The sequence below is a fragment of the Sporosarcina cyprini genome (assembly GCF_022048975.1).
Lineage (GTDB): Bacteria > Bacillota > Bacilli > Bacillales_A > Planococcaceae > Sporosarcina > Sporosarcina cyprini.
Genome location: NZ_JAKMHX010000032.1, coordinates 1 through 57,671, shown reverse-complemented (window position 1 = coordinate 57,671; position 57,671 = coordinate 1). Strand labels below are relative to the sequence as shown.

The following is a 57,671-nucleotide window of genomic DNA, read 5'->3' as shown; positions in this document are numbered from 1 at the left end:
CCACTTTGAAAGTTGTTCTAGCAATTCTCTATATTTTATACGTAAAGCTTTACGATTATCAACTAAGATCATGACGTCTTCCCTCATTATCCATCGTATGTTTAATTTCTTTATCCAACTGTTCAAAGACTGGAAACAACTCATAGAGGATAATGTCACCAACTAACACATGGTCTTCATTCTCCATAGATACTGCTAAATTTTCTATTTCTAAATCTATTTTTTTAGAAACGGATAAATATCCAGTCCAATTACATGGTAGCTCTCCAGAGGTTCCAATTGACATTAGCATTTCATTAATCCACTGAATACCTGCGAGTAATTGGTCCAATTTAGACCAAGCTTCCGAAGTAGGATTATCATAAAAGGCTTCTGATAAGGGTGTTAATTCAGGCATGGCACGCTCTAAATATTCCTCAGCAGCGAGCAAAATATCATTAACAAATTCTTTGACAGTCTTCGCAATGATGACTAATTGTTTTATTTCGTTGATATGATTGTCTAAATACTCTTCATGTTTTTCATAAATCTCAATACCATTCGCAATGAAATGACTAAAAAAGTAATCCTTTTTAAGGATATTATTAATTTGCTTGATCACTTCATCAGAAGTTGGGGTATTAAGTGTAGTAGTTTGTTGTTGAAAGATTAAATCCATGGAGCGCACCCCCGTAAATTCTTTGTAGATTATAACATAGATATATTAATTATATCGGCTAGAATTATACGAAGTTAAGTGGGATTACATTTAACAATATTGTATAATTACTAAAGGAAGGAAAGGATGAAGGGAGTCACAAACTGGTGAAAATCTCTATAGTAAATACTAAAACAGTACCAACCGTACAGGTCAGCAAAAATGGAAAGTTAATCACATTTCACAGTAAATATGATCCATTGAATGAGGCAGATTCTTGGGTTAAAAGTTTGAATCGAGTATTAAAGAAAGAACAACCTATTTTAGTAATCGGAATAGGAGCCGGTTATCATATTCAAAAACTAGCAGAATCTTATCCAAATCAGAAGATTATTGCAATCGAATTTAACGATAGTTATTATATCTGGTTCAAAAATAGTAATCTTAATCTAGCAAGTCTTAAGAATATTGAAATTGAATCTTTTGGTAGACTATCAAAAGAGAAGCAAAAAGATTTATTTACGGCGATTAGCTCTACCAATATAGGGATTCATAAAAGCGGATTAGATATCTTCCCGCCAGAATACTCTTCGTTACTTCAATTAATAAAAGACCTTCAATTTCATCAGCGCACAGTTCTTCATCAACTAGACTTATTAGAGGATAATTTTGCAAAGAACTTAGCCTTGAAAGATCCAAATTTACAGGAATTACGTAACGTATACAATGGAAAAGCAATGATTATGGTAGCAGCTGGTCCCTCATTAAATAAACAATTACCATTACTTCATTCTATTCGTTTTAAAAATAAGTTCATTATCGGCGCTGTCGGTACAGCTGTTAAACCTTTATTAGCAGCTGGCATCACACCTGACTTTTTTATGGTTACTGATCCAAAAGAGGCAACTCTCACACAATTATCCGATGTATCAATACCTGAAGCAAAGTTTCTTTACTTGAGCACAGCATGCCATAAAACAATTCAATTACACAATGGAGAAAGATACATTGTGTATCAGGAAGGATATCCTGAAGCTGAAGCAGTCGCAAAGAAAATAAACTCACCATTAATTCAAACAGGGGGATCAGTAGCCACAGCTTTACTCGATACGATGAATTGGATGGGAGCAAAAGCGGTTGCTGTTATAGGCCAAGACTTGGCATATACAAACGGTATGAGCCACGCGGAAAACTCACATTTAAAGACGACAGTTAAGATGACTCCTAATCAATTGCAAGTTGAAAATTATTATAAAGATGGTATGGTTTATACTTCTGAAAATCTTTCCATTTATCGAAAGTGGTTTGAAAAGTATGTAATGGATAATACAAATTTATCGATGTATAACTGTACTGAAGGAGGGGCTAATATAAAGGGTTGGAGCAATATACCGTTAGATGAATATATCAAGATGAATAATAACTAAAAAACACGATCCTAAAGTCGGGATCGTGTTTTTTAAAATGATTAACGCAATAATTGAAGAACGCCTTGTGGTTGTTGGTTAGCTTGTGCCAACATTGCTTGTGCAGCTTGAGTTAAGATGTTGTTCTTCGTGAACTCCATCATTTCCTTTGCCATATCGACATCTCTAATACGGGATTCAGCTGCAGTCAAGTTCTCAGAAGAAGTTCCAAGGTTGTTAATTGTATGTTCCAAACGATTTTGCATTGCACCTAGTTTTGAACGTTCAGCAGAAACTGTATCAATAGCTGTTTGAATTGTAGTAATTGCTGCGTCAGCACTTGCTTGTCCACTAATAGAAATACCACTTACTTTTAATCCACTAGTAGTCATTCTTGAAATATTCAATTCGACTTTTTGTCCTGCATTCGCACCAACATGGAAAGTAAGTTTAGTCGCTCCAGAGAATGCGCCACTCATTAGAGTTTTTGTATTAAATTGAGTAGTTTTTGCAATACGATCAATTTCTTCAGTAAGCTGCTTAACTTCTTTTTGAAGCTCTTTACGGTCACTAGTTGTGTTTGTATCGTTCGCAGACTGAACCGCTAATTCACGCATACGTTGAAGGATGGAGTGTGTTTCGTTCAAAGCACCCTCAGCAGTTTGGATCAAAGAGATACCATCTTGAGCGTTCTTGGAAGCCATATCCAAGCCACGAATTTGTCCACGCATTTTTTCAGAAATTGCTAGACCAGCAGCGTCGTCTCCTGCACGGTTGATTTTAAGACCAGAAGATAGTTTTTCTAGGTTTTTAGATGCTTGTGTGTTGTTAGCACCTAGTTGGCGGTGTGTGTTAAGAGCCGCGATGTTGTGATTGATTCTCATTGTAAATTCCTCCTTGAGTGTATGTGGGTTCACGTCCTTGTGACCCCAATATTCAGCGTTCGATCGAGCCGGCCGGCCTCTCTCTCCCGCTTACATTTCTTATATCGGATGTCGGTTGAAAGTGTTTAGTGTTTTACTTAAACATTTTTCAAGTCTTATAGCACAAAATGCAAGACTGAAATATTAACAGATTAAGAACTTCTTAGTATAAGTTCATTTCTTCTGAAAGCAACCTTTAATGTTTAATCTTTCTTCACTAACTGCGAAAACAAATCTGTATCAATAATGATCGATTCTGTGTTCGTTTCTGAAACGTTATTGACAAGTTCGCCTCGTAAAATGTCAATATCCTTTGGAGCTTCAATGCCAATGCGAACAGTATCACCTTTAACTTCTATAATTTTGAGTTCGATTGTGTCTCCAATAATAATGGTGTCATTTACCTTGCGGGAGAGGACGAGCATGTCAGTTGCCTCCTTTGCCGATAACGTGACGTATGTCGAAGCGATTATCGTTCAGGATCATTTGCTTCGCTTTACGGCTCTTCGCTTGGAAAATGAGAGGTGCTTGCAAGTTGATCGTTGAATTTTCAAAAGGTTGTTTTAAAGAAAGAATGCCAAGAACAAAGATATCTTCTTCCGATTTTATTTTAAGCAGTTCGACAGTCGGATCGTCAATATCGAATGTATATTCGTCAGCCCATGTATATGGATTTGCAACGATGAAGGCGGTAGTTGGTGTTTCGGTCGATTGTAATACTTGAAAGACTTCGTTCCCCTCAATTGGCAGAAGGACGAATTGCTTTTCATCTTCAAACCCTGGAATACCCTTAGGAAACGCCCAGAGTTGGTCAGTTTGAATTTCGATAGATCCGTGAAATTTCGTTTGGATTTGCATGGAATCGCTCCTTTTACAAAGACTAGTTTTCTACTGCTAGCATAGCATCTAAGACAAGCAATGCATAAAAAAAGAACGCATAATACGTTCATTTTTTTCAGGTTCAGCAAGTTGTCGTTTTGTATTCTTACACTTTCCAATCAATTTCAATTGATGGGTATTGTTCCATAACACCTGTCACTTTGCCTTGCGTATAATTGTGAATCGGTTTATTTATTTGCACATCGATGATTGGTTTCTGCGTTGATGCATTGATATTTAATGTCCCCTGTGTAAAGGAGGTATGAACTTTCAGTCGGTCGCCTACAAAGCGTATGCCGAGCGGCGCAAGCGGGCGGTTGGTGTCCTGTTTGATCAAGTTGACCAGTGCATTGCCGCCATCTTCAATCCGCATCAGTTGCTGACCTTCCTGCGCACGTCGGGCGATCCCTTCCATTAGCTGCTGCATGCCATACTGGGCATTTTCATCACCACGCCGCAAAGGGCTTTTCAGGTCAATATCCGCACGGTTCTCGGTTGTGTCGACAGATAATTGCGGTCGGGTTGTTGACATTTCTAGAATGGCGGCAGGCTGCTCAATTTGTTGCGTTGCTTTCGGCTGTTCAATTTCCTGGATAGGTTTATCGATTTGAAGACCAAGGATGCCACGTGTTGTTTGGATTTGGAGCTGCGGAAATTCCATAGAACTCTTCTCCTTATAAACATGCCAGGTGCAAGCATAGATTACTGCTAACACCTGGCATTATTGAACTAACGATTTATCTTAGAAAATCTACTAATGACGGCTGGATAATCCGGGCTCCCACAGAAAGTGCTGCACGATGAATCGATTCCTGTGTAATCATTTCCGTAATTACTTTTTCATAATCAATATCTTCGTTTTCAGAACGCTGTTTTTTAGCAGCGCCTTCTTGCATTTCGAGACGGTTGTGCATCAGTTCAGCACGGTTGGACCGAGCTCCGATATCGGCACGCTGTGTGAGGACGTCATTCATTAAGTTATCGATTTCTCCAATAGACGAGCTAAATCCTTCTCCGCCATCTGGTATGTTTTTTAGTCGTTCAAACATAGCATCAATGTCTTTAAATGTTTTGGCTGCCGTTGTATTAACCCGCAGATTTACTCCATCAAAGACCTCAATGTCGATATTTTTTTCATTAGCTGTTACAGCCCCAGCGGGGTTCGTGTCCGTACTCAGCGGCGGGTACGCGCCATTATATAAAGGTTGGTCTGTTAATGTTCCATTAAATATATACTTATCTCCAACTTTGGTGTTCGCTAAATCTTGGACTTGCTGCCTAAGCTGCTCTAACTCTATCTTGATCTTGTCTCTGTCTTCTGGAGTCATTGCACCCGTGTTGGAAGCATTCGTCACCAATTCTTTCGCCCGGTGGAGTGCAGAGCCAACTCCATCCAGCGCGTCATCCGAACTATCTAGCCAGTTGTTGACCTCGGTCAAGTTCTTTTGGAATTGAGCCACTTTGTCAACTTGCATTCCATAGCCCAGCCCTTTCATAACGACAACTGGATCATCTGATGGGCGGCTCACTTTTTTACCTGTATTGATCTGCTCTTGCAATTTACCCATCTTGTTATAGCTTGTTGTTAAATTGCGAAGCATATTATTGGAGAGCATTGATTGTGTTACACGCATTTATCTCGTTCCCCTTTCTTACCTACCGACAACGCCCATGCCATTTATGATTTTATCAAGTGTTTCATCGATGACTGTAATCATTCGGGCAGAAGCATTATACGCTTGTTGGAATTGAATCATATTCGTCATTTCTTCATCAAGTGATACTGAACTAATGGAGTCTCGACGGTTAGCAACTGCTCCTAGAAGTGTAGTTGTATTAAATGCCATTTTGTTAGATTGCTGACCTTCCACTCCAAGTTCGCCAACTACTCCAGAATAGAAAGATTGAACTGTGGAATTACCTAGCCCAGCGAGTTTTTTAAACTGAACATCCGCAAGTGCCTTGGCATTCTTTCCGTTCCCTACTTCTGCTCCTGTATGAACTGTATCAGAAGCAGCTACTTTATTTGGATTATCCTGAATGGCTTGATTTACGGAGATATTAGCTGCACTAATTGGACTACCATCATCTGACACAAAAAAGCTATCCCCTGTATTGCCATCTAAGTCTTTTCCTGCTTTATGCTGTACATTAAATTCATTTGCAAATTCCTGTGCCATCTTATTTAATTTTGCAAGCATGTCAGGATATAATCCTTTGACAGTTGCACCGTTGTCAGTACTATATCCATATGAATCTACTAATGATTTCAACTTACCTGATTTTTGCATATCTACAACATCAAAGTTTCCACCTGTTGCATCTCCATTAGTAGTAAACATGAAACCAGTCATTTTCTCAGGACTTTGCGGATTACCAGCAACGGCATCGTTAATGCTCATTTCCGCATACTCTTTTCCCTTGATTACGGTGATTGGCGTTCCACTTGTCTTAATACTTACTGTTACAGTACCTTCCGCAATGGCCAACGCTCGGCCACCGGATTTCTCATAACTCACTTCAATCGGCACATATGTAGACAGTTCATCTAACAACATATCACGAGCATCATATAAATCATTCGGCATATAGCCATTCGGTTCGACATCTGAAATCTGACGATTTAAGTCGGCAATCTGTTGCATGATGGAGTTAATATCTTTTGTCGATACGCCAATTTCTTTACCTAAGTTGTCTTGGATTTCGGTCAGGGACTTATGCATATACTTAAACGAATCCGCAACAGCTACACCTCGTTCAACGGCAACAGCACGCGCTCCTCCGTTCTCCGGGCTCCCGGCAAGTGTCTGCAATGAAGCCCAAAATTCACTCAACGACTTCTGCAATCCATACTCAGACGGTTCGGCAAGCACGTCTTCCATCTGGCCAATCGCCTTCGAACGTGATTCCCAGTACCCCAGCTTATTCGATTCCTGGCGATATTGCTGATCCACAAACGAATCCCTGATCCGCTGTATTGAACCAGCTTCAACACCCGTTCCAAGGAATCCAGGCATCGTGCCTGCATTCAGTCCGACTCCCGGGAAGCCCGCAGTTGCCTGCATATTAACGCGCTGACGAGAGTAGCCAAGAGTGTTGGCGTTACTGATGTTGTGGCCGGTTGTATAGAGGGCGGACTGCTGGGTGTAGAGTCCGCGTTTGTTTGTTTCGAGTCCCATGAATGTGGAGCGCATGGTTGTGTGTCCTCCTTAGGCTTGGGAGTCGAAGGATGGAATATCCTTCATCTCTTTTTTGCCGTTGATTTCTGTTTTTGAGTAGGTGGCTGATTCGGGACGTGGGCGGACCATGTCCAGCGACAGATTCACGAATTGAAGAGATTGATAGGTGAGTTTCTGGTTTAAGTCGTTTTGCCATTTCAATTCATGAATCGCGTGCAGGAGACGGTCCTTCGCCTCCAATAGACGGGTTTGGTCTGGTTCCGGTGCCACTTCGATCAGCTCTGCGATGCTTGGGTTTTGTGGCACGGGACGTCCTTGTCCGGCCATGTAGGCAGCCACTGCTTTTTGCCGATCGCGGTCGACTTGGACGATGGCGGCGATGTGCGCCTGTTCGTCTTTCAGCAGCTGATCAATGCCCATGATGTCGCCGCTTTTGATGAGTGCGGTTTTGTCGTTCGCAATTCGGAGTAAGCTTTTATGAAGTTTTTCCAAGTTGTCTAGAATCGACAAGATCGTTTCGATGGACATGCTGCTTCACCGCTTTCGTTTACCTTATTTTTTGTAGTACTTGATCAGATCGGCAGCGAGCTTTTCTGGCTCCACTTTGTATTCCCCTGATTCAATCTGGGCTTTCAGCTGCTGAACGCGTTCATTGCGCTTCGCTTCAAAAGGCGTGATTTCAGATAGTTGCTTCGCCTTTGAAGAAATTTCAATTTTATCCATTTTCGCTGTCGCCTGCTCTTTTGCCTGGTCGGCTTTCACCTGATTTGCCCGGTACGGATTGACGGGCGGGATGTTGAATTTATTGATTTTCATGGACCTCGCTCCTTTCGATAGTTGTGTACCATTCGCCTATAGGTACCTCTATTTTGCTTCGAGATGGGTCGTACTATGTCTCTTGTACTTTATTTCGGTTGCAAATGGGAAACGTTTAGGGTCTTTGGTACGAAAAAGGAGAACAGTCCGGTAGTTATAGGAATTGCCCCCTTCAAATGCACTAATGGCTGGAAAAACCGGTTGTCCACATATAGACTACCGGTTTTTCCGTTTATCGGACAGATACGTTGCGCGGTCGGAGTTTTGTACTGCCTCTCTGAATTCTTGAGCTGCATCGAATGTCCGAAGTTCTTTTTTCAAATCAGCTGTGCAAGTATCGCAAAGCTTCCCTTTCGTCGTCAGTTTACCGCAATTGTCGCATGGATAGCCGAGGTTCGGGAAAAGTGCTGGCTGCAGCCGGCCTTTGCGAACCCATTTATGCAATAGCGATTCAGTGACTCCAGTCGCTTCTACAATTCGCTCAATTGTCGCCGCACGGTTCTCACGCTTCCGCAAAAAGCGGTATACTTCTTCGTACATTTTCTCTTCGTTCATCGCACATTTCGCACAGACGTCTCGGACGCCTGTATAGTTGAAAAATTCGCCGCATGCCGGACAGTTTCGTAATTCTGCCATGTCACTCACTCCAGTCGTCAAGCTCGTATTAATGTCACTGCATCTACTCGGGCAGCACCCGCCTCTTTCAAAACGGCCGCCGCCTGCTTCAGTGTCGTTCCAGTTGTGTAAATGTCATCGACGATTGTATAGGTGATCGGTTGGATGACTGCTTCTTCTTTTAGTTTGAATAAAGGATCAATCGCCAGGCGCTCTTCCCTTGTCTTCTCTCCCATTACATCCGTGCTTGTCTTGTCGAGCAACTGTCCAAATGGTATGGAAGCCCTTGTCAGCAGCTCATCCACATGCGCGAATGTCCGCTCCACTCTTTTTTCAGGATGCATTGGAATAGGCACAACTGCCTTCTTGCCTTTTAGAATGTCACGCAAGTCATCCCCGAACACATCCGCCAGCGCAACATCCTGTAAAAACTTGAATTGATGGAAGAACTCCCGCATGGCTTCGTTATATTCATAAAGCGAATGGACGCTGTCAAGGATTTCTCCCTCTTCTATTATGTCGGCACGTTGGAATGAATTTGAACATGCTTCACATAGATGTTGTATTTTCTCAACGCCGAGAAGCCCTTGCCAGGTAGGCCGCCTGTCGATTAGCTGTTCACAAAGAAGGCATCTGCTCATTTGCCCGTGCCTCCTTTATTCAACATGCCGATTTCCCGCTTTGCATCATCCATCGCATAGGTGATGCCATTATGGAACAGGACGAAATCACCTGACGGGAAGTTTACGGACCGGCCAACTCGTCCGCCAATTTGGATAAGGGCCCCTTTGTCAAAAATCTTCTGTTCCGCCCCAACGACCGCCACTTGAATATTCGGTATCGTAATTCCCCGTTCCAGGATGGTTGTCGTCAAAAGACCCGGCAGCTGTTCATTACGAAGCGCTTGAACGTGTTCCTTCCGATCGGGATGCGCTGCGTGAACAGAACGGATTCGGCTGTCTATCTTTTGAAATAAAGGTTTAGCTTGTTCCATCAAACCGATATGGTGGAAAAACACGAGGAATGGTTCCCGTTTCTTCAGCCTTGTCGTCACCCAATCGATTAGCTTTTGTGGGAGTTTTCCTTTCTTCATCTGTTTCTCATAATTCCATAGGGATTCATAGCGCGGGACGGGCAATGGATAGCCATGGTAGCGCCTGTTGATTGTAGAGATGGAGCCTGTCTTCTTCATGGTGGAAAGTAATTCGTCGGATGGGGTTGCGGTGACGTAGTGGACAGGTGCTTCTTGCTTGGACGCTTTTCGTACGGCCCCGCGCAATGTTTGATCTGCGGTGTAGGGGAATGCATCCGCCTCATCGACAAATACGGCATCGAACGCATGGCGGAAGCGGTAGAGCTGGTGCGTGGTCGCCAGTACGATCTGTGACGCTTCAGTCTTCTGCTCGGCGCCGCCATAAAGCGCTTCAATAGACGTATCCGGAAACGCGGCCTTTAGCCGTGGCTCCAATTCCAGAATGACGTCGACTCGGGGAGCTGCAAGACAAACCCGTTTCCCTGCGAGCAACAGTTGATGAATCGGTGGAAACAAAATTTCCGTTTTACCGGAGCCGCACACGGCATGGATGAGATGTGGCCTTCCTCTTTCCGTGCTGTCCGTCAATTCGTCGGCCGCCTTTTGTTGGTGCGGCGTCAACGTCCCTTGCCAGGCAAGCGTGTGATTTATCGGAAATAAAATCGGTTCGCCGCTCCATACGATAAGATCTGTGCAGGAAGAGACGCGGCCCATTTTAAGGCACTTTCGGCAATACGTGCACGGCCCTTCGCATTTTGCACAATGAAATGTCGTGAACCGGGTCTGATCATTGTTTTCACAACGATTGCAGACATGTCGTTTTTGATTGAATAAAGAATTGGTCGTTTGAATTCCAGGGATTGTTTGAATGAATCCCTCATTGATGTGGCGATCGATGATGTCTTGTTTAAATGGGGTATGCCTGCGTAACCAAATGCGGCCATCAAGGAAGTCCCTGACAGCCGCATGGAAAGGTTGACCCATGTACAGCTCACCTCTCTTGGATTATGATCTTCGTTTTACCCAGCCAAGCCCCATCGAACCTTCCCCTAAATGGGTGCCGATGACAGGACCAAAATGGCTGATGCTAAATTTCACATCAGGAAGCCGGTCCGCGAGTTCATTGCGCCAAGTCTCTGCTTCTTCTAGCTGATTCGCATGAATGATGACAGCTTCAAGCGGCATCTTCGCTGCCTCTTCCGCCAGCAAATCCGCAATTCGTTTCATCGCTTTTTTCCGCGTCCGGATCTTTTCGAATGGAACAATTACTTTATTATCAAAATGCAGTATCGGCTTTACTTGCAATAGCCCGCCGATCAACGCCTGAGCGCCGGACAACCTTCCCCCTCTTTGCAGATGGGCCAGGTCATCGACCATGAAGTACGCGCGGACGGTCTTTTTCATTTCTTCAAGCTCGTCCAGAATAGCCTTCGGATCCGCGCCTTCCTTAGCCATTTCAGCGGCTCTCCGTACATAGAACCCTTGCACATAACAAGAAATCTCTGAGTCAAATGCGTAAACTTTTATGTCTTTCACCATTTCACCCGCTTGGACGGCTCCCGCGTACGTACCACTGATACCGCTTGACAGGTGAATTGAAATGACAGCGTCGTACTCTTTGCTGAGCTGTTCAAACAGTTCCACAAACCGGCCGACCGGTGGCTGGGATGTTTTCGGAAGCGGTCCGTTCCCGCGGACTTTTTCATAGAAATCCCCGGCAGAAAGCTCGACTTCCTCGTCATACGCCTGCCCGTCAATTGTCACAGTGAGGGGGATGACATGGATATTGAATTCACTTATTTGATCATGCGGCAAATAGGCTGTACTATCAGTCACGATGGCTGTTTTCATTTTAATCAACTCCTGTCTCCCATTCTACCTAAACTGAGCGATAATAGGGAAGCAGAAACCGATTTCATTCAATCGAGCAGCTGTGCCCACAAATTCGCTTCTTGGGAAAATCCCCCTAACGTTTCGGGCGGGATACCCAAAATCTTCGCGTATAGCTCTATCCGGTCCCAGTCAAACCGTTCCACGGCAATCGCCAGTTCAAGAAACGGAGTCAATTCAGTCCATTCCCTGCGCAACGTCATCTCTGTTTTCTCTGACAGCGGCATTAATTGAATAATTTCATCCCAGGATTTATTCATAATGACATCAAGCAACGAGAACATCCCGACGAGGAAGCATTCGTCCGAGTTTGCCTGGCCTTTATAACCCGCAAGCAATTCACATAGTTTTGCACGAGTCAGCGAATAGGATATTAGCGCTTTAATATGTCCGCCCGACTGCTCGGCCATATCCACTAACGTAAGAATATGGAGCCATTTCCTCGTTTCTTTTAATCCAATGAGAACGATTGCCTGTTTGATGGAAACAATCCGCATGGGCACTTCAAACGCCATCGTATTTATGAAACGCAGAAGCTTAAACGATAAAGAGATATCACGTCTGATCAGGCTGGCGATGTCATTAATATTCACATTTTCCTCATTCATTTTTTCAAGAAGCTGGACTTGCAGCTCAAAATTGAATGGAATGTCGACTCCGCTGATAATTTCCGGCGCCGCAAAGAAATAGCCTTGGAATAAGTCATAGCCCCTTCCGAGTGCCTCATTGTATTCTTCCACAGTTTCAAGTTTTTCCGCGAGCTTCCAAATATGCGGGTATCGTTTCAGGAACAATTCGATCCGATTCCGTTCAGCTGCATCTGCTTTCATGAAATCGACCTTAACGAAATCAATCATTTCAAAGAGAGATTCATGGACGAGGTATTGCTCTTGGAGGACGAAATCGTCGAGTGCGAAGATGAATCCTTTTTGTTTCAGTTCCCGGATTCTTGTCAATAAAGCTGGGGTAATCTCTACATCTTCTAAAATTTCAACGACAATCCGATCGGGACGCAAGCTGGTGAAAATGTCTTTCGTCAGCAGTTCCCCGGTGAAGTTGATGAAGGATAGCGCATTGCCGGCGATTTTATCGACACCGATTGTCAAGAACGTGTTCACAAGCAACTGGACTGTTGCCTTCTCCGGATCAACTTGTGGAAACCGGTTCAACTCACTATTACGATATAACAGTTCGTAACCATAGATTCGTCCATGACGATCGAGAATCGGCTGTCTGCCAACAAAGATATTCTGGCTCAATTCCCTTCACCTCCCATTTTTAGTAGTATACCAAAATACGACTTTTTTCACCATATCTTTTCTACGAATCTCCTATTCAAATATTAGAAACGACCTGACTAAAGTGGTATGTTTATGAGTAAACCAAACGAAAGGGGAATGGTTGGATGAAAACAATTCTATATGTACAAGAGGGGCATCTCGCCTTCGTGGCGCTGAATCGCCCGGATGCAATGAACGCATTTAATTATGACATGCTCGTGGAACTTGGGGAGACAATTGAAATGATTCGGGTCAATCCCGAAATTCGAGTTGTCGTGTTTTCGGGGACAGGCGATCGTGCTTTCAGTGTAGGAGCTGATCTGAAAGAGCGAAAATTCTTGTCGGATGAGCAGGTAAAACGGAATTTATTCAAAATCGGTGAGGTATTCACCGCCATCGAAAACCTACCGCAGCCGACCATCGCCAAGCTGAAAGGATATGCATTCGGAGGAGGCATGGAACTCGCACTCGCATGCGACTTCCGGATAGCCGCTGATAACTCCGTCATGGGGTTGACGGAAACAGGACTAGCCATCATTCCAGGCGCCGGCGGAACGCAGCGGCTGCCGCGGTTGATTGGCGAAGCAAAAGCGCTGGAGCTGATTTTGACTGCCAAGCGAATGAAAGCGGACGAAGCATATGAGTATGGCGTCGTCACAAAAGTCGTCCCGGCAGAACGATTGAATGAAGAAACACGGGCATTCGCCAATGCTATGTTGGCAAACGGACCGATGGCCTTGCAGCAGGCGAAGTTCGCTATCAAGCATGGAATGAATGTTGATTTGCAGACCGGGCTCGCAATCGAACGGAAGGCTTATGAAATTACAATTCCGACGGAGGATCGGATTGAGGCGTTGAATGCGTTTGCCGAGAAGCGAAAACCGGAGTTTAAGGGTCGGTAGTTGTTGTTTTAGGGAGTAGTTCGCTTGATGATAGTGGAGCTGCTTTGAATTAATTGCGTTGTTGGCAATGGTAGCCGAGTGGATCAGACTAATAGGACCGGTTGACTGTGTGTTAATAGGACGGGCCCGACTTATTCGTGCGAACTTCAGGACAGTAGCAAAGTAGTCCAGACGTATACGAGCGGTTAGCAAAATATACGAGCGGTTCGTGCGATTAATCGAGTGGTTCGCTGGGATATACGAGCGGTCAGAAAAATAATCGAGCGGTTAGCTGAATATACGAGTGGTATGAACAAGTAATCGAGTGGTTGGCCGGGATATACGAGCGGTCAAAAAATTGATTAGTTGGTCCAAGGAATTGGCAGTTCACAAGTTATGTAGCAGTCAGGATATTGTTTTAAACGTTTGACATCAATTTCATCTTCAAACAAAGAGTCTTTTCAAGTATCCCTATCTATTGTAAAATTAATTGAGTCACTCTCCATTCCTCCAAATGTTTATCGTCGCTGAAAACATTTACAAGGATGGAAGTGGCTTTTATTTATTTTCATAAATTTAAGGACTTCCCCTATGCAGTTCAAACCATATCAGATGTAAAATTCCTCTTTCTTGTTCTCTGCTGGGCTTCTTCCCACGCTTGGATGAGCTGCTCGGCAAACACTTCCACTACGGTAAGCCGTTCGGTTGATTTTTGAATTTGGACATCGACAAGTAATTGATTTAAATAAACATAAAACGTGAAAAGCCGCTCCCCTTCCTCGGTGTTTCGATCTGCGGATGCCATTAATTCAAAGAGAAGGTCCTGCGTATTGGAAAGGGTCGCTTGGATTTCATCCCATTCGTTTGATTGCTGGCAAAAGCGAATGTTTTTAATCGTTCCTTTCAATAATAAAAGAATGTATTCCATCGTCGGAATGGTGGAGGCGTGCGTCTCCCTGTAGATTTTCATGGCGCGATTGAGGTTCACCTGTTTCCCTCCAAGTCCCTTTTTCTTTTGTATCGGCTAAAATAGATTCATTTCAAAGGAAAGTTGCCGATATAAAAATGGAAATGTTTATTATACTGGTGATAGAGGTGAAGAAATGCGGATACATAGCCAAGAACAAATCGCCTTTTCGATGAACCGGGCGCAGCGTAATTCGACGCAAATTGAAAAAAGTCTGCTGAAATTGGGTTCAGGGCTGAAGATTGCAAAAGGAAGCGACAATGCCTCCGGGCTATCGATTTCCGAAACAATGCGTGCTCAGATCCGGGGGATTTCACGGGCCCAGGCCAATATGCAGGACGGGTTGTCCGTACTGGAAGCTTCCAACGAAGGGCTGAACAATGTCAATGGCTTGCTGCAGCGTGCACGAGAATTGGCGGTCCAGAGTGCGAACGGCACATTGACTGATTCCGATCGGAAAGCAGGCCAGCAAGAATTGGACCAGTTGCTCGGCGCAATCAATGATACGGCGACGAAGCTGGAGTTCAATACGAAGAAAATTTTAGGCGAGACAACACAGTTGAACTTACATGTCGGCGCAAACCCTGGCCAGAATATGAAGATCGATTTGGTGGATGTCAGTACAACTGCTCTCGGTATCAAGGACGCATCCATTTTAACGCAGTCGGATTCTGCTGAATTGATTACTACGATTGATGGTGCAATCAAAACGATTTCTGGTCATTTGACAAAAGTCGGTTCTCAGATGGAAGCAGTCGAGCACCATTTGAAAAACGCTCTTGTTTTCGAGAACAACCTGACGAAATCACTTTCACTACTAGAAGATACGGACATGGCGAAGGAAATGATGAATTTCATCAACTTGGACATCCGTCAAAAGGGTGACCACCTGCTCGTCAATTCAGTGAATCAAAATGTGCAAAATGTGTTGAATTTATTAACGAAGTGAGGACACCGTGTGTTATGCGGTGTTCTTTTTTTGTGGGGAGATTTATTGTGAGATGAAAGGAGCATAACATTGGCGCGAGGAACGCTAGACAACTGGAATGAAACCCAGAAAACCTGGACCAACCACAGAATACTAAAACGAACGCCAGTATACAAAATTGCACGCCAGAATAACAAATTGAACGCAAATATTCACAACCGTACGCAGAATAATTAAGTACTCCCCTATCTTCGCAAACTGGAGGCTGTAGCGCAAATGCGCTTGGCAACATCTCCCTCAAAACAAAAAAACACCTCAACCTCAAGGTGTTTCTTCGTTGTTTGGTGCCATGTTCTCGCAACGCGGCGCATTGGAGACTTTACGGGCTGCTCTGGCGACGATAGACAGGATATTCGTAGCACCTTGCCTGTCCGCTTCGTGAGCCGCGCGTATATAGGGACTGTGTTTTTCATTTGCAATGTAGTGGGGCGGCAGTTCATTTAGTGCGATGGCCATGATGTCATTCAAGCATCGCTCACAATCACATGTTAGATGAAGGTCCCGTTTGTTTTTGCTAAGTACATCACGAACGACATCTTCCATGACATTGTAGATACCCATTATATTCCCTCCAAGACTACTTTGTTGCTTTTAAGTATATCATTTCCTTGGCAGGGATTGGAGTGCTTTTTCCTGTTATACTGGCGCCAGCCCTTTCGCAAGGAACGCAATCATTTCATCGATCTCTTTTTCGTCATCCCATCCCTCTGGAGTGAGAACATATTTGGTGCCGAAATAACCGATGATCACCGAACTGACGTAACGGAGTACCATGGCCGGCGGGATATCGGCGATCTGCCCTTTTGCCTGGTAAAACTGAACAGTTTCCAAAAAAAGCTGATACACCTTTTGGCCAACTTGCTTAATAAACTCGTCGCGCAGTTCAGGGTGGAAAGGAATTTCTTGTATGACCACTTTCACAACCTGTATGTTATTCTCCAAGAATTCTTGCCGGTTTTTGATCATGGCGCGAACGAAATCCTCGAACCGTTCGTATTTTTGATCCAGCACTTTGTTAATATCCTTCAAAATAAAGGGAGAAATCATTTTCAACATCATTGGCGATACAATGGATAATAACAAGTCTTTTTTTGTTTTGTAGTGCCGGAAGATGGTTCCTTCTGCGACGCCCGCTCTTTTGGCGATTTCACTTGTCGATGTGGCGGCAAAGCCTTTTTGCGCAAACATTTCTGTCGCCGCCGCCAAAATGTTCCGTTGTTTCTCCGTCAAGTCCCCTTCGTTTTGCAATAATTCTTCCATTCGCTTATCGAGCTTTTCCATAGTACCTCCTTACATCGTACGAAACTTCCGCAGTACCAAGATATTCATCATCATGAAGAAAAGAGTGAATCCAAGCAATACGAGAAGATTTATATAAATTTCTGTAAATCCATATCCTCTCACCATTATATCGCGTAATGCGTCTGCTGCGTAATAAAGAGGTGTGACGTAACTGATCCAACTTAGCCATTCCGCAATCGTATCTAAGTTGAACAGCCCTGAAAAGAAGATTTGTGGTACAACAATAATTGGTATGAATTGCATCATCTGCAGTTCGTTATGTGCAAATGTTGATAATAAAATTCCTAGTGACAATGCAGTGAAAGCGAGAAGAAGTATAACGAGCAGCACATGGAAAAACGCTCCTTCCATCACCATGCCAAGCACGTAAACCGCATAGGAAGCAATAATGGTCGATTGAATCATGGTGAATATCCCAAATCCGATCACGTATCCAACGACAATCTCCCATTTCCGCAATGGCGTCGCCAGCAGTCTTTCCAATGTCCCCGTCGTCCTCTCGCGCAAGAATGAAACACCCGCGATAAGAAACACGAAAAAGAAGACAAAGAATCCTAACAGCACCGGGCCGAAGTAATCAAACTGTCCCATATCATCCGAGCCAAACATCGTATCGACCTTAAGCTGGGGAGCATTCTCCGGCTGACGTGGTTGGAAGGCTTCTTGCACCCATTTCATTGTTGCTCCCGTGACGGTAGGGTCACTTCCTTCCAAAACCAGTTCCGGCTGACCTCCAACGAACTTAATGTACGCATCCAGTTCCTGTGCGGCTATTTTTGCTTTAGCGTCCCCTTCCTCCTCGAATAACGAGAGAGTGGCTTTCTTGTCATCCAATTGTTCAATGACAGGTTCTGGCGCATCCACCAATCCAATTCGCGGAATATAATCGTCGCCATTGAAAACGAAATATAACATAGTCAATACGAGGATGGGGGCAAATATGAGCAAGCCGATCGTCCTTTTATCCCGTATCAATTGTTTTAGAATACGTTTTACCATTGCCGTTACTCTCATGACTGCTCACCTCCGAAATATAAAAAGGCTTCTTCAATTGTCTTCGTCCCTGTTTGCCTTTTTAGTTCTCCTGGCGTCCCGACGGCAATCAGCTTTCCATTGCGGAGGAGCCCGAGCCGATCACATTTATCCGCCTCATCCATGACATGTGTTGTGACAATCAGCGTTTTTCCTCGCTCTTTTAATGCATGAAAGGCCCGCCAAATGTTTTTTCGGAGTAGGGGATCAATGCCGACAGTCGGTTCATCGAGGATGAGCAGTTCTGGTTCATGCAGCAACGCAATTGCTAAGGAAAGCCGTCTTTTCATCCCACCGGAATAATTGGATACTACTTTTGACAGCTCATTGGATAGCTGGACAATTTCAGCTACCTCTTCCATGCGCTCCACTTGTTTTCTCCCTTTTAACCCATACAGCTCAGAGAAAAAACGCAAGTTCTCCTTTGCAGATAACTCCGTATAGAGTGCATCCGATTGTGCCATGTAGCCAATACGCTGGACGAGATTTAAGTTCGGCATTTTTTGTCCAAATAAATAGTTGGCCCCTTCTGTTGGTGTATCAAGCCCTGCCAATTCTTTCACCAATGTTGTTTTTCCAGCACCGGAAGGGCCTAACAAACCGAAAATTTCCCCTTCCCAAATATCCAATTGGATGTCCTTCAATACAGAGTGAGTTCCAAAAGACTTTGACACATTTTGAACCGAAACACATTTGTTCACCTGTTTCATTTCTAACACCTCTTTCATAGTGAGTGATTACTCACTATGATAAATCAACAAGCATATCTTGTAAAGTGAGTAATCACTCACTACATTTATTTAATCGAATAAAAAGAACCATCCAGCCGTCAATACGGTCTGAATGGTCCCCTTTTTCTAGCTCTCTGTCCGAATAGAATAAAAGAGCTTTACTACGTCTGCTTCATTTTTTATGTCTAGCTGCTCCAGCGTCCGCTTCCCAACACGCCGGTCCAATACCGCAACTGCCCGGATGAAAGGATGGTCATGGACCAAGGCTTTCTCCACTGGCATCTGCACATAGTCAAACAATAGCGGCACCACTTCCCATGCCGGATATTGCCCCGATGCTTTCACTTGCTCTTCCGCGTCATCATATGCCGCATGGAGCTGCTTCAATTCATCGGACTCCCAAAAGGCCTTCCAGTCCCCTTCCCACTTCCAGGGATCAATACGCCGTTCCTCTTGCAGCTCCCGCCCGCGTTCATTCGCTTGTCGGGCGAACGGAATATCGGAGGCCCGGAATACTTCATTTCCATCGAGCGTCACCCGAAAAGTGGCTGTCTGGTCATGGCTTTTCCGATGAACGACTACGTGATAGTGCACGCGGCCTTGCAGCTTCTCACAAAGCAACTCTTCCGCCAGTTGTTTCAGCTTGGTCCATCTCATTTCGAGCGATGGGCCTCCCATTCTTCCCGAAGCATGCCCATCCGGATGGAGTCGTAATAGACACCGTTCCAGTAGCGGACTTTGCGGATTCGTGCTTCCATTGTCATGCCAAGTTTTTCAGCTACACGGATCATCCGCTCGTTGCCGGACCAAGTCGTGAGGCCGACCCGGACGAGCGGCATGGTCGTAAACAGATGTTCAATCCACATCGTGAGTGCTTTCGTTCCGTATCCGCCACTCCAGTAAGCCGGTTCATAAATGACAACCCCAATTTCAAGCCATAACGACGGCTTGTGTTCCCAATAATAGCTCACCATACCGATCAGTTTGCCTTCCGCCTCAATACCCCAGAAATCATCCTGCGCAACGATTTTATCTTTACGTTCCAAGAACTTTTCATACGGTATCGGTTCATGTGGATAATAAGGCGCATCCCATTGCTTCCACTCCGGGTCTTTATCTTTGAAGCTCATCTCCCAAAGGCGGTGCAAGTCGTCTTCTTTGATCGGTCTGATCGTGATTGTGTCAGTTGTATAGTTCAATACGTTCCCTCGGTTCTTATAAGTATTTCGCGAACCATCCCGTAATTTCATTTAACCGCTCAATGCGTAAATTCGGTGTTCCGGTCCGCGATAAGTTGTGGTCCGCGTCCGGAAAACGGACAAATTCCGTTTCTTTCCCCATGCTTTTTAGTGTAATAAATAATTGTTCTGCCTGTTCAATCGGGCAACGGAAGTCTTTTTCCGAGTGCAAGATTAACAATGGTGTCTTCACATCTTCCGCATATTTCAACGGCGAGTGTTTCCACAACGTATCCACGTCTTTCATGTCGGCGAGAATTTGCCAATCGCTGAAATAATAGCCGATATCAGATACGCCGAAGAAGCTGATCCAGTTGCAGATCGAGCGCTGTGTCACAGCTGCTTTGAAACGGTCGGTATGGCCGACGATCCAATTCGTCATGAAGCCGCCGTAGCTGCCCCCAGTCACGCCAAGACGTGCCTTGTCAATCCACTCATTTTCTTCGAGTGCATAGTCGACCGCTGCCATGATATCTTCATAGTCACCGCCGCCATAATCGCCGCGCACCGCATCGACGAATTCCTGGCTATAGCCATGGCTGCCACGCGGGTTGACGTACAGGACGCCCCATCCTTGCGCTGCAAGCAATTGCATTTCATGGAAGAATGTGTTGGCGTACATAGCGTGCGGGCCACCATGGATATTAACGACAAGCGGGTATTTCTCCCCTTCCTGCCAACCAGCTGGTTTCATGAGCCAGCCATGCACGTCCCAGTCTTTCTTTCCTTTGAATTGGATCGCTTCTGGTTTAACAAGCTCCGTTCCATTCACATACTTTTCATTGAACGAAGTAAGTGCTTCCCGTTCGCCGGTCGCAATCGTCAGTTTATACAGCTCACCAGGATTTGTCGGATCCGTCGCCGCAACGAGAGCAAATGTGCCTTCTTTGTCCACATCATATCCATAGACATGCTCATTTTCAGGAGAAGCAGGATACAATTCGCCTTCCAGCGTCGCGAAATAAAGGCGCACGTCACCCATTGTCGCCAATTGGAAATACAGATGATCGTCCTTCGTCCAAACAACAGTCGGTGCACTTGCCCCTTGCTGGTGATCGGAGACTGTCACATCCCCTACTGGCGCATCAATGCTTTCTGTTACATTCAAACGGTTGCCCCGCTTCGTGTCGTATACGTACAAATGCGTATGAGTGGCGTTTTGGAAGGAACGATCCGAGCCGGCAAACGCGATATACCGGTCGTCAAACGAGAATGTCGCCCCGCCATAATAGCCCTCTTCATCAATGATAATTGTCTCTTCCTTTGTTTCGATATCAACCAAAATCAACGGCTGACGGAACTCAAAATCCTGGTTCTCTTCCCGATTCACGCTCATGACAAGCTTCTTGCCATCATGCGAGACGGCTTGCAAGGCATATTGATGATTGCCCTCTGTAAACTGTGTCACTTCTTCTGTTGCGAGATCGACAACACCGATTTGCCGGTACGTATCTTGCGGCAGAAGGCCAACGCCATCCGCTTTGTATTTCATTTTTGTCACGCGAACGGGCTCAGGTTTTTTCTTGTCGTCTTTCTCTTCTTTATCCTTGAAGGTTTTGCCCTCTTTCACAGAGGCATTGATCCAGATTTTCTCCCCGCAAGGCGACCAGACGAAGCTGGATACCCCTTTGTCAAATGAAGTCACTTTCCGGGCTTCCCCGCCTTTTGCCGAAAGGACATACAGTTGGTTTTTGTCATCACGGTTTGATAAAAAGGCAAGCTGCGTGCCGTCTGCGGACCACTCAGGAGAGGACACGCGCTGTTTTCCATACGTCCATTGCGTTACTTCAGTCGTTTCCAAATCAACATGATACAAGTTGGCGACGTATTTATTTTCCTCTTCTTCAATATGTGTTTTGACAAATACCACTTCTTCGCCATTTGGTGCGATATGTGGGTTTGTAACGGATTGGAGTGTATATAAATCTTGTACTTTCACTTTTTGCTTTTCCATAGGAATACCCCCTTCTTTTTCTCTCTTACATATTTCGACACTCGTAACAATACTCCTTCTGTGTAATAAACTTTTTTGTAATCAATTTGATCACAAAAAAACAGCGCCAGTCCACTCGACCGGCGCTGCCTTCATTATTTCAATTTGAACCCTTGAACAATTTCCTGCAAACGGTCTGCCATGGAACTGAGGACAGTCGAAGACGCGGAGATTTCTTGCATCGTCGCACTTTGTTCCTCGGAAGCCGCCACGATGTCCTGCGCGCTGAGATCTGTGCGCTCAGACATAGTAGCCACCTCGTCGACGAGCTGTTTCATCCGCTCTGTGCTGTGGTTGACTTCTTGGCTGATTGCCGCAATTTCAACGGCTTGTTCCGTTACTTCCTGTACGTGGTTTTCAATGTCGCGGAAGTAGCTGCCGGTTTGATTGACCATCGATAACCCTTCTCCTACGAAGGTCTTGGACGTTTCCATCGCAGTGATGGCGCCGCCGACCTCTTGCTGGATTTCTTCGATGAGTTTTCGGATGTCTGATGCTGCGTTGCCTGATTGTGCCGCCAACTTGCCGACTTCACCGGCTACCACCGCGAATCCTTTGCCGTGTTCGCCAGCCCGCGCCGCTTCGATGGATGCGTTGAGCGCTAGCAAATTGGTCTGCTCAGCGATGCCCGTAATAATCGAAACGATGCTGCCGATTTCAGAAGACTTCTGATGCAACGAATTGACAACAGTGGAAGTTGAGTCTGTGGACTGCCTGATGTCATCCATTTTTTGTACAGTAGACTTCATCATCGCAACGCCTTCTTTTGTCAGCTCGGATGTATTTTTTGCGAGTGATGATACTTGCCCGACTGATTCAGCCGTCTGATGGATCTGCTCTGCCATCTCATCCACGATGGCGCTGCTGGATCTTGCGCTGTCCAATTGGACGGACGCTCCTTCAGATACTTCGATAATTGCATTCGTAATTTGTTCAGACGCCCGTGTTGATTCGTCCGCACTCGTTGCAAATTGCGTGGATGTTGAAGCAAGCGTATCAACGTGTTCATTCAAATCCGTCATGATCTCACGCAGGTGATTTGCCATATAATTGAAGTCGCTAGCGAGTTCACTAATCTCGTCTTTCGTCTTCACCTCAATCGGCTGGACTGTCAAATCGCCTGTCGCCATCTGCTTAAACGAAGAAGACAGCTGGACGATCGGACGCTGGATGGTACGAATCAAATAGCGGATGCCGAGAATCGCAATTAACGTCGCAATGATTGTGCTGACCGATAAGATAATCAACACAGAACGGTAGAGCATGTCTCCCTCTTTTTCAATTGCTTCCAATTCCTCATGATGCAATTGGCTTAACTCCTGAAGTTTCTCTTGCATCTCATTTGCCGAGATGATGGCGTCATATGACTTGGTTGTCGCCTCTTGATCTTGGCCGCCTGCACTCATCACTAGTATTTCATCAATTTGCGACGTGTACGACTTCCACACTGTCACTACTTCATTCAATAATTCTTTTTCGTGTTTCGTATCAAGTAAAAGGTCATACGAATCAAATGCACCTTCCACATTGTCTTTTTCATCAGAGATTTGCTGTTCATACTTCTCTTCAAACTCGCTATCCTTTGATAAAATATGACGCTGTGTTAATCCAAGTATATTCTGCGTTCCTTTTTCAAGCCTGTTGATCCGATCAATTTTCGGTATCTCTCTCTTATTGATCGTATCCGTGTTCTCACTCAATTTATTTGTACTCACAATGCCCGCCACACTCATCCCGATAATCAGCATGATCATCAAAGTGAAAATGGCACTTAATTTCCTCCGAACTGTCCAACGCATAAGCGCTCCCCCTGCCAATAAATTCATGACCTCTATTTTTATTATCGTCATATTTCGACATGAATTTAATAGGTGGTTTGGGTATATCTTTCTATTTGTCAAATAAGACCTTTGCATCAAAAAACCTTTTCCAATAGAGTACCAATTGGAAAAGGCTGTTGAGGACGTATTAATTTTTTGCACCGATATGTGATTTCAATGAACGACGGAGAATCTTTCCGGTCGTATTCTTCGGCAACTCGTCCAGAAACTCGACATGCTCCGGCACTTTGTATTTGGCGAGCTTTTCCGCGCAGTAGGTTTTCACCTGTTCTTCATTCAGCGAAGCTCCCTGTTTCAAAACGACGAACGCATGGACTGCTTCGCCGAAGTCTTGATCGGGTACACCGATGACAGCTGCTTCCACGACTGCGGGATGGGCAAACAGCACTTCCTCGACTTCGCGCGGGTACACATTGTAGCCGCCGACAATGATCATGTCCTTTTTGCGGTCGACGATATAAAAATAGCCGTCCTCATCCTGTTTTGCCAAGTCACCCGTGTATAGCCAACCGTTACGGATGGCGGCCGCCGTTTCCTCTGGCATTTTGTAATAGCCTTTCATGACGTTCGGTCCGCGGACAATTAATTCGCCGACTTCGCCCCGCGGCACTTCATCACCAAACTCATCGACGACTTTGTTTTCCACGTTAACAATATTTGTGCCGATGGAACCCGGCACCCGTTCGCGGTCGAGCGGGTTGAAGCAAGTGACCGGAGCTGCCTCAGAAAGCCCGTAGCCCTCTGACACACGGACATTGAACTTGTCCTCGAAGTTATGAAGCAATGCAACCGGCAACGACGATCCTCCCGAAATGGCTAACCGAATCGTCTGGAAATCCTCCGGGTTGCCTTCCGGATATTGATAGAGGAAGTTGAACATCGTCGGAACTCCAGCAAACACTGTCCCCTTCTCTTTCCGGATCGTAGAAAACACGTCCTGCGGGCTGAAGCGCGGAATTAACAGCACGGTCGCCCCTTTCAGCAACGGCGCGTTGACGACGACTGTCAAGGCAAACACATGGAATACCGGCAAGGTTGCCACGACGCGGTCATGCTCTGAGAAACCAAGATAATCGCCGACGTCACGGGCGTTGGAATATAAGTTTTTATGAGTCAGCATAGCCCCTTTCGGATGCCCCGTTGTACCTGAGGTATAGAGAATGATAGCGGTTTCATTTTCATCCACATCAACAGGTTTCACATCCGGACTGCCAGCTGCGATCAATCGGGAAAACGGCAACACCTTTTGTTTCACTTCACCCGGCAATGCCTTCAGCTTCTCTTCCGCATCCGGGCTCGTCTCACAAATAACGTAGTGGCCGATGGACGGGAAGGCGCCTGCCGCTTTTTCCACAAGCGGAATCAAGGCATCGAGCGCTATGACCGCTTTCGCATCGCTGTTATGTAAAATATACGAAATTTCATCTGGTGAATAAATCGGATTCACCGGAATGGCGGTCGCCCCAATACGCATTGTCGCATACAAAGAGATGAGGAAATGCGGTGTATTTCCTAATAAAAATGCGACATGATCTCCCTTTTGAATCCCCAAATCCTGAAGAGCAGATGCAAACATCGACACGGACTGATCAAACTCGGCATACGAAGTGTCTTTCCCCATGAAGTGATACGCCGTTTTGTCCGGCTGTTCCTTTGCCGTCTCGTAAACACGTGAAACTAAATTCAACGTTACTCCCCCTTTATTCATTTTGAATGAATACTCATTCATTTCCACCTTCTGTTATTATATAAGAAAAATTTAAATATAACAATAGATTTCAACTATCTTTCAATTATCCTTTAGGCAAGCAGATGGCATGCCAAAAAAGCATAGCCCATTCCCCGACTATGCTTTTCCACTATAGCCAACTTGCTTGTAAGAATTACTCTTTCGCCCGCGTGCTGCTCTAGAAATCTACTTTCAGAATGCCGTTACACATTCACAATATGCCGGATATATTCCATTGTCTTGCGTTCGGCGTCTTCCAAACTGTAATCCAACCGGTTGTTCAAAATGTTCGTCAGCATCCCCTGCCAAACCAATATGGTCATTTCATTAATATCATCGACCCGGTTCTCTTCCAGCTGCCCTTCCTTTGCCGCCAGGCTAAGAAGTGATTTGCCCCTTTTCGTCATGCTCCGTTCAAAAAGAATCGGCTGCAGCTCCTCCGGAATATTAATCAAATCTGCCGGGTACATCTCATAATAGTCTTCCAGCATTTTCTCCGGCTGATCTCCCAGATCCATGATGAACACCGCATGGAAAATGTCCGGCTGCAGAAAAGAATGCTTGCAGAAACACTCCCATGCCAATAGATACTTTTCAAGCGGCGTCTTGCCTCTATTAATGTACAGTGCTACGTCCTCGACATATCCCTTCAGCAGTTTCATAGAAGCGAAGAAGACGAGATGCGAGATTTCATCGAAATAATTATAAATCGTTGCACTGTTGTATCCCGCGCGGTCCGCCACTTTCCGGATGGTCACTTGGTTGATTCCTTCTTCTTCGATCACTTCAACGGTTGCTTCAATGAAATACTTCCACATCCTGCTCATTTGGATTTTTTTATTGCTCAACTTCCAACACCCCATCTGAATCGTTCTTTTCATATCTTGCATTATTACACAGTATACAATATTTGCATGCTGAGAAATTACGTTTTGTCATTGTTCTTCGAAAATTGCTGTGATAGAATAATCGATATTAATAAATAATCATGATTATTTTATTATGTTTGATTGTCAGACGTTTGGCAATCAATAACTACACCAGTTTCAAACCGGTTTTTGTTTTCATAGATGGGCATAGTAGTTGTAGTGTGCTTTTTGAAAACGCTACCAAGATAGTGAAAAATCCATAAACAACAGGGGTGGAAGCATGAAAAAAGTTCGAATCGACCCAATTATCTTCTGGGCATCCATCGTCGTCATTTTGGCGGCAACTATTTTACTCGTCATTAACAGGTCGACAGCAGAACCTTACTTGGATGGCTTAATGACAGCGATCACATATAAAATGGACTGGGCTTTTCAATTTTTGACGATAGGCCTGTTCATCTTGCTTATTTGGCTGGCGTTTAGCCGGTACGGGAAAATCAAATTAGGTGACGGCAAGCCGGAATTCTCCACATTCAGCTGGGGAACGATGCTGTTCACCGCGGGCATGGGAACAAGTATTATGTATTGGTCCATGATCGAACCGATCTCGTATTTTACAGGACCTCCGTTTGGCATTGAACCGGGAAGCAATGAAGCAGCTGAGTGGGCGCTGACATACGGGCTCTTCCACTGGGGGATTTCCGCTTGGTCCCTTTATGCTTTTCCAACTGTCGTTATCGCGTACTCGTATTTCATTAAAAAGCGGCCTTCCCTAAAAATGAGCGTGGCGCTTAGCGGAGCGCTTGGGAAATATGCCGATGGCTGGCTTGGGAAATTCATCGACATCCTCGTCATCTGGAGTCTTGTGGGCGGGCTTGGCACATCGCTTGGGCTCGGGGTGCCGATGGTATCCGCAGTAGTCGGAAGCATCTTCGGTCTAGAGCAAACGATCATGTTAGACACGATTATCGTCATCTGTATTACGATCATTTATTCTGCCAGCGCGTATTTAGGACTTCATAAAGGAATTCGCCGCTTGAGCGACATCAATGTGTACCTTGCCTTAGCGATCGCCATCTTTGTCTTTATTGCCGGGCCAACGCTGTTCATTCTGACGTACTTCACTAACAGCTTCGGAATGATGGTGCAAAACTTCTTCATGATGAGTTTTTATACCGATCCAATCAATAAAGGCGGCTTCCCGCAAGGATGGACCGTATTCTACTGGGCATGGTTCGCTGCAACCGCTCCGTTCATGGGACTATTCGTCGCCAGAATTTCCAAAGGGCGGACGATCCGTCAATTGATTACTCATATGCTCCTCTGGGGATCTATCGGAGGCTGGATTTTCTTTATGGTATTCGGCGGATATACGATGAACTTGCAGTTGCAGGATCTTCTTTCTGTGAAAGATATATTGGCTGACAGCGGCGGACCCGCAGCAGTTGTTTCCATCTTGAAATCGTTGCCTATCAGTTCAATCGTGCTGCCGTTCTTCGTCATCTTGGCCGTTATCTTCCTATCGACATCGATGGACTCGGCCACGTACATCTTATCCGCAATTGCAACAAAAGAATTGCAGGAAGGGCAAGAGCCTGCAAGATGGCACCGGATGGTATGGGGAGCGATTCTAGCGGCACTTTCAATTTCATTACTCTTAGTCGGCGGGCTTCGAGTCATTCAAACTTCCGCAGTCGTTGTGTCTGTGCCGATTTATGTCTTCTATCTGTTGCTGATCGTGTCCCTGCTCAGATGGCTGAAGGAAGATTTTCCAAAACAATAAGGGACCAAAACATCTAGGAGGTTTTTCAGAATGGTTTTTAACGTTCGTGAATCAAATCGCGTCATTCGTACCGAATTCCCGAGAAAAGTGAAAGAGATCAAAAATAGCTGGATTCCGATGTCGGACGGCACTCGCCTGTCCGTCAGCATCTGGCTGCCGGAAGATGCCGAGCAACATCCGGTTCCTGCGATCCTTGAGTACATTCCGTACCGGAAGGATGATTTCACAGCACTTCGTGATTCCTTGCGCCATCCTTATTTTGCAGGCCATGGCTATGCGAGCATCCGCGTCGACTTGCGTGGAGCCGGCAATTCAGAAGGAATCTTGTACGATGAATATTTGAAACAGGAACAAGACGATGCTCTGGAAGTGCTCACCTGGATTTCGGAGCAGCCTTGGTTTACAGGTGGCATTGGCATGATTGGCAAGTCTTGGGGCGGGTTCAATGGTCTTCAAGTCGCAGCCCGGCGCCATCCCGCATTAAAAGCAGTCATCACTCTCTGCTCTACGGATGATCGCTATGCGGATGACGTTCATTATAAAGGCGGCGCGATGCTTGCTTCCGATATGCTGTGGTGGGCTTCCACGATGCTCGCCTACAATGCACGCCCTGCTGATCCCGAAGTGGTCGGTGAGGCATGGCGCGACAACTGGCTGGATCGTCTTGAGAAGACGCCGCCTTACGTGGAAGAATGGGTAAAGCATCAGCGCCGTGATGCGTACTGGAAGCATGGTTCCGTCTGTGAAAACTACGATGATATCGACATTCCTGTCTATGCAGTCGGGGGCTGGGCGGATGGCTATACGAATGCCATTCCGCGTTTATTGGAAGGGTTGAAAGGCCCTCGCAAAGGGTTGATTGGCCCATGGGCACATGAATATCCTGAGATGGCCGTTCCCGGTCCGCAGATCGGCTTCCTTCAAGAATGTCTCCGCTGGTGGGACCACTGGCTGAAAGGCATCGATACCGGAATTATGGACGAGCCGATGGTAAGAGCGTGGATTCAAGACAGCGTCCCTCCGCAAACCGATTATTTCGTTCGGCCGGGACATTGGGCAGCGGAAGAACAATGGCCACCAGCTGAGTTACGTGATACACGGTATTACGTCAAAGGTGCTGACCTTCTTACTGAAGCGGTTGAAACGGAACCGATTCTCGTTGAAAGTGTCCAGCAGCACGGCCTGCACGCAGGTGTTTTCTGTCCATTCGGCCAGCCAGGTGACTTGCCGGGCGATCAACGGAACGAAAATGGCTATGCGGTCGTATTTGATTCCGAACCGGTCGAAAATCCAGTCGAAATCCTAGGGCACCCGGCGTTTACAGCAGAACTGTCTTCTGACAAACCGAATGCGCTGTTATCTGTACGGTTGAATGACGTCGCTCCTGACGGCTCATCCACACGGGTCACATGGGGTTTATTGAATCTAACCCATCGCAACAGCCACGAGTTCCCGGAAGCGCTGGAACCTGGCAAAAAGTACATGATTACCGTTGAAATGAACGCCATCGGCCATAAGCTTGAAAAAGGGCATCGCTGGCAATTGGCCGTTTCTCCGACATATTGGCCGCACGCTTGGCCGTCGCCGGAAGAAGCGACGCTCACGATCTATCCATCGGAGAACACTTTCCTTTCGCTGCCGGTCCGTGAGCCAAAGGCACTCGATCTGGAATTAAAACCGTTCCAGCAGCCGGAAACAGCAGCCGTCTTGGAAAAGGATATTTTACGAGAAGCGAAACGGACCCGCGTCATTGCACATGATGTCGTTTCAAACGTCTGGACACTTGATGATTTCTCTGATGAAGGTGCAAGAAAGCTGCATATCAATGGCATGGAATACGGCAGTACGAACCGCAATGTTTACACAGTGGAAGAAGGAAATCCGCTTTCCGCAAAGGTCGAATGTGATTGGACGTTGACAGTCGGACGGGATGATTGGCAGACGAGCCTTGAAACGAAAAGTGTCATGTCGGCAGATGAAAAGAATTTTTATTTATTCAACCAAGTAATCGCTTATGAAGGAGACACAGAAGTGTTCAATCGCTCGTGGAAGAAAGAAGTTCCAAGGGACTTCGTATAAAAGGCAATATGTTGAGTCGAGGTGTCATATCGTGTTAACAAGTAGAATTCATCAATTCAGAAGTTATTTGGAAGCACGGCATATCGATGTGGCGTTACTCTGGGATCCGGATAATCAATTTTACATGACCGGGTTCCGAGCCATTTCCTATTCGCGGCCCATTGTGACGTTGATTGATGAAAAAGAGATCCAGCTTATTATTCCCGCGCTGGAAGAAGCACATGCAGCAGAAAAAGCAGCGGCCGATCGGACGTACGTCTATTATGAGCAATACGCCTTTCGCGAAAAGCCGCTGACATACGAAGAACATTTGACCGGCATCCTGAAGTCGTACCCTGCTCCATGTACAATTGGCATTGAAGCGGACATCTTGCCCGCATCTGTTTATCAACGATTGCTGGATATGGGCTTTCAACTGGCTGATATCGGCGGCCAGCTGACGAAAATGCGGTCCATTAAATCCGCTGACGAAATCGAGCTTTTGAAAATTGCCGGCTCCTTGTCTGACCTGGCAATCGGCGAATCGCTGCGTCATGCACGCGTTGGCGTCAGCGAGCTTGAATTTGATTCGCATGGAGACCGGCTCCTTCTCGAATTAGCCTCCCGGGACTATCCGGACGAATTAATCGGCTATGCAGACTGGACCTGCTCCGGCATTCAGCGGAGTGAAATGCCCCACTTGTATTCCAGCACGCGGAAATTCACGAACGGAGATGTTGTTGTGCATAGCCGCCAAGTGTGGTTCAATAATTATCGCGCGGAAAATGAGCGGACGTTTATGATCGGCAACGGAACAGAGAAACAGAAAGACCTCCTGAAGCTGATGATTGAAGCACAACAGGTCGGCATGGAGATGATTCGTCCAGGGATTTCTGCGAAAGATGTGGATATCGCAACCTTCCAAGTTTTCGACAAGGCGGGCTATGGCGAGTTCGTTCAGCACAGGACGGGCCATGGCCTCGGTTTATCCGAACACGAGGAACCGTATTTGCGATTCGATAATGAATTGATTCTGCAAGAAGGGATGGTCTACACAATCGAACCGGGTATTTATGTGCCAGGCGTTGGCGGTTTCAGACATTCCGACACAGTGATCATAACGGAAAATGGCAGCTTTTCGATTACCGCCTATCCCCGTGATTTTGAAAGTATGCTGTTCTAACCATTTATAGAGTAGGGGAAATCATATGTTATCCATGATTGTTACCATCGTTGCGATTAATTTGGTCTATGTGTCATTATTTACGCTTCGCGTCCTTTTTACATTTAAAGGACTGCGGGTCATCGCATCTGTCGTTTCCATGGCAGAAGTGTTTGTCTACTTGATGGGGCTGACGCTCGTACTCGACAACCTCGATAAGCCGATTAACATTGCTGCATACTGTTTCGGCTGGGGCCTCGGGGTCTATGTAGGAAGCAGAATCGAGAAGAAACTGGCGCTCGGTTATACCGTTTTTGAAGTGGTCGTCAACGACAATGACATGGCGATTTGCCGGCTGCTGCGCGAAAAGAATTATGGCGTGACGTCTTGGTTCGCGGATGGCAAAGATGGAAAACGTCTTGTCATGAAAGTGCTAGCCAAGCGAAAAGATGAACAGAAGCTGCGTAACACGATTTTGGAAATTGAGCCAAAGGCATTTATCATTTCCTATGAACCGACGACATTCAATGGCGGATTTCTCGTGAAGAATTTGCGGTAATGGTTGATTGCCTGTTGTGATGCAGGCAGTCAATAAAATAAGCGAGTATGTGAGCTGTCAAACGCCCGCATACTCGCTTTTCTTTTGAGATTGAAACACCCTTGCTTAGGTCGATGCTTTAATATGCGCCAAATAGCGCCAGCGAATCAAATAGAAATAGATGATTTGCATAAGCGTAAAGCCCGCAAGCACTAGCAGCAATTCCTTCACAATCGAAATTTCAGCCAAAGCATCCCAGATGACTTGCAGAGACAGGAACGCGAAGGAACTATGAACGAAGGCGACGCCCCAAGGGAAGAAGAACTGCGGAATCAATTGCCGATTCACGATCCGCTTGAATTCCTTGTCCGTAATTCCCATGCGCCGCAACACGTCAAACTGTTTGCGGTCCCGTTCGAGCGACGTGTACAGCCGGAAATAAATGAAGCTCCCAGCTGCGAGGAAAAAGACGCCTGCGAGCAGCAGCCCGACAAATAACAGCAACGAGAACGTCGTGCGGATAATCGCATAGTTCGCTCCCGGGTTGTCAAATTTATACGGCAGGTGATGAATGGTCCCTGTAATAAAGGACTCTGAAATGGATCGATTAATCTGCAGGCCAACCTCTTTCGTATTTTGCCAGTCCGGAATATTGAATGCATAATAGACCGAAGCCGGATCAATATCCTGCATGATAATTTTCTCAAAGTCGCTGTCATTCAAAATGATGGCGTTCGTCCCAATGGCATTTGAGGGAAACACTTGAAACGGGTACGCCCCTTCGATTTGAATGGTAATATCGGTTTCCTTCAACGTCGTCTCGACCGTCCGCTTCTTCAAAAAATCGTACGAAGAGGCAGATGGCGGCAGGAACATTGCATAGCCCTTGGATAAGTCAATCTTGCTGTAGCCAAATGACTGGGCAAGCAAGTTGACGTTGGACAGCTTTAAAATGGATACCCGATTCTCCGTGAATGATGAGGTTTGCTCAATGATCGGGATTCGTACCAGTGTATAATCGAGCTGCTTTTCTTTCAGCTCCTCGATCAGTTCGGCGACGTGGCGCTGTTCCAATTGATTCCCCGGCAAACTGTGATAGACGAGGCCAAGCGGATTCATTTCGCGATACTGGGACGCAAAGGAAGTCAGCGAAGCCAAGATGCCGACCGACATGAACGCGAGCGTCGATACGATTGTCACGATGAAGAACATCCGGGCGTTTTCCTTCAGGCGGACGACCCCTTCCGAGACTGAGAGCAGCCAAAAATGACGCCAATAGAACTTTTTACGCCGCCTGAACAGATGCAGCAGAAACGGCAGCGAATCGGTAAAGAAGAAATACGTTCCGATCGTCGCAAGCGGCGGCAGAAGAAAAATCAAACCGATGACGATGGAGTTGGACGTGGATGCCGCCGCCCAGTAGGAAACGCCGAGCAGGGCCAAACCGAAAATTGCCCTCTTGGTTGAAAATCCGTGTGAACCCAACTCAGCCATTTCACCGCGAATCAATTCCTCCACCCGTCCCGTGCGGATGAAAACAGGAGCGGACAGTGAAATGATAATGAACAAGCTCAAAAAAGCCCCGACCGTCAGTGCAAATGGCTTCCAGGATAAATAAAGCGGCAATGCCGGCAACAAAACAATTTCCTTAACGACCATGAAAAAGAACTTTGAGAACATATAACCTAAAAACGTTCCCGCCAAAATTGCCCCGACTCCAATGATCAGCGTTTCAATGAAAATGAGCCGGTGCAATTGCCTTTTTTCCATGCCGAGATGCAGCAGGATGCCGAACTCTTTTGACCTTGCTTGCAAGAACGCCCGCATCGAATAGAACAGGAAAAAGAGCGTGAAGATGAATAGAATCAGCTCCGCCGCTCCCATGCCGACGAGCGCAATTTCCTGCAGAAACCTATTTTCGATGGATGGGTGGAACAATAGCATCGAATAAAGGAAAAAGACCATGACTGAAAAAACACTGGCCATGAAAAAGGCAGCGTAAATCCGTCGGTTCCGGATAACATTGCGATACGCAAACTGGCGGAAATTCAAGCTGGCTCCCCCCGATCACAGCGTCCGCAGATCATGGACGTTCCCTCCAAGCAGTGACAAGACGTTCAAGATGCGCTGGAAGAACGTTTGGCGCCGCTCATCTTTGTAGATTTCATTGAAAAACTCCCCATCTTTTATGAACAGCACCCGGTCGCAATAACTGGCCGCTATCGGATCATGCGTCACCATAATGATCGTCGTCCGTTCAGTTTCATTCACATGGCTGAGCAGTTCGAGTACATCCTTCGCCGATTTCGAATCCAAATTTCCGGTCGGTTCATCCGCCAGAATCATTTTCGGCTGATGGATGAGCGCCCGCCCGATCGCTGTCCGCTGGGCTTGTCCGCCCGACAGCTCATCCGGCCTGCGATTTAAGATCTCTTTTAAATGCAGCTGGGCGGAAATTTTCTTGACCCGCCTTTCCATCTCATGCAAAGGCAGTCCGTCCAAGGTAAGTGGCAGGACAATATTCTCTTCGACAGTCAGCATATGAAGCAAATTGATGTCTTGAAAAACGAATCCAAAATTATGCCGCCGGAACAAAGCCAGTTCATTCTGGCTGAGCACTTCCGGCTCAATTCCGTTGACGACAAGCTTGCCGTACGTCGGCAGGTCAATCGTCGAGATGAGATTGAGCAGCGTCGTCTTGCCGCTCCCGGAAGGTCCCATGATCGCGACGAACTCCCCTTCCTCCGCTTCGAAGTCGAGCCGGTTCAATGCGCGATGCATCACTTTGCCTTCATAGATCTTCGTCACTTCCGTCAGTTCCACGATCCTCTGTGCTGTCATCCATCTCACCTGCCTCTCCGTTTTTAAATAGGACGCTGACCGTCGTGCCGGCTCCTGATTCCGATTCTATTGTCAGCGGGTGGCCCAGCTTCCCACATACTTCCGATGCGATGTAGAGGCCCATCCCAGTCGACTCCCCCGTCAACCGGCCGTTTTCTCCGGTAAAGAAGGCTTTCGTCACCCGTTTCAAATCGGATGCGGGAATGCCGATCCCTTCATCCCGGATACTCAGCATAATACCCGCATCCCCCGCTTCCGCAGTGAAATGAATTTTCTTTCCTTCTTCAAACGTATATTTAACTGCATTGGTAATGAATTGCGAAATGATCGTATGCATCCACTTAACATCGGTTGCCACTGTAAACCGGTCATCAATGCGAATGACCGGGAAAACCCCGTTCGTAATAAAGAGCCTCTTATGTTCATTCACAACCTTTTGAACGAGTGTTTTGAGACCAACTTGTTCAATGCGCATATCCTCTTCAAACGTTTCCAGACGGGCATTCATCAACACGGCATCCAAACCGAGACGGATCTTATCAATCTCCTCCGCCACACTCCGCTTGTCCAGCTCCCCCTCTTCCTGAAGCAACAGACCAATGACCGAAATCGGCGTCTTCATCTGGTGGACCCATTGATTCATGAAATGGATTTGTCGGTGCTGGGACGCATACAAGGACTGCACTTCATTTTGATAAAGGCTGTAGAGATTACGCATATAACGGATCGTCTGGCGCTGCTCCGGCGATGGGACGTAGCGCATCAAGGCGTCCTCCATCTTCTCCGGCTTCCGGGTGATCGATGTGTAAAAGGAACGCCGCATGATATATTTCCCGCCTAAATAGCCGGCGGTCAGCAAAAAGCTCATAATGATCGAGTAGATGGCCGTATTGAGGCCTCGAAACCCGTCCAAGTAGTAGAGCAGCAAGATGAAAACGATGAGCAGCAGCTGAAAGACAAGAAGCGGCATATGCTCCCGAAGAAATAGCGATACTTGTCTCATGCTTCCTCCGGCGCGACGAGCAGCCGGTAGCCCGAGCCGCGCACCGTTTCAATGGTGGACTTCACTCCATAATCCCCGAGCTTTTTCCGCACCCGAGTCATATTGACATTCAACGTGTTCTCATCGACAAACGACTGGTCATCCCATAACTCCTCGAGCAGCGTTTCACGTGACACAACTTTCGGCGACGCATCCAGCAGCAACTCGAGTATGACACACTCTTTCTTCTGCAAAGGGATAACTAAATCACGCAAATGCAACTCCATCCGCTCCACAAACAACGTCAGCAGCCCTTGCTTCACCGTCCGCTCCGATTGATTCGGCGCATACTCCCCAAACGACCTGCGCAGATGGCTCCTGATTTTCGCCAGCACAATCTCATAATGGAACGGCTTCGTAATAAAATCATCGCCGCCATTCTCCAGCGCAAATACCTGGTCCATATCCCCCGACCTCGCGGAAATGAAAATAATCGGGCACGTCGTATGCTGCCTCAACTGGCGGCACCAATAATATCCATCATACGATGGCAAATTAATATCCAATAAAATGAGATGCGGTTCAAAGGCGCCGCACTCTTCGACAATATTATCAAAATCCTCAACAATCGCTACATCGTATTGATACTTGCGAAGCGTCTCAGCGAGCAACCCCGCAATCTTTTTATCATCTTCCACGATGAAAATACGGTGATTTTCCATCGCTCCTCCCCCTCTCACTCTCTGTTGATTATACCTCAAAAGTGGAAATTCCGCCTGTTGTCTCTGTAAGGTGATGGACTTTTATGCTTCGGAATTGGTGGAGGTGTGTGGATGGGTCTTGGGTATGCGTGGGGGGTAGAACCCGTATGCGCGGGTGTGGATCCTGTATGCGCGGCTATGCACCCCGTATGAGTGGGTGGCTTTAGCTTATGCGTGGCTACGAACTCGGTATGCGCGGATGCCCTTGGCTTATGCGTGGCTACGGACCCCGTATGCGCGGGTGGCTCTGGCTTATGCGCGGGTACGGAACCGGTATGCGCGGGTAGCACTGGCTTATGCGCGGGTGACGAGATGAACAGAGGCTCTGTGCATCCGCGGGTCAATCAGCAGGTCACTAAACACTCCATTTCGCACTAACTGCCTTTGTCCATCTAGTAATTTCATCACTGGATTACCTGATTTTCATGTTGAAATATACAAGCAAGCTTGCAACTCCTTTTCCTCTTCCCCCGTGACTTTCGCCTACTTCTCCCCCCCTTTTTTACGTATAATAGAAGGGAGAAGAGCATAGAAAAAACCCGGCAAGCGCCGGGTTTAGTAGATCAGATTGACGAATTCCTCTTTCGTTATGCCGCCAAGGATGGTCGGGATATCGAGAGAATCCAATGCTTTGGTGATGGATTCGCGATCGTATTGGACATTTTTCAAGCTCTCCTCGATCACAGCCACTTCTCCGACACCGAAGAAATCTCCGAAGATGTGGACTTCTTCAATTTTGCCTTTATTCACTTGCAAACGGACATCAATGCCGCCAACCGGGAAGCGATGCGAATGCTGCATATTGCATTTCGGGGATTTTCCGTAATTCCAATCCCAGTTGCCGTAACGTTCCGCAGATAGCTGGTGAATCTTGTCCCAATCGTCATTTGTCAGTTCCACGTATTGAATATTTTCTTCCCCGTTAAAGATGGAAGTCAAAATACGCTGGCGGAATTGCTCAATGGTCATCGGCTCTTCGATGAATTCTGAGATATTGGCGACACGGCTACGGATGGACTTGATGCCTTTTGACTCGATTTTATCCTTCTTCACCTTCAAGGCGGACACGACCCGCTCGATTTCCGTATCAAACATGAGCGTTCCATGGGTGTACAAACGTCCTTGTGTCGCAAATTGCGCGTTTCCAGACACTTTCCGTCCTTCCACTAGAATATCATTTCGTCCCAGCAGCTCTGCCTTCACGCCCATTTCAGCTAATGCTTTGATAACAGGTTCCGTGAACTTTTTAAAGTTCCGGAACGATTCACCATCATCTTTTGTAATAAAGCTATAATTCAAGTTCCCTACATCATGATACACCGCTCCTCCACCAGACAACCGGCGGACGACATGGATACCATTCGCATCGACAAATTCTGTATTAATCTCTTCTACCGTGTTTTGATTGCGTCCGATAATGATGGACGGCTCATTAATGTAAAACAGCAAATAGGAGTCCTTTTCGACATCCATCGTTTTTAACGCATACTCTTCTATCGCCAAATTGATCCGCGGATCGGTAATTCCTTTATTATCAATGAAATACATGCTAATCGCTCCCTATGACTATGATCCAATTTTATTTTAGCCGAACGGCATCCAAAAGTGTTGACAAAAGATTCTTGTTATAATACACTACGTTTTAATAAATTCTAGTTGTATAACAAACGTAAGGAGTTTGATAGATGAGCTAACTATATATTTTTTTACCCTATCTGTTATATGACAATTGTCCAATTTTTCATTTCGTTATAACACAATGAAAGGAGATGAACACAATGCTTGAAAACATTGTAGAGTTTTTTAAGAATCTGCCAGCTAAACAATGTGAGCAGTGCGGCAAGGAAATTGACGAGCAACACGAATGCTATAGCAATAAATGCGATGAGTGCAACGTGCTATAATTTTTTACCACATCTGTTATATGACATATGCACATTGTAGTAACACAGAAAACGGTTCATGTTTGAAATAGCATGAAGCCGGTAGAATTACCAACGGCAACGTGGTGTATTTTTTTACCCACTCTGTTATAAAACAAATTGACAACTTAATCATAGTTATAAAACAAAGGAGATGGAAGCAATGCTAGAAAACGTAGTGGAATTCTATAAAAACCTGCCGCCTAAAACTTGTATTACATGTGGAAAAGAGATGGAAGAACAGCACGAATGCTATAGCAATACTTGCGAGGAATGCAAGGCTTAATAAAACGAGAAGAGTCAGCTAACTATTTATCGCCAGACATGAAAATGCATGCCCTGAATGGTTGGGACAGATGCCCAGTTAGGATGATTCCAATTCCAATTCAAGCCAGCGTTGGCCTTCACAACAAAATTTCCCCACCAAGAAGCTTTACGGTTTATTCGCGAAAAGAACACGGAGGAGCAACATGATTGCTATTTATATTGAAATGCTGCCGAATGAGCAGTAGTAGACGACTTCCAATGATTGTAGGAGGTCGTTTTTTTTTCTGGATTATCTCCCTAAACCGGTACAAGCTCCCTATCACTTCTTTCACAACCTACATAGTATGAGAACAGAATCTGCAGATTCAATAAAGTCACAGGAGGTGATTGTACATGCCATTAACAACTGGACCAATTGAAAATACAGGCAACTTGCCTTCTAACGCGACTTCAGTACGGGTTAAGATCTTGAACCTTACGGGAGGTCCTTTGACAGGCGTCGTGCGCGTATTCAGACTCAATGGGACAAGACAGCTGATTGGCACTGCAAACTATAGTGTCAATGCGAATGCTTCCGGGTTTGTCACGTTGAACCTTGTCGGCGGTGCGTTTCAATACGAAACGGAAATCGTGCCTAACCAAACTGGAGGTATTTACACAGCATATGGCCGCACTGCTTCTGGCGTCATCATTGACTCCCAGCGCGTGTTGAACTCCGAATTGACACAAATCCTCTAAAGGACAAGTTGCGAACAGGCTGTTAGCCATTCGCATAGGAAAGGGGCTGTCCAAAATGGACGGCCCCTTCTATTTTTCATTCCCCAGCAAATCGGGTTTATCGGTATGAATTCCATTAAGGCCCATTGCTTGTAAGCGCAACGCTGTTTCCGGATCGTTGACGGTATATGCGAAAACTGCGAGCCCTTTTTCGTGCATGTAGTTTACGAATGGCGGGGTGAGGGCTTCATAACTGACGCCGATGCCATCTGCATAGGAAAGCAATTTTTCGATTTTTTTCTTCGACAGTTCTGCTTCTTCCCCTTCGTCAAAGGAGATAAGCTGCAGAAGCGGAATATCGGGATTTAATTTATGCACACGCTTGAGCGCCTTCTCATTGAATGAGTGAATGATGGCGCGCGGTCGTCCTTTTTTATCCTTTTGGATTAACTCATTCTGCTTTAATTGCTGCACAAGCTTTTCTTCGATATTTGGATAGTGGCTCGGATTTTTCAATTCAATTACATAATTTAAGCTATCCCCGAATTGATCAAACACTTCCTGCAACGTTGGGACCGCTAGATATTCGGAAGGCCCGATCACAGTCGTTTTATCTTTCTTCTTTTCGACAATGGAGAGCGATTTTAATTCTTTCAGTGTATATGTCTCGATGTCGCCATGCCCCTCCGTCGTACGGGATACATCTTTATCATGCATGACAACAAGTTGGCCGTCTTTCGTTTCATGGATGTCCAATTCAATATAATCAGCGCCCAAGTCTTCCGCCAATCCAAAGGAAGCAAGTGTATTTTCCGGCGCATAGGCAGAAGCGCCACGGTGTCCTACGAGAAAAAAGTCACCATCCGGAAAGACAGCCGATTTCTTTTCTCCGATCGAGCAGCCTGTCATCATAAAAATAACGAGACATGCCATCACTATTTTCTTCATCGTATTCCCCCTTTCGTGTGAATAAAGAAAAGGCTGCACGGGGCAGCCCTTTGGACCTTAGGGGAACTCTTTTTCTTTTAGAACAGATCAGTTAATACTTCCTCGACAGCCGCTTTGCCTTGATCGATGCAATCTGGCAGGCCAACGCCATCATATGAGGCCCCTGCTAGTTTGATGTTAGGAAACTGCTGTTTCAACTCTTCTCGGGCAGTCCGAATCCGATTTTTATGGCCGACCCGATACTGTGGGCGATCCTCTTTGAATCGGGTAATGACAGAGAAATCAGGTTTGCCTTTGATGGTAATAATCCGGCTTAGATCGGCTAACACAATCTTTTCGATTTCCTCGTCCGGCAAATCGACAATCGTTTCGTCCCCGACCTTTCCTACGAACGCACGCAGCAATACCTTTCCTTCTGGCGTAGTGGTCGGCCATTTTCGGTGAACCCACGTACAAGCCGTAATGGAATAGTCACTGCGTCTGGAAACGAGGAAGCCAGTGCCTTCCATATCCTGCACAACCGCATCTGCCGGAAACGCCAGGGCGACTGTCGCAACGGAAGTTGTCGGTATCTCCCCAAGCTCTTTCAGCAGGCCATAAGGGGCAAATAATTGACTGGTCGTCACATGGTCCGTAGTCAAAATGACTGCATCCGCCTTCACTTTTTTGCCGTTATTCAAGTGAAGCACGGACTGGTCATCGACTTGCTCAATCCGCTCCACTCGTACGCCCTTCAGCACTGTCTCTGGCTTCAGCGCACGCTCCGCTGCCTCCACAATCGTCTCGAGACCGTTGCGGAGAGAATGGAACGCTCCTTCTTTCGCAGCACCGTGCCCATTCTTTTGTGGAACTTGTTTAGGTGTCGTCTTCTTCATTCCAAGGATCAGGCTTCTATGCTTTTTCTCAACTGCATAAAATTGAGGATAGGTCGCCTCGAGGCTCATCTGGTCGATGTCGCCGGAATACACGCCGGATAACAGCGGCTCAATTAAGTTCTCGACAAGCTCTCCTCCAAAGCGCCTCCGGAAAAACGAACCGAGCGATTGGTCGCCATCGATGCCGGAACGGGATAAGACCATGTCCCCTGCTGCCCGCAGCTTGCCAGCGATGGAAAAGAGATCTGATTTGAAAAACGGTCCCATTTGCGTCGGAATTCCCATGACGGAACCAGGCGGAATCGGATGCAATTTATCATTTACGAGAACATATGCCTGCCCCGTCGCATTGCGTACAAGCTGATCACCCACGCCAAGATCTTTAGCCAAGATGTCCATGCTTTTCTTCCGAATTAAAAACGAATCTGGTCCCCGTTCAATAATGAAACCATCCCGGCGGACCGTCTGTATTTTACCGCCAAGCCGATTGGAAGCCTCAATCAGAAGAATTTCCACATCCAACTCTTTTTCTTCCGCTTCTTTTTGAAGGTAGAAGGCGGCTGTTAACCCTGTTATGCCGCCTCCGACGATGACGACCTTTTTGTTTTGCTTCTCCATCTCATCATCACTTCCTGTCATCAGGCTGATTTGATCTGACCAAGTACTGCGTCCGCCATTGCTTCAATAAATAACGGATCCGTATTTGGCATTGCAGGACGGTGGTAGGCCGCGCCGATTTCATCACAAACTACCTTGCACTCATGGTCATTGTCATAGAGTACTTCCAAATGATCGGAAATAAAGCCGACAGGCGTGTAGACAAATGATGTATACCCATGTTGTTCGTGTAAATCACGTGTCAAATCCTGGACATCAGGCCCAAGCCACGGCTCGCCTGTCTGCCCTTCACTTTGCCAGCCGACAGCATATTGGTTGACTTCAGCCGCTTTTGCAATCAAATCAGCTGTTTCCGCCAATTGATCCGGGTAAGGATCGCCAAATTGTTTGATCTTCTCCGGCAGCGAGTGTGCAGAAACGACCAAGCATGCCTTCTCCCGCTCTTCTGCACTCATCTGATCGAAAGTGCCACGGATTTTGTCAGCCCAATACTTGATGAATTTCGGTTGCTGATACCAGCTTTCCACCGAGGTGATTGAAATGCCGTATTTCTCTGCTTCCTCTTTTGCACGCGTGTTATAGGATTTGACAGAGAAAGAAGAATAATGCGGTGCGAGGACGATTGAAACGGCTTCTTTTATGCCATCCTTCGCCATCTGCTCCACTGCTTCTTCTACGAACGGTGTAATATGCTTTAGTCCAATGTACAATTTGAATTCAATTTCATCCTGCATTTCATTCAAACGATTACAAAGTGCACCTGCCTGATCGTCAGTGATTTTAGCCAGCGGGGAAATGCCGCCGATCGCTTCATAACGAGAACGCAAATCCTCCAATTGTTCAGGAGCCGGCGGACGGCCGTGCCGGATATGCGTGTAGTACGGCTCGATATCTTCTTCTTTGTACGGTGTGCCATAAGCCATCACCAATAAGCCCATCTTCTTTTTCGTCATTTCATTCACCTCATCAATGGAATTATTTTCTCAATTGCGCACTATATTCATGAATCAATTCGGTCAGCTTTTTCAATGTGGCCGGCTGTACTTCAGGGAAAACACCATGGCCAAGATTGAAAATATGGCTGCCGTGCTCAACACCTTGTTCAATAATTGCTTTTGCCCGATCTTCAATGATAGACCAATCCGCAAGCAATAGGGACGGATCAAGATTTCCTTGAAGCGGCTTCGTCAATCCGCGTTCTCCTGCCTCTTTGATCGACAGGCGCCAGTCAAGACCGACAACATCGACAGGAAGGTCATGCCATTCATTCGCCAAGTGGCTTGCACCAACGCCGAATGTGATGAGCGGCACATTGAATTTTCGGAGTTCTGAGAAGATGCGTGTCATGACCGGTTTGATGAAGATCCGATAATCCGAAACATTTAACGCCCCTACCCAAGAATCGAAAATTTGAATTGCCTTCGCACCGGCATTCACTTGTGCTTCAATGTAAGCGATCGTCGTATCTGCAAGCTTGTCCATTAATGCGAACCATGTTTCCGGTTCAGACACCATAAACGATTTTGTTAAATTATAGCTGCGCGAAGGCCCGCCTTCAATCATGTAGCTCGCTAAAGTGAACGGTGCACCGGCAAAACCGATTAGTGGAACATTCAACTGTTCCTGCGTCAGCAATTTAATCGTATCCGTAACGAATGGGATGTGTTCCTCGGCAGAGAAGTCCCCGAGATTATGTACATCTTGGACAGTCCGGATCGGATTAGAGATGACCGGACCAACACCTGGCTTAATTTTCACATCGACACCGATGCCCGGCAGCGGCGTCACAATATCCTTATAGAGAATGGCCGCATCCACATTGTATTGGTCTACCGGCAATTTCGTAACATATGCACATAATTCCGGCTGATGCGTAATCTCTTCCAGCGAGTATTTCTCTTTGATTTTTCTGTATTCGGGCTGCGAACGTCCCGCCTGGCGCATATACCAGACTGGTGTATGGTCAATTTTTTCGCCTTTCGCGGCGCGAAGCAGTGTATCGTTAAATGTCGTCATCAATCGATTCCCACTTTCTTTTTATAATGATTATCATGTATATCGTTATCCGACTTCCAATATAGACGACTACGGCCGGATTGTATAGCAAATGAACCCGTTTGTCATAAATTTGTGCGGGACAGGCGCCATCATTTTGCCATCGCTTGTTTGATTCGGCCGTTTCGGGGAAAATATGATTAGTGCACTTAGTTAAGGAGGGTTTGTCAATGTATATCTATATGACAACAGGTACAAGAGATTTTATGGAAAAAATTAAAGAGAAACATGCTTCCAAGCAGATGATTCTGATGCATGGCAGCGGCGCCTCCCTTCTTCTTCATGAAACGGAAGGGAAATCTGTCTTCCAGACACCTCGACGTTATGAAGTAATCAGCTCGACAGGAGATCTGCAAGATGAGGGCTACTTCGTTTGCAATAATATTCCCGTTTCAGATGAAGGCCGTCCGGTATTCGAACACCGCTTTTCCACACGGGCAAGCGCTATTGAATCTCAGCCCGGTTTCGTAGCCTTCCGGTTATTGCGCCCGCTCGATTCCGATACGTACATCGTCATGACGGAGTGGAAGGGACCGGCCGATTTTGACCGTTGGAAAAACTCGCCTGCTTTCAAAGAAGCGCATGATCCAGAGGCAGCCCGTGAATTCGTAGATAATACGACACATATTTTCACAAGTGCTTCCTATATTACAACGTACACAGCAAAACGGGAAGATGAGGCATAATCCCCTACCTTTCTACTTATTGCGGGACTCGAAACATATGATATAATATGAAAAATGAAAATGTTTCGGGAGAGGGGTTTTGAAAATGAATGAACAGCTGTTTGAAAAATTGGACCAGGCGTATGAGGATATGGTGGTTATCCGCCGCCACTTGCATATGCACCCGGAGCTTTCCTTCAAGGAAGTGAAGACGGCGCAATATATCCATGATTTCTATGCGGATCTTGGAGTGGAAGTTCGCAGCGGCGTTGGCGGCAACGGGGTTGTAGCGCGCGTCAAAGGAGCGCGCCCAGGTAAAACAGTCGCGCTTCGTGCCGATTTCGATGCCTTGCCGATCAACGATGAAAAGGACGTGCCCTACAAGTCGACTGTCCCGGGTGTCATGCATGCGTGCGGACATGATGGACATACCGCTACCCTGCTCCAGCTGGCGAAAGCAATTCATGAACTCCGTGAGAACTTAAGCGGTGAATATGTCTTTATTCATCAGCATGCGGAAGAATTTGCTCCTGGTGGTGCCATTTCCATGATTGAAGATGGCTGCCTGGACGGGGTGGACGTCATTTTCGGAACCCATCTTTGGTCACTCATCCCGTATGGTGCTGTCGAATATTTAGCGGGTCCCGTTATGGCAGCCGCAGACCGTTTCGATATTACCATCCAAGGCGCCGGCGGACATGGCGCTTCGCCACATCAAACGAAAGACGCAGTTGTCATTGGGTCGCAGCTTGTCATGAATCTTCAGCAGCTCGTCTCCCGCCGGGTCGATCCAATCGATTCAGCTGTTTTATCCGTTGGCTCGTTTGTCGCGGATAACGCCTTCAATGTTATTGCAGATACTGCAAAGCTCGGCGGCACAGTGCGCACATTCAATCCAGATACACGTGATCTGATGGAACAAGAAATGGCCCGTGTCGTGGAAGGAACAGCCATCGCAAACAATTGTGAAATCAAATTCGAATACTTCCGGGGCTATCCGGCTGTCGTGAACCATGCGGCAGAAACCGAGTTTTTGAAAAACGTAGCTGAGCAAATTCCTGATATCCAGGCGCTAGTCGAAACAAAACCGCAAATGGGCGGCGAAGACTTTGCCTACTATCTTGAGAAAGTACCGGGCACGTTCTTCTTTACAGGCGCGATGCCTACAGATGTTTATCCGCATCACCACCCACGCTTTGACATCGACGAGCGTTCCATGCTCATCGCTGCGAAGACACTTGGTGCGGCAGCGCTTGAATATCAAAATCAATAAAGCTAGGACCTTCCAATTGGGAGGTCTTTTTCATTGTAGTCTTACACAGTTTACTAGCTGTCGAATGAGTGCCATTTGTTTATCTCATTACAAATTACCTATGAAAGCATCTCTGTCTCTATTTCTCTTGATGGTAATAAAATCCTTTCCATATGAGTTTACTTTTAAATAAAAGCCTTTAAATGGGTATGTTTAGGCATAAATATCTATACACCATCCGATCTCAACCTAAGGCTTAATAGATAAAAAGATTCATTTTTAAAATTAGTCAAAATTATTCATCTTTTTGGTTGCTTTATATTCTATCTGGATTACAATAGGCTACGAAAGTAACTTTTATAAGGAAAGGGTGTAATTGGAAATGGAAAAACCAATGGGCAATTATGTAGTATCGTTTAGCACCTTTGTTCTGCAACCAGTTCGTTTCGGAAATCGGATTCTCACATATGTGATTGAGCGGGACAGAGAGTTGGACGTTCCAAAGAAACCGATACATATTATGAAAAGCTCCGCCGCTTTTTATGGCAGTTCTTTTCAAGTGTTGACGAAAACCGCTAAGATTGTTTTAGGTAATGTCCATAAGACCCCGATTCTCCTTGCGCACGCATACGACACACCATGTATCTTCATTCCTACACTATCGTCTTCTTCCGATCAAAACGTATGGATCAACTGTTTAGCCATCGACTTCATCGAGCCGGATCCTTTGGGATGCGTTGTCACACTTGAAAATGGCCGGAAGATTAAACTAGCGGTTTCAGCCAATACAATGTGGCGGCAATATTGCTTCGCCAGATTTTTAGAGAAGGATTTTTTAAAAAAACAGCATCTCCTGAATAAATCAGCCTACTTGTTCAAACCCGATTGAGGCGTCCGGTTTCCTGCCATTGTAATATAAAATTGCAGCAGTTCTTCTGTCCGGTTCCGCAAACGGACATTCAAATAACGCCGATGATCCTCATAGCCGCCATTCATGAAGATATATTCGGTAAACGTGTCATCCATTTTACTACGGATCACCTTCATATTATGGCGTCGCAAGTACATCGAGGTGTCTGTTAATTCGCTTTGGACACTGAGCAGCGCATTTTCAATCATTTTCAAGTAAGGGCCCTTCAATTTGAATGGGCCTTTTTCAATCGTTTGCCGATCTCGTTCTAAAATGGTAAGCAACATCGGCAAATAAATCATGTTCTCAAAATGCGGCAATGCCTTTGCTGGGATTAAAGGCATCACAACTTCCTCCTCTCAATAAAAAAGGAACGTATGTTCTATATATTAGTATATGCCAATATCCAGGCAAATACAACTAGCAATCCACAGGAAATATTTGAATCCTCTTGACAGTATGTCCGATTTCGCCAAAAAAAGACCGCCTGCCAATCAACAAATCTGTTGATCGGCAAGCAGCCTTCCACATTCTTATTTCTTTTCCTCGTCCCCTATATAATAGATCGAGTCCACTTTCCATTGGCCATCTTCTTTTTTGAAAACTGTGACCTGCCGCCCTGACGGATTGGTTTCCAAACCTGATTCAATCTGTTTGAATGTCGTTTTCAACTTGGCGAATAATTGCGCTTCGTTCTCCTCGTACTTGACGATTGTTACATCGTTCGCTTCCCGTGTTACATCATAATCTTTGAACGTCTCTTGCAACAGAGCCCGTTCATCCTCGAGAGAAAAGCTTTCTGAGTTTGGAGAAAGCACAGATAGATAAGTATCGATGTCCTTTTGGTTAAACGCGTCGATGTACGCCTGGAAAGTTTCCACAATCGCCGCTTTTTCTTCAGCCGGGACATTTTGCGCTTCTTCTATCGTGCCCCCTGCCATATTGAATCCAACACCTTTATCATCGACGCCATGATCGATCGACCCATATCCTCCGGCCGCCTCTCCATCATCGACAGAGCCTTGGCTTGTCTGCTTCTCCTCATCCTTGCTGCAGGCACCTAAGACAAGGAGAATGCTGAACAGCATGATGAGCAATGATCGTTTCTTCATACGTCTACCTCCTACATAATAAAAGGGCCATTCCAGATGGATAGCCCTTAGACTGAAAAATGACAAATGGGAAGCAGCGGGTGTGCCCCGTCTACTATCCCCTATGCCTGTTCCTATCTTTCCTTACTTCACTTCAACCCAACCGTTTTTAATCGCAGTGACAACTGCCTGTGTCCGGTCGTTGACGCCCATTTTCTGCAAAATGCTCGAAACATGGTTTTTGACTGTTTTTTCAGAGATAAAAAGCGTCTCACCGATCGTTCGGTTGCTTTGGCCGTCTGTCAACAGCTGAAGCACTTCGCACTCCCGCTTCGTCAACAAATGGAGCGGACGGCGAATTTCACTCTGTTGGAATGAGCCTTTATATTCGCGTTCACTCAAACGGCGGAATTCTGCCACCAGGTTATGCGTCACTTTCGGATGCAAGTAAGAGCCTCCAGCTGCTACGACTTTGATTGCTTGTACAATCGCATCTGCATCCATTTCCTTCAGCATATATCCGAGAGCACCCGATTTCAATGCATGCGATACGTAAGATTCGTCATCATGGATTGAAAGCATGATGACTTTCGCTTCTGGGAATTCCTTACGAAGCTGCTCTGTCGCCTCGACACCATTCATGCGGGGCATATTGATATCCATCAAAACGACATCCGGCTCATATTTCCGGTATAATTCATTCACTTCGCTGCCGTCATCGCCTTCTCCGACAACATCGAACGAATCTTCAAAATCAAGGATCCGTTTCACACCTTCACGAAAAAGCTGATGATCATCCACAATTAAAATTTTTGTCAATTTCTTTCCCTCCCAATACCCTATTCAACAATTATATCGTCTTCTAGTGGAATGCGGAAAAGCACAGTCGTTCCGTTGCCGGCTGCAGACATGATTTTCATCTCGCCCTTCAACAATTCGATTCGCTCGCGCATTCCAATAATGCCAAATGATTTTTCTTTTGTTTCGCTTTGGTCAAAGCCCTGTCCATTATCTTTAATTACAATATTCATTGTATCACGAAGCCATTCAATTTTCACCCATACATCCCTTGAATTACCATGTTTGAGTGCATTGTTAACAGATTCCTGAACCAACCTAAAAATGGCTACTTCAATATTTGATTCGAACCGTCTTTCTGAACCATTGTTCATGAAGTGTATGATAGTTCCTTTCTCGTACTCCATGACCGTAGCGAGATACTTTCGTAATGTCGGGATCAAACCAAGATCATCAAGTGCCATCGGCCGCAAGTCATAGATAATGCGACGTACTTCATATAAGGCATTCCGCACCATCTCTTTCAGTTGTGTAAGTTCCGATAAGGCTGATGTAGGACCTTTTTCGACAAATGTCTTCTCAATCAGACCTGAACGGAGCAGCACATTGGCAAGCATTTGCGCAGGGCCGTCATGAATATCCCGGGAGAGCCGTTTCCGTTCATCCTCCTGAGCCTGGATGATTTGGATGGCAAATTCCTGTTTTTGCCTCGCTGTTTCAAGCGCTTCGCCAACCTTCTTTAAATCGGAAGTCAGATATGTAATGACCGTAGTCACCTGATTCACTAAGTGATCGGCTTTTTCGATCGTCTCAAGCAACGCCGCAATTCTGCGTTCCAGCTCATCCCGACGGACACGAAGCTGTTTTTCTTCCATGCGGTTGATCGATAACCTGACAAGCAAATCGTTTGCCACTTCATAAGCTTGCCGCACTTCTTCCTCCGAATAATTAAGGAAATTCTTCGAAACGTCAGCGAGTCTTCTACGGGAATGACGAGTCATATCCTCTAAATAGTCGCCTTCAGTTATTACCCGGGAAATATCCTCTTTGATAATAACGAGCTCTTTTCTCATTTCGTCGTAATTTTGCCGACTCTGTTCGCTAATTGTAAATATGTCATTTTTCGACTGGTCCATCATATTTACCATATTATCGAAGATGGATTCCAATTTATGGATGTCTATTGCTTTTTCAGCCAATTCATCCCCTCCTGCTCACAGCCTCTTCAATCTCGCCTAGTTAGTGATGTTGCAGTACTAATGAATTCCTTATACACTTTGTTTATTATATCATCATATTACTATATGCGTATTAAAATTGTATTACAAATAGGAGGGGCACTGCAAATGCGAGCTGACTATAGAACCGTTAAATTGGCTGGGGAAAGTGAAATCATCATACAAAAATCCAGATTTCTTTCTTATATAAAGAGGGTAGAGACTGAAGAAGAAGCACTTGCTTTCATTCAAGAAATCAAAAAGTTACATCATTCAGCTACCCACAACTGTTCCGCTTATCTCATCGGCGAACATGACCAGATCCAAAAAGCAAACGATGATGGTGAACCATCTGGCACAGCTGGTGTGCCTATGCTCGAAGTGCTAAAAAAACAAGGGCTGAAAGATACAGCAGTCGTCGTTACCCGTTACTTCGGAGGAATCAAACTTGGCGGCGGCGGACTGATCCGAGCATATGGACGCGCAACGACTGAAGGGATTGCAGCTACCGGCGTCGTGGAAAGACGACTTCATAAGGAAATGAAAATCTCTATCGATTACACCTGGCTTGGAAAAGTCGAGAACGAAGCAAGACAATCCTCTTACCCGCTACATGAAATTGTGTACGGAGAATCGGTTGATATCCATATGTACGTGCCAGTAACGGAGACGGAACAATTTGTCCAATGGATGACCGAACTGACAAATGGGCAGGCAAAAGTTCATCCGGTATCCGAATTATTCTTGGAGTTTGATGTCTAAAGTGGTATACGTTAGAAGAATTTGATAGTATAATGGTGAAAGTTGGCGTCTATTTGAATAGAGAGAGAACTTTATGGGCCAAGGGGCGTCATAATTGATAGATGCACATACTGAACAAATAATCTGCCGCAGGTACCTCGTCTGTTGACCAGAATTGCCACGCACAACGTTTTGTACCGGCATTTTCTGTCACGAACGTTCTATGGCCGATTTTTGGAGGCACATAAATGAAAAGAAAAGATTTTAAGAAGATGAAAAAAAAGACGTCAAAAAAGCGTTTGGCCATTAAAGTTGCGTTGCTTGTGACCTTTTCCTCCCTTCTTATGGTTACTGCGTATGCGTTGAATCTACAGCAAAAGGCGCAGAAAGCCATTGAAGGAGCATACGAAGCAATTCCAGAGACACCGAAATCCGAAATTCGCGCAGAAGCGAAAGTCGAACCGGCAAGCGACAATGTTTCCATTTTGCTTATCGGTGTTGATGATAGTGAAACGCGGGGACAAGGCGATGATAACAGCCGTTCGGATGCTTTGCTTGTTGCCACTTTCAATCCGAAAGAGAAATCAGTGAAACTACTCAGCATTCCGCGTGACTCCTATGTATATATTCCAAAGGTCGATTATAAGGATAAAATCACCCATGCTCACGCTTATGGCGGTACGCATGCAGCGATTGAAACAGTAGAAGAAATGCTGGACATCCCGATCGATTATTATGTCAAAATGAACTTTAATGCCTTTATTGAAGTGGTGGATGCACTAGGCGGCATCGATGTGGAAGTCCCATATGACCGTGTTGAGAAGGATGAATTCGATAAAAATTCAATTCAGCTGAAAAAAGGAATGCAGCATTTGGATGGTCGTCACGCTCTTGCGCTTGCCCGTACTAGAAAAGCGGACAGCGATATCGAGCGCGGGAAACGCCAGCAAATGATCATTCAAGCCATCCTGAAAGAGGCGGCATCACTTAAATCGGTTACGAAATACGGAGATGTCATTGAAGCCGTTGGTGACAATATGAAAACAAACATGACCTACAGTGAAATGACTTCCTTCATGGAATATGCAAAAGGCGGAATGCCCGATGTCGAGTCACTTTCTTTGAAAGGTTATGATGACTGGTCTACCGGTACCTATTACTATAAGCTGGACGATGGGGATTTGCATACGATCCAACAAATATTGAAGTCCCATCTCGGTTTGATTCCTGATTCATCAAAGTTAACGAATAACGATACCAATGTAATCGGCACTGCCGATGAAAGCGACGTATCAGAATGACATAAAAGCTGCCCTCCTATTGGAGCGGCAGCTTTTCTTTACAGAATTATGACGTTCACGTTTCAACAGCTGCCTTCTATAGAATAGAGGGCGACTGCCTGTTTGATTTCATATCAACCAATCAGACTACGTAAAAACTCCGGAAACGGGTTTTCCTGAAGGAAGGCCCATTGCCGGAGTTTTTACGTTTTATTTTCCTATCATACGGACCAGATTCAATAAAGGACGATAATTCGTTCCTGCCAGCCCGATAATTTCAACAAACAATTCGATCGCGATCAACATGACTGCGATGAGCACAATGGCTCCCCATACAGTCGCTTGCGAGAACAATACTGCAGCGACACCAAAAAGAATAGCTAGTCCATAGATGATCAGAACCGTTTGGCGATGAGAGAATCCGGCACGCAGTAAACAATGGTGCAAATGCGATTTATCCGCAGCCGTAATCGACTGTTTCATGCGAATTCTTCTGACGATCGCAAAGAATGTATCCGAAATCGGAACACCGAGCATAATGATTGGAATGATTAATGATACAACTGTTACGTTTTTGAATCCTAGCATCGCCAGGACGGAAATCATATAGCCCAGGAACAGAGCTCCCGTGTCTCCCATGAATATTTTCGCGGGATGGAAGTTGAAGAAGAGGAAGCCTAGTGAGCTGGCCGCAAGCAATGACGCGGTCGCAATAACGTAGACATCTCCCATGATGACTGCCATGACTGTGATGGAAATGAGTGCAATGGTGGAAACACCAGCAGCCAAACCGTCAAGGCCGTCAATTAAGTTAATGGCATTCGTGATGCCGATAATCCAAATGATCGTAATGGGAATACTGAAATACCCAAAGTCTAATTGTCCAAAGAATGGCAGGTTTACAAAATCAATTTGCAATCCGCCCCACATTACAACAACAAGTGCTGCTGCCAGCTGTCCTACCAATTTCGCTTTCGCGGTAATTTCCAACATGTCATCCAAAAAGCCAGTTGCGATAATCAGGAATGCACCGACAATGATGCCCGCCGTATTATACGTCGCATCCGGATCTTCCGGTCGCAGAATAAGGTAGCCGATCATGAACGCGCCGAAAATGGCGAGTCCGCCAATGCGTGGCATGATCTGTGCATGGACCTTCCGGTAGTTTGGCCGGTCAACCGCTCCAATCCTGAACGCGAATTTAATAACAAGTGGAGTTAGTATGATAGAAGCTACAAACGCAGCGGCCATAGCAAGGAATAGCATGTCTTTCCTCCCCAAGAAACAATAATTTACTTAGCCAACAGTATTATAACACGGTTAGTTCCGGAAATCACCCAAAGTTGCTAACTAAAACTAGTATACCCCCTTTCTCGCCAAATAACTCCTGGCGCCTTTCTATAATTATACAATTATCTGCTTCCAGTAGTCTTTTAACTTATTGTTTGATAAAATAGAACCGTATCCTTGTAGAAGGAGCATTATAAAGGAGCGTTCATTTTATGCTATCACTATTCAAACGTTCAAATCAAACGAGCGAAAGGCAACTGAAGAAGTATCGGAAAGTTGTCCAGGATATAAATAATTTAGAATCCAAATATGTTACATTGACAGATGAAGAACTGGCACATATGACAGAAGTTTTCAAAAGCCGCTTAGAAGCGGGCGAAACAATTCAGGCCATTACCCCTGACGCTTTCGCGGTTGTGCGTGAAGCCTCCAAACGGGTTTTAGGCATGCGCCATTTCGATGTGCAGCTCATCGGCGGCATGGTCCTCACTGAGGGGAATATCGCAGAGATGCCAACAGGAGAAGGTAAAACGCTGGTTGCGTCACTTCCCTCCTATGTGCGTGCACTTGAAGGCAAAGGCGTTCATGTCATTACAGTAAACGATTACTTGGCTCGGCGGGATTTCGAGCAAATCGGCCAAATTCACCGTTTCCTCGGTCTTACTGTCGGTCTGAATGTGCCGATGATGCAAGGACCTGCCAAGAAGAATGCATACGAAGCCGATATTACATACGGTGTCGGAACGGAGTTCGGATTCGACTATCTCCGGGATAATATGGTGCAGCACGTTTCACAAAAAGTGCAGCGCCCCTACCATTTCGCCATCATTGATGAAGTCGACAGCGTACTGATCGATGAAGCGAAAACGCCGTTAATTGTGGCAGGAAAAATGCAGGCCGATCCTGATTTGCATCATATCGCTGCAATGCTCGCCAAACGCTTTAAAAAAGGCGTTGATTTTGATTTCGACGATGAAACGAAAGCGACTTCTCTAACAGAGACTGGCATTGAGAAAGTAGAAAAAGCATTTGGCATCGACAATCTATATGATTTGGAACATCAGACTCTCTACCATTATATGATTCAGGCAGTTCGTGCCCACGTCATCTTCAAACGCGATGTCGATTATATCGTGAAGGAAGATAAAGTGGAACTGGTCGATATGTTTACCGGCCGCATCATGGAAGGCAGAACACTTTCCGACGGTCTCCATCAGGCGATCGAGGCGAAAGAAGGCTTGCCGATCACTGATGAAAACAAGGCCCAGGCACAAATCACGATCCAGAACTATTTCCGGATGTACCCGAATCTCAGCGGAATGACAGGAACGGCTAAAACACAGGAGAAGGAATTCCGTGAAGTTTATAACATGGAAGTCATCCAGATCCCGACAAACCGTCCGCGTGCCCGCATTGATTCCCCGGATAAAGTGTATGAAACGATCGAACAGAAATATGAAGCGGTAGCCAAGGAAGTTGCAAAGCGCAATCAGACTGGACAACCTGTCCTGGTCGGAACGACTTCCATCCTACAATCGGAAAAGGTTGCCGAGTACTTGGATAAATATAAACTGAACTACCATCTATTGAATGCAAAAAGTGTCGAGCAGGAAGTCGATTTGATTTCCCAGGCAGGCCAGCCGGGGCACGTTACAGTCGCAACGAATATGGCCGGACGTGGTACCGACATTATGCTCGGCGAAGGCGTGCAGGAACTCGGCGGATTATTCGTACTCGGTACGGAGAAGCATGAAAGCCGCCGCGTCGACAATCAATTACGAGGACGTTCCGGACGACAAGGCGACCGTGGGGAAAGCCAATTCTTCCTTTCATTAGAGGATGATATGTTCAAACGCTTTGCGAAGGATGATTTGGAGAAATTCCTGAAGAAGGTCAAAACCGATGAGGAAGGCCTTGTCCAAAACCCTGAAGTGAATGAATTGACGGAGCGTACACAGCGGATCGTCGAAGGCGCCCACTTCTCCATGCGGGAATATAACTTGAAGCTCGATGATGTCATTAACGACCAGCGCGGCGTCTTGTATTCGCTCCGCGACAAAGTTCTGGAGAGAACTGATTTGTTCGATCAATTGAAGAAGATGATGTCGGAAGCAATTGAATTCGTCATTTACGACAGCTGCCCGGAAAACGAAACACCGGATGTCTGGGATTTTGAGCGAATCGAGCGCACGATGAACGGACTTTTGCTTGAACCGGTCACATTGAACCGTTCCTATGAACGTGTGTCGGATATTTTAAAAGCCTATGAAGAACCGGTAGAACAGCTATTTAACTATCTGGATTCATTCGCAGAGAACGAACAGGTCAACGAAATCATTCCTCAGGTGATGCTCGGCCATATCGATTCCATGTGGGTGAAGCATCTGGACGTCATGTCCCGTCTGAAGGAAGGGATTGGCTTACGTTCGTATGGCCAGGAAGATCCGATGCGTATTTATCAGCGGGAAGGCTTGCAGTTGTTCGCTAAGCATTACCAGAAGCTGCGCCGGAACATCGCATCCGAAGTTATCGGCTTTATGAAGCTCATTTCACAACAACAGGAGGCCCAATCACTATGAAACTCTTATCGTTATTTAAGAAAACCGACAAAACAGGTTCCGATAGCACAATCGACTCGAATGAGATTTTAGAAGGCGCTGCCCGTTCAGAAGGCACTGATGCAGTGGAGACAGCGCTCTCCCTGCATCCGCAATGGACGCTTTCTCAGGAGCAGGAATACGTATTCCGTTTCCTTGCGAATGAACTCGAACCATTGAAGCCGAACCAAATTTCCCTATCCGGAATCGATATCGACGTGGAACCGGCTAACGGCAGCTGGCTCGTCAAATCGTTTTTCCGTTCGTCTCTCGATCAAACGATCACAGTTGGCTCCGTGGAGCTCATGCTGCTCGACGCAGAAGGAAAAACACTCGCATCTCAGGAATTTGATTTGAACGAACTTGGAGACATTCCTGGACGCAGCGCCCGTCCGTGGGTATTCGTCTTCACAAAAGACAATATTTTCGCAGACGCGCCGCCAGCTGAAAACTGGAAGCTCGCTTTCAACGTACAATCAATGGTTCCACATAAATTGGAATTGGAACAAGCATGGGAAGACGGCCTGGCTCAAGAACAAAAAGACGCGTTGGCGAAAGTCGTCGAAAACATGCCAAAACTAAAGCCGCGCGAAGTCAACTTCGCCGGATTCCAAGTAAAGATTCAAGAAGACGGCAGCATCGCTGCTTCCATCTTCATCCGCAACGGCCATTCCAAGCAGATCAACATCGAAAAACTTCCGCTTGAACTTGTCGATGCAACTGGCGAAATCGTCGCCCGCGGTTCCTTCAACCTCGGACCACTTTCTGTCAAAGCCAACACATCCAAACCATGGACATTCATCTACCCGAAAGAAATGGTTTTAAAAGAAGAACCTGACTTCTCTCGTTGGACAATCCGGGTACCGCAATAAGACACAGTCCACCACACCAATCGAAATGCGATTGGTGTGTTTTTTTGTTGTGAGATGGTGGCGTGCTAATGAAGATTTGTGTGCAAATTGAGGATTAAGCGAGGTGGGATTCGAGTGGTCGCAAGATTATATAAGCACTTCCAAAACAGATACGAGTGGTCGCAGGATTATACGAGCATTTCGGAAACAGATACGAGTGGTCACGGGATTATACGAGTGGTTCGACAGCGGATACGAGCGGTCACAGGATTATACGAGTGGTTCGACAGCGGATACGAGCGGTTACAGGATTATACGAGTGCTTCGACAGCGGATACGAGCGGTCACAGGATTATACGAGTGGTTCGACAGCGGATACGAGCGGTCACAGGATTATACGAGTGGTTCGACAGCGGATACGAGCGGTTGATTGAAGATACGAGGTTCGGCGGGATACGGTTCGAGCGGTTGATTGAAGATACGAGGTTCGGCGGGATACGGTTCGACCGTTTAATCTAAACGCGGAAAATTTACATGTCTTTCCCTGCACCAGGTCGCGCTGAATGCCTTTGACCAATCAAGAAAAATGATCTGATCGTTGAGCTTATTCTTCTCGAGCAATTTTACGAGCGGTTCGGGAGAGGATACGAGGGTCGTGGGAATATACGAGTGGTTCGACCACAGATACGAGCGGTCACAGGATTATACGAGCACTTCGCAAACAGATACGAGCGGTTGCAGGATTATACGAGTGGTTCGACAGCGGATACGAGCGGTTGATTGAAGATACAAGGTTCGGCGGGATACGGTTCGACCTTTCAATCTAAACGCGGAAAATTTAAATGTCTTTCCCTGCACCAGGTCGCGCTGAATGCCTTTGACCAATCAAGAAAAATGATCTGATTGCTCGAGCAGTTTTACGAGTGGTTCGGCGGCAGATACGAGCAGTTGCTGAAATATACGAGTGGTTCGACAGCGGATACGAGCGGTCACAGGATTATACGAGTGGTTCGACAGCAGATACGAGCGGTTACAGGATTATACGAGTGCTTCGACAGTAGATACGAGCGGTTGATATAAGATACGAGGTCCCGCGGGATACGGTTCGACTGTTTAATCTAAACGCGGAAGATTTACATGTCTTTCCCTGCACCAGGTCGCGCTGAATGCCTTTGACCAATCAAGAAAAATGATCTGATCGTTGAGCTTATTCTTCTCGAGCA

Annotated in this window: 59 protein-coding genes (1 of these 59 running past the window's edge); 19 read left to right on the top strand and 40 right to left on the bottom strand. The window is 46.0% G+C overall.

From position 1 onward, the window contains the following. On the bottom strand, positions 1-72 hold the 5' portion of the coding sequence (locus L7D49_RS16915) for a motility associated factor glycosyltransferase family protein (RefSeq protein ID WP_238083066.1). It extends 1,788 nt beyond the left edge of the window; 72 of the gene's 1,860 nt are visible here — the first part of the coding sequence; the start codon lies at positions 70-72; its stop codon lies off the left edge, out of view. Further along, a complete protein-coding gene (locus L7D49_RS16910) occupies positions 59-658 on the bottom strand; it encodes a DUF8042 domain-containing protein (RefSeq protein ID WP_238083064.1) in 600 nt (199 codons plus the stop codon). Before L7D49_RS16910 ends, L7D49_RS16915 begins: the two co-directional genes overlap by 14 nt. 146 nt (positions 659-804) lie before the next feature. On the opposite strand from L7D49_RS16910, the gene L7D49_RS16905 reads away from it, so the two are divergent. Continuing rightward, complete coding sequence (locus L7D49_RS16905; protein WP_238083062.1) at positions 805-2,064, top strand: motility associated factor glycosyltransferase family protein; 1,260 nt, start codon at positions 805-807, stop codon at positions 2,062-2,064. A gap of 41 nt (positions 2,065-2,105) precedes the next feature. Here L7D49_RS16905 and L7D49_RS16900 read toward each other — a convergent pair whose 3' ends face one another. The 13 genes from L7D49_RS16900 to L7D49_RS16840 form a co-directional block, all read right to left on the bottom strand. Beyond that, positions 2,106-2,927, bottom strand: a complete 822-nt coding sequence (locus tag L7D49_RS16900) for a flagellin N-terminal helical domain-containing protein (protein ID WP_238083059.1) — start codon at positions 2,925-2,927, stop codon at positions 2,106-2,108. A 242-nt stretch (positions 2,928-3,169) separates the two neighbouring features. Further along, positions 3,170-3,391, bottom strand: coding sequence for a carbon storage regulator CsrA (gene csrA / locus L7D49_RS16895; protein ID WP_238083057.1), 222 nt, complete (start codon positions 3,389-3,391; stop codon positions 3,170-3,172). A 1-nt stretch (position 3,392) separates the two neighbouring features. Further along, entirely contained in the window at positions 3,393-3,824 is a 432-nt protein-coding gene (gene fliW / locus L7D49_RS16890; RefSeq protein WP_238083056.1) for a flagellar assembly protein FliW, read from the bottom strand. A gap of 127 nt (positions 3,825-3,951) precedes the next feature. Further along, the gene (locus tag L7D49_RS16885; protein WP_238083054.1) at positions 3,952-4,506 is read right to left on the bottom strand and encodes a DUF6470 family protein; all 555 of its coding nucleotides are present in this window, start codon (positions 4,504-4,506) and stop codon (positions 3,952-3,954) included. Between the two features lie 76 nt (positions 4,507-4,582). After that, positions 4,583-5,479 (bottom strand): flagellar hook-associated protein FlgL, encoded by an 897-nt coding sequence (gene flgL, locus L7D49_RS16880; protein ID WP_238083051.1) that lies wholly within the window; start codon positions 5,477-5,479, stop codon positions 4,583-4,585. A gap of 18 nt (positions 5,480-5,497) precedes the next feature. Next, on the bottom strand, positions 5,498-7,039 hold the full coding sequence (gene flgK / locus L7D49_RS16875) for a flagellar hook-associated protein FlgK (RefSeq protein ID WP_238083049.1): 1,542 nt from the start codon (positions 7,037-7,039) through the stop codon (positions 5,498-5,500). Positions 7,040-7,054: 15 nt separating this feature from the next. After that, positions 7,055-7,552 carry a flagellar protein FlgN gene (locus tag L7D49_RS16870; protein WP_238083047.1) on the bottom strand — a complete coding sequence of 166 codons (498 nt, stop codon included), beginning with the start codon at positions 7,550-7,552 and terminating at the stop codon, positions 7,055-7,057. A gap of 24 nt (positions 7,553-7,576) precedes the next feature. After that, positions 7,577-7,840: a flagellar biosynthesis anti-sigma factor FlgM gene (gene flgM, locus L7D49_RS16865; protein WP_238083045.1), complete on the bottom strand. Its 264-nt coding sequence runs from the start codon at positions 7,838-7,840 to the stop codon at positions 7,577-7,579. Positions 7,841-8,056: 216 nt separating this feature from the next. After that, positions 8,057-8,476 (bottom strand): TIGR03826 family flagellar region protein, encoded by a 420-nt coding sequence (locus L7D49_RS16860; RefSeq protein ID WP_238083043.1) that lies wholly within the window; start codon positions 8,474-8,476, stop codon positions 8,057-8,059. A 17-nt stretch (positions 8,477-8,493) separates the two neighbouring features. Continuing rightward, complete coding sequence (locus L7D49_RS16855) at positions 8,494-9,096, bottom strand: ComF family protein (protein ID WP_238083041.1); 603 nt, start codon at positions 9,094-9,096, stop codon at positions 8,494-8,496. Continuing rightward, complete coding sequence (locus L7D49_RS16850) at positions 9,093-10,472, bottom strand: ATP-dependent helicase ComFA (protein WP_238083039.1); 1,380 nt, start codon at positions 10,470-10,472, stop codon at positions 9,093-9,095. The genes L7D49_RS16855 and L7D49_RS16850 overlap by 4 nt, the downstream gene beginning before the upstream one ends. 21 nt (positions 10,473-10,493) lie before the next feature. Beyond that, positions 10,494-11,339 (bottom strand): DegV family protein, encoded by an 846-nt coding sequence (locus L7D49_RS16845; RefSeq protein WP_238083037.1) that lies wholly within the window; start codon positions 11,337-11,339, stop codon positions 10,494-10,496. Between the two features lie 68 nt (positions 11,340-11,407). Beyond that, the gene (locus L7D49_RS16840) at positions 11,408-12,637 is read right to left on the bottom strand and encodes an EAL and HDOD domain-containing protein (protein WP_238083035.1); all 1,230 of its coding nucleotides are present in this window, start codon (positions 12,635-12,637) and stop codon (positions 11,408-11,410) included. A gap of 146 nt (positions 12,638-12,783) precedes the next feature. Between L7D49_RS16840 and L7D49_RS16835 the strand changes: the two genes are divergently transcribed. Further along, positions 12,784-13,560 carry an enoyl-CoA hydratase-related protein gene (locus L7D49_RS16835; RefSeq protein WP_238083033.1) on the top strand — a complete coding sequence of 259 codons (777 nt, stop codon included), beginning with the start codon at positions 12,784-12,786 and terminating at the stop codon, positions 13,558-13,560. A 577-nt stretch (positions 13,561-14,137) separates the two neighbouring features. Here L7D49_RS16835 and L7D49_RS16830 read toward each other — a convergent pair. Beyond that, complete coding sequence (locus L7D49_RS16830; RefSeq protein WP_238083031.1) at positions 14,138-14,527, bottom strand: flagellar protein FliS; 390 nt, start codon at positions 14,525-14,527, stop codon at positions 14,138-14,140. Positions 14,528-14,642: 115 nt separating this feature from the next. Here L7D49_RS16830 and L7D49_RS16825 point away from each other — a divergent pair, with 115 nt between their 5' ends. Next, positions 14,643-15,455: a flagellin N-terminal helical domain-containing protein gene (locus L7D49_RS16825; protein WP_238083029.1), complete on the top strand. Its 813-nt coding sequence runs from the start codon at positions 14,643-14,645 to the stop codon at positions 15,453-15,455. Between the two features lie 300 nt (positions 15,456-15,755). Here the strand turns inward: L7D49_RS16825 and L7D49_RS16820 are convergent, their stop codons facing one another. The 10 genes from L7D49_RS16820 to L7D49_RS16775 all read right to left on the bottom strand — a co-directional run bounded on the left by L7D49_RS16820 (position 15,756) and on the right by L7D49_RS16775 (position 26,208). After that, positions 15,756-16,055, bottom strand: coding sequence for a late competence development ComFB family protein (locus L7D49_RS16820; RefSeq protein ID WP_238083027.1), 300 nt, complete (start codon positions 16,053-16,055; stop codon positions 15,756-15,758). A 75-nt stretch (positions 16,056-16,130) separates the two neighbouring features. After that, positions 16,131-16,775 carry a TetR/AcrR family transcriptional regulator gene (locus tag L7D49_RS16815; RefSeq protein WP_238083025.1) on the bottom strand — a complete coding sequence of 215 codons (645 nt, stop codon included), beginning with the start codon at positions 16,773-16,775 and terminating at the stop codon, positions 16,131-16,133. 9 nt (positions 16,776-16,784) lie between these two features. After that, entirely contained in the window at positions 16,785-17,810 is a 1,026-nt protein-coding gene (locus tag L7D49_RS16810; protein ID WP_238083023.1) for an ABC transporter permease, read from the bottom strand. Further along, on the bottom strand, positions 17,807-18,538 hold the full coding sequence (locus tag L7D49_RS16805; protein WP_238083020.1) for an ABC transporter ATP-binding protein: 732 nt from the start codon (positions 18,536-18,538) through the stop codon (positions 17,807-17,809). Before L7D49_RS16805 ends, L7D49_RS16810 begins: the two co-directional genes overlap by 4 nt. A gap of 147 nt (positions 18,539-18,685) precedes the next feature. After that, on the bottom strand, positions 18,686-19,216 hold the full coding sequence (locus L7D49_RS16800; protein WP_238083018.1) for an SF0329 family protein: 531 nt from the start codon (positions 19,214-19,216) through the stop codon (positions 18,686-18,688). Further along, the gene (locus L7D49_RS16795) at positions 19,213-19,758 is read right to left on the bottom strand and encodes a GNAT family N-acetyltransferase (RefSeq protein ID WP_269136036.1); all 546 of its coding nucleotides are present in this window, start codon (positions 19,756-19,758) and stop codon (positions 19,213-19,215) included. The genes L7D49_RS16800 and L7D49_RS16795 overlap by 4 nt, the downstream gene beginning before the upstream one ends. A 16-nt stretch (positions 19,759-19,774) precedes the next feature. Next, the gene (locus L7D49_RS16790) at positions 19,775-21,751 is read right to left on the bottom strand and encodes a S9 family peptidase (RefSeq protein WP_238083016.1); all 1,977 of its coding nucleotides are present in this window, start codon (positions 21,749-21,751) and stop codon (positions 19,775-19,777) included. Between the two features lie 134 nt (positions 21,752-21,885). Further along, a complete protein-coding gene (locus L7D49_RS16785; RefSeq protein WP_238083014.1) occupies positions 21,886-23,589 on the bottom strand; it encodes a methyl-accepting chemotaxis protein in 1,704 nt (567 codons plus the stop codon). A 169-nt stretch (positions 23,590-23,758) separates the two neighbouring features. After that, entirely contained in the window at positions 23,759-25,318 is a 1,560-nt protein-coding gene (locus L7D49_RS16780; RefSeq protein WP_238083012.1) for a fatty acid--CoA ligase family protein, read from the bottom strand. Between the two features lie 245 nt (positions 25,319-25,563). Next, positions 25,564-26,208, bottom strand: a complete 645-nt coding sequence (locus tag L7D49_RS16775; RefSeq protein ID WP_238083010.1) for a TetR family transcriptional regulator — start codon at positions 26,206-26,208, stop codon at positions 25,564-25,566. Between the two features lie 301 nt (positions 26,209-26,509). Between L7D49_RS16775 and L7D49_RS16770 the strand changes: the two genes are divergently transcribed. The 4 genes from L7D49_RS16770 to L7D49_RS16755 are packed head-to-tail and all read left to right on the top strand — an operon-like array spanning position 26,510 to position 31,791. Continuing rightward, positions 26,510-28,012 (top strand): BCCT family transporter, encoded by a 1,503-nt coding sequence (locus L7D49_RS16770; protein ID WP_238083008.1) that lies wholly within the window; start codon positions 26,510-26,512, stop codon positions 28,010-28,012. 30 nt (positions 28,013-28,042) lie between these two features. Then, positions 28,043-30,091: a CocE/NonD family hydrolase gene (locus L7D49_RS16765; protein ID WP_238083006.1), complete on the top strand. Its 2,049-nt coding sequence runs from the start codon at positions 28,043-28,045 to the stop codon at positions 30,089-30,091. A gap of 31 nt (positions 30,092-30,122) precedes the next feature. Beyond that, positions 30,123-31,253, top strand: a complete 1,131-nt coding sequence (locus L7D49_RS16760) for a M24 family metallopeptidase (protein ID WP_238083004.1) — start codon at positions 30,123-30,125, stop codon at positions 31,251-31,253. Between the two features lie 25 nt (positions 31,254-31,278). After that, on the top strand, positions 31,279-31,791 hold the full coding sequence (locus L7D49_RS16755) for a DUF2179 domain-containing protein (protein ID WP_238083002.1): 513 nt from the start codon (positions 31,279-31,281) through the stop codon (positions 31,789-31,791). 105 nt (positions 31,792-31,896) lie between these two features. On the opposite strand, the gene L7D49_RS16750 is transcribed toward L7D49_RS16755, so the two are convergent. From L7D49_RS16750 to L7D49_RS16730, 5 genes are all read right to left on the bottom strand, one after another. Beyond that, positions 31,897-33,822: an FtsX-like permease family protein gene (locus L7D49_RS16750; RefSeq protein WP_238083000.1), complete on the bottom strand. Its 1,926-nt coding sequence runs from the start codon at positions 33,820-33,822 to the stop codon at positions 31,897-31,899. Between the two features lie 15 nt (positions 33,823-33,837). Continuing rightward, positions 33,838-34,611: an ABC transporter ATP-binding protein gene (locus L7D49_RS16745; protein ID WP_238082998.1), complete on the bottom strand. Its 774-nt coding sequence runs from the start codon at positions 34,609-34,611 to the stop codon at positions 33,838-33,840. Next, on the bottom strand, positions 34,562-35,614 hold the full coding sequence (locus L7D49_RS16740; RefSeq protein ID WP_238082996.1) for a sensor histidine kinase: 1,053 nt from the start codon (positions 35,612-35,614) through the stop codon (positions 34,562-34,564). The genes L7D49_RS16745 and L7D49_RS16740 overlap by 50 nt, the downstream gene beginning before the upstream one ends. After that, positions 35,611-36,315: a response regulator transcription factor gene (locus L7D49_RS16735; protein WP_238082994.1), complete on the bottom strand. Its 705-nt coding sequence runs from the start codon at positions 36,313-36,315 to the stop codon at positions 35,611-35,613. Before L7D49_RS16735 ends, L7D49_RS16740 begins: the two co-directional genes overlap by 4 nt. A gap of 594 nt (positions 36,316-36,909) precedes the next feature. Beyond that, positions 36,910-37,902: a lipoate--protein ligase gene (locus tag L7D49_RS16730; RefSeq protein ID WP_238082992.1), complete on the bottom strand. Its 993-nt coding sequence runs from the start codon at positions 37,900-37,902 to the stop codon at positions 36,910-36,912. Positions 37,903-38,132: 230 nt separating this feature from the next. On the opposite strand from L7D49_RS16730, the gene yhfH (L7D49_RS16725) reads away from it, so the two are divergent. From yhfH (L7D49_RS16725) to L7D49_RS16715, 3 genes are all read left to right on the top strand, one after another. Continuing rightward, entirely contained in the window at positions 38,133-38,258 is a 126-nt protein-coding gene (gene yhfH, locus L7D49_RS16725; protein WP_238082989.1) for a protein YhfH, read from the top strand. A 181-nt stretch (positions 38,259-38,439) separates the two neighbouring features. Beyond that, on the top strand, positions 38,440-38,562 hold the full coding sequence (yhfH, locus tag L7D49_RS16720; RefSeq protein WP_238082987.1) for a protein YhfH: 123 nt from the start codon (positions 38,440-38,442) through the stop codon (positions 38,560-38,562). A gap of 374 nt (positions 38,563-38,936) precedes the next feature. Further along, complete coding sequence (locus L7D49_RS16715) at positions 38,937-39,281, top strand: ATPase (protein WP_238082985.1); 345 nt, start codon at positions 38,937-38,939, stop codon at positions 39,279-39,281. Between the two features lie 69 nt (positions 39,282-39,350). On the opposite strand, the gene L7D49_RS16710 is transcribed toward L7D49_RS16715, so the two are convergent. The 4 genes from L7D49_RS16710 to hemE form a co-directional block, all read right to left on the bottom strand. Then, the gene (locus L7D49_RS16710; protein WP_238082983.1) at positions 39,351-40,208 is read right to left on the bottom strand and encodes a glycerophosphodiester phosphodiesterase; all 858 of its coding nucleotides are present in this window, start codon (positions 40,206-40,208) and stop codon (positions 39,351-39,353) included. Between the two features lie 77 nt (positions 40,209-40,285). Beyond that, positions 40,286-41,701, bottom strand: a complete 1,416-nt coding sequence (gene hemY / locus L7D49_RS16705; RefSeq protein WP_238082981.1) for a protoporphyrinogen oxidase — start codon at positions 41,699-41,701, stop codon at positions 40,286-40,288. Between the two features lie 20 nt (positions 41,702-41,721). After that, complete coding sequence (gene hemH / locus L7D49_RS16700; RefSeq protein ID WP_238082979.1) at positions 41,722-42,654, bottom strand: ferrochelatase; 933 nt, start codon at positions 42,652-42,654, stop codon at positions 41,722-41,724. A gap of 22 nt (positions 42,655-42,676) precedes the next feature. Beyond that, complete coding sequence (gene hemE, locus L7D49_RS16695) at positions 42,677-43,717, bottom strand: uroporphyrinogen decarboxylase (protein WP_238083192.1); 1,041 nt, start codon at positions 43,715-43,717, stop codon at positions 42,677-42,679. Positions 43,718-43,926: 209 nt separating this feature from the next. Here hemE and L7D49_RS16690 point away from each other — a divergent pair, with 209 nt between their 5' ends. The 3 genes from L7D49_RS16690 to L7D49_RS16680 all read left to right on the top strand — a co-directional run bounded on the left by L7D49_RS16690 (position 43,927) and on the right by L7D49_RS16680 (position 46,562). After that, positions 43,927-44,442: an antibiotic biosynthesis monooxygenase family protein gene (locus L7D49_RS16690; protein ID WP_238082977.1), complete on the top strand. Its 516-nt coding sequence runs from the start codon at positions 43,927-43,929 to the stop codon at positions 44,440-44,442. Between the two features lie 85 nt (positions 44,443-44,527). Beyond that, positions 44,528-45,694, top strand: coding sequence for a M20 family metallopeptidase (locus L7D49_RS16685; protein ID WP_238082975.1), 1,167 nt, complete (start codon positions 44,528-44,530; stop codon positions 45,692-45,694). Between the two features lie 361 nt (positions 45,695-46,055). Then, complete coding sequence (locus L7D49_RS16680) at positions 46,056-46,562, top strand: competence protein ComK (RefSeq protein WP_238082974.1); 507 nt, start codon at positions 46,056-46,058, stop codon at positions 46,560-46,562. Here L7D49_RS16680 and L7D49_RS16675 read toward each other — a convergent pair. From L7D49_RS16675 to L7D49_RS16660, 4 genes are all read right to left on the bottom strand, one after another. Continuing rightward, on the bottom strand, positions 46,541-46,927 hold the full coding sequence (locus tag L7D49_RS16675; protein ID WP_238082972.1) for a YhjD family protein: 387 nt from the start codon (positions 46,925-46,927) through the stop codon (positions 46,541-46,543). The two genes, L7D49_RS16680 and L7D49_RS16675, sit on opposite strands and share 22 nt — an antisense overlap. 189 nt (positions 46,928-47,116) lie before the next feature. Continuing rightward, on the bottom strand, positions 47,117-47,695 hold the full coding sequence (locus L7D49_RS16670) for a YybH family protein (protein ID WP_238082970.1): 579 nt from the start codon (positions 47,693-47,695) through the stop codon (positions 47,117-47,119). A 123-nt stretch (positions 47,696-47,818) separates the two neighbouring features. Further along, positions 47,819-48,493 carry a response regulator gene (locus tag L7D49_RS16665; protein WP_238082967.1) on the bottom strand — a complete coding sequence of 225 codons (675 nt, stop codon included), beginning with the start codon at positions 48,491-48,493 and terminating at the stop codon, positions 47,819-47,821. Between the two features lie 20 nt (positions 48,494-48,513). Beyond that, a complete protein-coding gene (locus tag L7D49_RS16660; RefSeq protein WP_269136034.1) occupies positions 48,514-49,671 on the bottom strand; it encodes a sensor histidine kinase in 1,158 nt (385 codons plus the stop codon). 147 nt (positions 49,672-49,818) lie between these two features. Here L7D49_RS16660 and L7D49_RS16655 point away from each other — a divergent pair, with 147 nt between their 5' ends. Then, complete coding sequence (locus L7D49_RS16655) at positions 49,819-50,451, top strand: YigZ family protein (RefSeq protein WP_238082965.1); 633 nt, start codon at positions 49,819-49,821, stop codon at positions 50,449-50,451. Positions 50,452-50,678: 227 nt separating this feature from the next. Next, positions 50,679-51,731: an LCP family protein gene (locus tag L7D49_RS16650; RefSeq protein ID WP_238082963.1), complete on the top strand. Its 1,053-nt coding sequence runs from the start codon at positions 50,679-50,681 to the stop codon at positions 51,729-51,731. A gap of 189 nt (positions 51,732-51,920) precedes the next feature. On the opposite strand, the gene L7D49_RS16645 is transcribed toward L7D49_RS16650, so the two are convergent. Beyond that, positions 51,921-52,976 (bottom strand): glycosyltransferase family 4 protein, encoded by a 1,056-nt coding sequence (locus L7D49_RS16645; protein ID WP_238082961.1) that lies wholly within the window; start codon positions 52,974-52,976, stop codon positions 51,921-51,923. Positions 52,977-53,212: 236 nt separating this feature from the next. Between L7D49_RS16645 and secA2 the strand changes: the two genes are divergently transcribed. From secA2 to L7D49_RS16625, 4 genes are all read left to right on the top strand, one after another. After that, a complete protein-coding gene (gene secA2 / locus L7D49_RS16640; RefSeq protein WP_238082959.1) occupies positions 53,213-55,579 on the top strand; it encodes an accessory Sec system translocase SecA2 in 2,367 nt (788 codons plus the stop codon). Next, positions 55,576-56,469, top strand: a complete 894-nt coding sequence (locus L7D49_RS16635; protein WP_238082957.1) for an accessory Sec system S-layer assembly protein — start codon at positions 55,576-55,578, stop codon at positions 56,467-56,469. Before secA2 ends, L7D49_RS16635 begins: the two co-directional genes overlap by 4 nt. Before the next feature lie 114 nt (positions 56,470-56,583). Then, positions 56,584-56,967 (top strand): hypothetical protein, encoded by a 384-nt coding sequence (locus tag L7D49_RS16630; RefSeq protein ID WP_238082955.1) that lies wholly within the window; start codon positions 56,584-56,586, stop codon positions 56,965-56,967. A 384-nt stretch (positions 56,968-57,351) separates the two neighbouring features. Then, the gene (locus tag L7D49_RS16625) at positions 57,352-57,528 is read left to right on the top strand and encodes a hypothetical protein (RefSeq protein WP_238082954.1); all 177 of its coding nucleotides are present in this window, start codon (positions 57,352-57,354) and stop codon (positions 57,526-57,528) included. Positions 57,529-57,671 lie beyond the last annotated feature (143 nt).

What these genes read in the sequence shown, in the direction of transcription:
- L7D49_RS16820 (WP_238083027.1), bottom strand. Translation starts at nt 16,055, where the DNA reads ATGGGTATCTACAATGTCATGGAAGATGTCGTTCGTGATGTACTTAGC.
- L7D49_RS16800 (WP_238083018.1), bottom strand. Translation starts at nt 19,216, where the DNA reads ATGAGATGGACCAAGCTGAAACAACTGGCGGAAGAGTTGCTTTGTGAG.
- L7D49_RS16735 (WP_238082994.1), bottom strand. Translation starts at nt 36,315, where the DNA reads ATGGAAAATCACCGTATTTTCATCGTGGAAGATGATAAAAAGATTGCG.
- csrA (WP_238083057.1), bottom strand. Translation starts at nt 3,391, where the DNA reads ATGCTCGTCCTCTCCCGCAAGGTAAATGACACCATTATTATTGGAGAC.
- L7D49_RS16860 (WP_238083043.1), bottom strand. Translation starts at nt 8,476, where the DNA reads ATGGCAGAATTACGAAACTGTCCGGCATGCGGCGAATTTTTCAACTAT.
- L7D49_RS16635 (WP_238082957.1), top strand. Translation starts at nt 55,576, where the DNA reads ATGAAACTCTTATCGTTATTTAAGAAAACCGACAAAACAGGTTCCGAT.
- L7D49_RS16655 (WP_238082965.1), top strand. Translation starts at nt 49,819, where the DNA reads ATGCGAGCTGACTATAGAACCGTTAAATTGGCTGGGGAAAGTGAAATC.
- L7D49_RS16825 (WP_238083029.1), top strand. Translation starts at nt 14,643, where the DNA reads ATGCGGATACATAGCCAAGAACAAATCGCCTTTTCGATGAACCGGGCG.
- L7D49_RS16815 (WP_238083025.1), bottom strand. Translation starts at nt 16,775, where the DNA reads ATGGAAAAGCTCGATAAGCGAATGGAAGAATTATTGCAAAACGAAGGG.
- L7D49_RS16650 (WP_238082963.1), top strand. Translation starts at nt 50,679, where the DNA reads ATGAAAAGAAAAGATTTTAAGAAGATGAAAAAAAAGACGTCAAAAAAG.
- L7D49_RS16845 (WP_238083037.1), bottom strand. Translation starts at nt 11,339, where the DNA reads ATGAAAACAGCCATCGTGACTGATAGTACAGCCTATTTGCCGCATGAT.
- L7D49_RS16900 (WP_238083059.1), bottom strand. Translation starts at nt 2,927, where the DNA reads ATGAGAATCAATCACAACATCGCGGCTCTTAACACACACCGCCAACTA.
- L7D49_RS16680 (WP_238082974.1), top strand. Translation starts at nt 46,056, where the DNA reads ATGGAAAAACCAATGGGCAATTATGTAGTATCGTTTAGCACCTTTGTT.
- L7D49_RS16790 (WP_238083016.1), bottom strand. Translation starts at nt 21,751, where the DNA reads ATGGAAAAGCAAAAAGTGAAAGTACAAGATTTATATACACTCCAATCC.
- L7D49_RS16885 (WP_238083054.1), bottom strand. Translation starts at nt 4,506, where the DNA reads ATGGAATTTCCGCAGCTCCAAATCCAAACAACACGTGGCATCCTTGGT.
- L7D49_RS16740 (WP_238082996.1), bottom strand. Translation starts at nt 35,614, where the DNA reads ATGAGACAAGTATCGCTATTTCTTCGGGAGCATATGCCGCTTCTTGTC.
- L7D49_RS16910 (WP_238083064.1), bottom strand. Translation starts at nt 658, where the DNA reads ATGGATTTAATCTTTCAACAACAAACTACTACACTTAATACCCCAACT.
- hemY (WP_238082981.1), bottom strand. Translation starts at nt 41,701, where the DNA reads ATGGAGAAGCAAAACAAAAAGGTCGTCATCGTCGGAGGCGGCATAACA.
- L7D49_RS16765 (WP_238083006.1), top strand. Translation starts at nt 28,043, where the DNA reads ATGGTTTTTAACGTTCGTGAATCAAATCGCGTCATTCGTACCGAATTC.
- L7D49_RS16805 (WP_238083020.1), bottom strand. Translation starts at nt 18,538, where the DNA reads ATGAAACAGGTGAACAAATGTGTTTCGGTTCAAAATGTGTCAAAGTCT.
- L7D49_RS16685 (WP_238082975.1), top strand. Translation starts at nt 44,528, where the DNA reads ATGAATGAACAGCTGTTTGAAAAATTGGACCAGGCGTATGAGGATATG.
- L7D49_RS16810 (WP_238083023.1), bottom strand. Translation starts at nt 17,810, where the DNA reads ATGAGAGTAACGGCAATGGTAAAACGTATTCTAAAACAATTGATACGG.
- L7D49_RS16755 (WP_238083002.1), top strand. Translation starts at nt 31,279, where the DNA reads ATGTTATCCATGATTGTTACCATCGTTGCGATTAATTTGGTCTATGTG.
- L7D49_RS16850 (WP_238083039.1), bottom strand. Translation starts at nt 10,472, where the DNA reads ATGGGTCAACCTTTCCATGCGGCTGTCAGGGACTTCCTTGATGGCCGC.
- L7D49_RS16645 (WP_238082961.1), bottom strand. Translation starts at nt 52,976, where the DNA reads ATGCTATTCCTTGCTATGGCCGCTGCGTTTGTAGCTTCTATCATACTA.
- L7D49_RS16715 (WP_238082985.1), top strand. Translation starts at nt 38,937, where the DNA reads ATGCCATTAACAACTGGACCAATTGAAAATACAGGCAACTTGCCTTCT.
- secA2 (WP_238082959.1), top strand. Translation starts at nt 53,213, where the DNA reads ATGCTATCACTATTCAAACGTTCAAATCAAACGAGCGAAAGGCAACTG.
- hemE (WP_238083192.1), bottom strand. Translation starts at nt 43,717, where the DNA reads ATGACGACATTTAACGATACACTGCTTCGCGCCGCGAAAGGCGAAAAA.
- yhfH (WP_238082989.1), top strand. Translation starts at nt 38,133, where the DNA reads ATGCTTGAAAACATTGTAGAGTTTTTTAAGAATCTGCCAGCTAAACAA.
- fliW (WP_238083056.1), bottom strand. Translation starts at nt 3,824, where the DNA reads ATGCAAATCCAAACGAAATTTCACGGATCTATCGAAATTCAAACTGAC.
- L7D49_RS16870 (WP_238083047.1), bottom strand. Translation starts at nt 7,552, where the DNA reads ATGTCCATCGAAACGATCTTGTCGATTCTAGACAACTTGGAAAAACTT.
- L7D49_RS16770 (WP_238083008.1), top strand. Translation starts at nt 26,510, where the DNA reads ATGAAAAAAGTTCGAATCGACCCAATTATCTTCTGGGCATCCATCGTC.
- yhfH (WP_238082987.1), top strand. Translation starts at nt 38,440, where the DNA reads ATGCTAGAAAACGTAGTGGAATTCTATAAAAACCTGCCGCCTAAAACT.
- L7D49_RS16855 (WP_238083041.1), bottom strand. Translation starts at nt 9,096, where the DNA reads ATGAGCAGATGCCTTCTTTGTGAACAGCTAATCGACAGGCGGCCTACC.
- L7D49_RS16710 (WP_238082983.1), bottom strand. Translation starts at nt 40,208, where the DNA reads ATGAAGAAAATAGTGATGGCATGTCTCGTTATTTTTATGATGACAGGC.
- L7D49_RS16745 (WP_238082998.1), bottom strand. Translation starts at nt 34,611, where the DNA reads ATGACAGCACAGAGGATCGTGGAACTGACGGAAGTGACGAAGATCTAT.
- L7D49_RS16730 (WP_238082992.1), bottom strand. Translation starts at nt 37,902, where the DNA reads ATGTATTTCATTGATAATAAAGGAATTACCGATCCGCGGATCAATTTG.
- L7D49_RS16675 (WP_238082972.1), bottom strand. Translation starts at nt 46,927, where the DNA reads ATGCCTTTAATCCCAGCAAAGGCATTGCCGCATTTTGAGAACATGATT.
- L7D49_RS16690 (WP_238082977.1), top strand. Translation starts at nt 43,927, where the DNA reads ATGTATATCTATATGACAACAGGTACAAGAGATTTTATGGAAAAAATT.
- flgK (WP_238083049.1), bottom strand. Translation starts at nt 7,039, where the DNA reads ATGCGCTCCACATTCATGGGACTCGAAACAAACAAACGCGGACTCTAC.
- hemH (WP_238082979.1), bottom strand. Translation starts at nt 42,654, where the DNA reads ATGACGAAAAAGAAGATGGGCTTATTGGTGATGGCTTATGGCACACCG.
- L7D49_RS16670 (WP_238082970.1), bottom strand. Translation starts at nt 47,695, where the DNA reads ATGAAGAAACGATCATTGCTCATCATGCTGTTCAGCATTCTCCTTGTC.
- L7D49_RS16835 (WP_238083033.1), top strand. Translation starts at nt 12,784, where the DNA reads ATGAAAACAATTCTATATGTACAAGAGGGGCATCTCGCCTTCGTGGCG.
- flgL (WP_238083051.1), bottom strand. Translation starts at nt 5,479, where the DNA reads ATGCGTGTAACACAATCAATGCTCTCCAATAATATGCTTCGCAATTTA.
- L7D49_RS16785 (WP_238083014.1), bottom strand. Translation starts at nt 23,589, where the DNA reads ATGCGTTGGACAGTTCGGAGGAAATTAAGTGCCATTTTCACTTTGATG.
- flgM (WP_238083045.1), bottom strand. Translation starts at nt 7,840, where the DNA reads ATGAAAATCAATAAATTCAACATCCCGCCCGTCAATCCGTACCGGGCA.